The 57,671-nt window shown below is 53.0% G+C and carries 42 protein-coding genes (2 of these 42 running past the window's edge); 23 read left to right on the top strand and 19 right to left on the bottom strand.

Going from position 1 to position 57,671, the window contains the following annotated elements; all coding sequences use genetic code 11:
* From SD69_RS07100 to SD69_RS07115, 4 genes are all read left to right on the top strand, one after another.
* Nucleotides 1-327 carry the 3' end of a glycoside hydrolase family 3 protein gene (locus tag SD69_RS07100; RefSeq protein WP_041522652.1) on the top strand. Its footprint begins 2,142 nt before the window's first position, so the window shows 327 of its 2,469 coding nt (coding positions 2,143-2,469); its start codon lies beyond the left edge, outside the window; the stop codon is at nt 325-327.
* 210 nt (nt 328-537) lie between these two features.
* Nucleotides 538-2,784 carry a GTP diphosphokinase gene (gene relA, locus SD69_RS07105; RefSeq protein WP_041524545.1) on the top strand — a complete coding sequence of 749 codons (2,247 nt, stop codon included), beginning with the start codon at nt 538-540 and terminating at the stop codon, nt 2,782-2,784.
* A 120-nt stretch (nt 2,785-2,904) separates the two neighbouring features.
* Nucleotides 2,905-3,711 carry a nucleoside triphosphate pyrophosphohydrolase gene (gene mazG / locus SD69_RS07110; protein WP_041522653.1) on the top strand — a complete coding sequence of 269 codons (807 nt, stop codon included), beginning with the start codon at nt 2,905-2,907 and terminating at the stop codon, nt 3,709-3,711.
* Nucleotides 3,712-4,482: an RES family NAD+ phosphorylase gene (locus SD69_RS07115; RefSeq protein WP_041522654.1), complete on the top strand. Its 771-nt coding sequence runs from the start codon at nt 3,712-3,714 to the stop codon at nt 4,480-4,482.
* Nucleotides 4,483-4,498: 16 nt separating this feature from the next.
* Here SD69_RS07115 and SD69_RS07120 read toward each other — a convergent pair whose 3' ends face one another.
* Nucleotides 4,499-5,593, bottom strand: a complete 1,095-nt coding sequence (locus SD69_RS07120) for an NAD(P)/FAD-dependent oxidoreductase (protein WP_041522655.1) — start codon at nt 5,591-5,593, stop codon at nt 4,499-4,501.
* 3 nt (nt 5,594-5,596) lie between these two features.
* Nucleotides 5,597-8,554 (bottom strand): LodA/GoxA family CTQ-dependent oxidase, encoded by a 2,958-nt coding sequence (locus tag SD69_RS07125; RefSeq protein ID WP_041522656.1) that lies wholly within the window; start codon nt 8,552-8,554, stop codon nt 5,597-5,599.
* Between the two features lie 682 nt (nt 8,555-9,236).
* Between SD69_RS07125 and SD69_RS07130 the strand changes: the two genes are divergently transcribed.
* The 3 genes from SD69_RS07130 (at nt 9,237) to cynS (ending at nt 13,648) form a co-directional block, all read left to right on the top strand.
* Nucleotides 9,237-10,766, top strand: coding sequence for a cellulase family glycosylhydrolase (locus SD69_RS07130; RefSeq protein ID WP_041522657.1), 1,530 nt, complete (start codon nt 9,237-9,239; stop codon nt 10,764-10,766).
* A gap of 334 nt (nt 10,767-11,100) precedes the next feature.
* Nucleotides 11,101-12,969 (top strand): cellulase family glycosylhydrolase, encoded by a 1,869-nt coding sequence (locus SD69_RS07135; protein WP_084591507.1) that lies wholly within the window; start codon nt 11,101-11,103, stop codon nt 12,967-12,969.
* 238 nt (nt 12,970-13,207) lie between these two features.
* Nucleotides 13,208-13,648: a cyanase gene (gene cynS / locus SD69_RS07140; RefSeq protein WP_041522658.1), complete on the top strand. Its 441-nt coding sequence runs from the start codon at nt 13,208-13,210 to the stop codon at nt 13,646-13,648.
* A gap of 19 nt (nt 13,649-13,667) precedes the next feature.
* On the opposite strand, the gene SD69_RS07145 is transcribed toward cynS, so the two are convergent.
* Nucleotides 13,668-14,576: a histone deacetylase family protein gene (locus SD69_RS07145; protein ID WP_041522659.1), complete on the bottom strand. Its 909-nt coding sequence runs from the start codon at nt 14,574-14,576 to the stop codon at nt 13,668-13,670.
* A 27-nt stretch (nt 14,577-14,603) separates the two neighbouring features.
* Here SD69_RS07145 and SD69_RS07150 point away from each other — a divergent pair, with 27 nt between their 5' ends.
* Both SD69_RS07150 and greB read left to right on the top strand, forming a co-directional pair.
* Complete coding sequence (locus SD69_RS07150; RefSeq protein ID WP_232301161.1) at nt 14,604-14,861, top strand: hypothetical protein; 258 nt, start codon at nt 14,604-14,606, stop codon at nt 14,859-14,861.
* Between the two features lie 47 nt (nt 14,862-14,908).
* Nucleotides 14,909-15,397, top strand: a complete 489-nt coding sequence (gene greB, locus SD69_RS07155) for a transcription elongation factor GreB (protein ID WP_041522661.1) — start codon at nt 14,909-14,911, stop codon at nt 15,395-15,397.
* A gap of 45 nt (nt 15,398-15,442) precedes the next feature.
* On the opposite strand, the gene SD69_RS07160 is transcribed toward greB, so the two are convergent.
* The 5 genes from SD69_RS07160 to SD69_RS07180 all read right to left on the bottom strand — a co-directional run bounded on the left by SD69_RS07160 (nt 15,443) and on the right by SD69_RS07180 (nt 20,735).
* The gene (locus SD69_RS07160; RefSeq protein WP_041522662.1) at nt 15,443-16,693 is read right to left on the bottom strand and encodes an NAD(P)/FAD-dependent oxidoreductase; all 1,251 of its coding nucleotides are present in this window, start codon (nt 16,691-16,693) and stop codon (nt 15,443-15,445) included.
* A gap of 16 nt (nt 16,694-16,709) precedes the next feature.
* A complete protein-coding gene (locus SD69_RS07165) occupies nt 16,710-17,018 on the bottom strand; it encodes a 2Fe-2S iron-sulfur cluster-binding protein (protein WP_041522663.1) in 309 nt (102 codons plus the stop codon).
* 45 nt (nt 17,019-17,063) lie between these two features.
* Nucleotides 17,064-18,221: a cytochrome P450 gene (locus SD69_RS07170; RefSeq protein WP_041522664.1), complete on the bottom strand. Its 1,158-nt coding sequence runs from the start codon at nt 18,219-18,221 to the stop codon at nt 17,064-17,066.
* Between the two features lie 119 nt (nt 18,222-18,340).
* The gene (locus SD69_RS07175) at nt 18,341-18,577 is read right to left on the bottom strand and encodes a hypothetical protein (RefSeq protein WP_041522665.1); all 237 of its coding nucleotides are present in this window, start codon (nt 18,575-18,577) and stop codon (nt 18,341-18,343) included.
* 55 nt (nt 18,578-18,632) lie between these two features.
* Nucleotides 18,633-20,735: an agarase gene (locus tag SD69_RS07180; RefSeq protein ID WP_232301162.1), complete on the bottom strand. Its 2,103-nt coding sequence runs from the start codon at nt 20,733-20,735 to the stop codon at nt 18,633-18,635.
* Nucleotides 20,736-21,016: 281 nt separating this feature from the next.
* Between SD69_RS07180 and SD69_RS07185 the strand changes: the two genes are divergently transcribed.
* The 8 genes from SD69_RS07185 to SD69_RS07220 all read left to right on the top strand — a co-directional run bounded on the left by SD69_RS07185 (nt 21,017) and on the right by SD69_RS07220 (nt 36,356).
* The gene (locus SD69_RS07185) at nt 21,017-22,582 is read left to right on the top strand and encodes an MFS transporter (RefSeq protein WP_041522666.1); all 1,566 of its coding nucleotides are present in this window, start codon (nt 21,017-21,019) and stop codon (nt 22,580-22,582) included.
* A gap of 72 nt (nt 22,583-22,654) precedes the next feature.
* Nucleotides 22,655-23,803: a mandelate racemase/muconate lactonizing enzyme family protein gene (locus tag SD69_RS07190; RefSeq protein WP_052480965.1), complete on the top strand. Its 1,149-nt coding sequence runs from the start codon at nt 22,655-22,657 to the stop codon at nt 23,801-23,803.
* 8 nt (nt 23,804-23,811) lie between these two features.
* A complete protein-coding gene (locus SD69_RS07195) occupies nt 23,812-24,837 on the top strand; it encodes a (R,R)-butanediol dehydrogenase (RefSeq protein ID WP_041522667.1) in 1,026 nt (341 codons plus the stop codon).
* On the top strand, nt 24,834-25,598 hold the full coding sequence (locus tag SD69_RS07200) for an SDR family NAD(P)-dependent oxidoreductase (protein ID WP_041522668.1): 765 nt from the start codon (nt 24,834-24,836) through the stop codon (nt 25,596-25,598). Before SD69_RS07195 ends, SD69_RS07200 begins: the two co-directional genes overlap by 4 nt.
* Before the next feature lie 5 nt (nt 25,599-25,603).
* Nucleotides 25,604-27,046 (top strand): aldehyde dehydrogenase, encoded by a 1,443-nt coding sequence (gene aldA, locus SD69_RS07205; RefSeq protein ID WP_041522669.1) that lies wholly within the window; start codon nt 25,604-25,606, stop codon nt 27,044-27,046.
* Nucleotides 27,047-27,212: 166 nt separating this feature from the next.
* Nucleotides 27,213-29,576 carry a beta-galactosidase gene (locus tag SD69_RS07210; RefSeq protein ID WP_041522670.1) on the top strand — a complete coding sequence of 788 codons (2,364 nt, stop codon included), beginning with the start codon at nt 27,213-27,215 and terminating at the stop codon, nt 29,574-29,576.
* Nucleotides 29,577-31,916, top strand: a complete 2,340-nt coding sequence (locus tag SD69_RS07215) for an alkaline phosphatase D family protein (protein ID WP_041522671.1) — start codon at nt 29,577-29,579, stop codon at nt 31,914-31,916.
* Between the two features lie 438 nt (nt 31,917-32,354).
* On the top strand, nt 32,355-36,356 hold the full coding sequence (locus SD69_RS07220) for a carbohydrate-binding protein (protein WP_084591508.1): 4,002 nt from the start codon (nt 32,355-32,357) through the stop codon (nt 36,354-36,356).
* A gap of 56 nt (nt 36,357-36,412) precedes the next feature.
* Here the strand turns inward: SD69_RS07220 and SD69_RS07225 are convergent, their stop codons facing one another.
* Entirely contained in the window at nt 36,413-36,883 is a 471-nt protein-coding gene (locus SD69_RS07225; protein WP_041522673.1) for an HPP family protein, read from the bottom strand.
* Nucleotides 36,884-36,982: 99 nt separating this feature from the next.
* Between SD69_RS07225 and SD69_RS07230 the strand changes: the two genes are divergently transcribed.
* Nucleotides 36,983-37,525, top strand: a complete 543-nt coding sequence (locus SD69_RS07230) for a TetR/AcrR family transcriptional regulator (RefSeq protein ID WP_041522674.1) — start codon at nt 36,983-36,985, stop codon at nt 37,523-37,525.
* Between the two features lie 68 nt (nt 37,526-37,593).
* Here the strand turns inward: SD69_RS07230 and SD69_RS07235 are convergent, their stop codons facing one another.
* The 3 genes from SD69_RS07235 to SD69_RS07245 form a co-directional block, all read right to left on the bottom strand.
* The gene (locus SD69_RS07235) at nt 37,594-38,199 is read right to left on the bottom strand and encodes a GntR family transcriptional regulator (protein ID WP_041522675.1); all 606 of its coding nucleotides are present in this window, start codon (nt 38,197-38,199) and stop codon (nt 37,594-37,596) included.
* 220 nt (nt 38,200-38,419) lie between these two features.
* Nucleotides 38,420-39,226, bottom strand: a complete 807-nt coding sequence (locus SD69_RS07240) for an alpha/beta hydrolase (protein WP_041522676.1) — start codon at nt 39,224-39,226, stop codon at nt 38,420-38,422.
* 9 nt (nt 39,227-39,235) lie between these two features.
* Complete coding sequence (locus SD69_RS07245; RefSeq protein ID WP_041522677.1) at nt 39,236-40,351, bottom strand: Zn-dependent alcohol dehydrogenase; 1,116 nt, start codon at nt 40,349-40,351, stop codon at nt 39,236-39,238.
* A 145-nt stretch (nt 40,352-40,496) separates the two neighbouring features.
* Between SD69_RS07245 and SD69_RS07250 the strand changes: the two genes are divergently transcribed.
* The 4 genes from SD69_RS07250 (at nt 40,497) to galK (ending at nt 44,737) form a co-directional block, all read left to right on the top strand.
* Entirely contained in the window at nt 40,497-41,357 is an 861-nt protein-coding gene (locus SD69_RS07250) for a helix-turn-helix transcriptional regulator (protein WP_041522678.1), read from the top strand.
* A gap of 131 nt (nt 41,358-41,488) precedes the next feature.
* Entirely contained in the window at nt 41,489-42,532 is a 1,044-nt protein-coding gene (galE, locus tag SD69_RS07255; RefSeq protein WP_041522679.1) for a UDP-glucose 4-epimerase GalE, read from the top strand.
* A 20-nt stretch (nt 42,533-42,552) separates the two neighbouring features.
* Complete coding sequence (locus tag SD69_RS07260; protein WP_041522680.1) at nt 42,553-43,584, top strand: UDP-glucose--hexose-1-phosphate uridylyltransferase; 1,032 nt, start codon at nt 42,553-42,555, stop codon at nt 43,582-43,584.
* A gap of 4 nt (nt 43,585-43,588) precedes the next feature.
* The gene (gene galK / locus SD69_RS07265) at nt 43,589-44,737 is read left to right on the top strand and encodes a galactokinase (RefSeq protein ID WP_041522681.1); all 1,149 of its coding nucleotides are present in this window, start codon (nt 43,589-43,591) and stop codon (nt 44,735-44,737) included.
* 100 nt (nt 44,738-44,837) lie between these two features.
* Here the strand turns inward: galK and SD69_RS07270 are convergent, their stop codons facing one another.
* Both SD69_RS07270 and SD69_RS07275 read right to left on the bottom strand, forming a co-directional pair.
* On the bottom strand, nt 44,838-45,950 hold the full coding sequence (locus SD69_RS07270) for a glycoside hydrolase family 117 protein (protein WP_041522682.1): 1,113 nt from the start codon (nt 45,948-45,950) through the stop codon (nt 44,838-44,840).
* Between the two features lie 65 nt (nt 45,951-46,015).
* Complete coding sequence (locus SD69_RS07275; protein WP_041522683.1) at nt 46,016-46,945, bottom strand: sugar kinase; 930 nt, start codon at nt 46,943-46,945, stop codon at nt 46,016-46,018.
* Between the two features lie 363 nt (nt 46,946-47,308).
* On the opposite strand from SD69_RS07275, the gene SD69_RS07280 reads away from it, so the two are divergent.
* The gene (locus SD69_RS07280; RefSeq protein WP_041522684.1) at nt 47,309-48,367 is read left to right on the top strand and encodes an aldose epimerase family protein; all 1,059 of its coding nucleotides are present in this window, start codon (nt 47,309-47,311) and stop codon (nt 48,365-48,367) included.
* A gap of 26 nt (nt 48,368-48,393) precedes the next feature.
* Here the strand turns inward: SD69_RS07280 and SD69_RS07285 are convergent, their stop codons facing one another.
* From SD69_RS07285 to SD69_RS07305, 5 genes are all read right to left on the bottom strand, one after another.
* Nucleotides 48,394-49,422 (bottom strand): SMP-30/gluconolactonase/LRE family protein, encoded by a 1,029-nt coding sequence (locus SD69_RS07285; protein WP_041522685.1) that lies wholly within the window; start codon nt 49,420-49,422, stop codon nt 48,394-48,396.
* Nucleotides 49,419-50,141, bottom strand: coding sequence for a SapC family protein (locus SD69_RS07290; protein ID WP_041522686.1), 723 nt, complete (start codon nt 50,139-50,141; stop codon nt 49,419-49,421). Before SD69_RS07290 ends, SD69_RS07285 begins: the two co-directional genes overlap by 4 nt.
* Nucleotides 50,142-50,189: 48 nt before the next feature.
* Nucleotides 50,190-51,743 (bottom strand): tryptophan halogenase family protein, encoded by a 1,554-nt coding sequence (locus SD69_RS07295; protein WP_041522687.1) that lies wholly within the window; start codon nt 51,741-51,743, stop codon nt 50,190-50,192.
* A 161-nt stretch (nt 51,744-51,904) separates the two neighbouring features.
* Entirely contained in the window at nt 51,905-54,709 is a 2,805-nt protein-coding gene (locus SD69_RS07300) for a TonB-dependent receptor (protein ID WP_041522688.1), read from the bottom strand.
* A 273-nt stretch (nt 54,710-54,982) separates the two neighbouring features.
* Nucleotides 54,983-57,671 carry the 3' portion of a TonB-dependent receptor gene (locus tag SD69_RS07305; protein ID WP_041522689.1) on the bottom strand. The gene runs 113 nt beyond the window's last position, so the window shows 2,689 of its 2,802 coding nt (coding positions 114-2,802); the start codon falls outside the window, past its right edge; it ends in the stop codon at nt 54,983-54,985.

The raw sequence follows: 57,671 nt of genomic DNA on the forward strand, positions 1-57,671 counted from the left end.
TTTGACGTTAAAGTCGACGCGGCGCCCAGCCAGAGCGTTACTTTGCGCTTGGGTTGCGGCCCCGACAGCAATTCCGACCTGGATATTACCGATACTGTGCAATCGCTGGCTGGTAACGGTTGGGCTCAGGTGCGCGTGCCTTTGCGGCTGTTTCCCGATGTGGGCTCGGATTTTGGCTTGGTGCTGCCCCCCGAGGAGTTTTTCCACCGTATTTTGGAGCCTTTTACATTGGTTACCGAAGGCGAGTTGGATTTGAGTTTCTCGCGGGTTGCGCTGGAGAAGGGCGCTGCGAGCGGGCTGGCGGGCATCGAGGTGATAAAGAGTTAAACAGCGCGGCAATCGAGCGGTGTTTTGTATTTTGATCGGGCGGCGTTTTCGACTACCATAGGCGCCGCCCGAGCGCTGGCACGCTTAACTGCGTGCAACTTTATGGCGCCTCACGAGTCCAACGGCTGTTTCAGGACGCTCACACCGCATCACACGGAGTGTGGTCTGCCCAAACCATAACAGCCAGCAGCAGTGCACAGTGAAGTTACTATGGTAAAAGTCCGCCAAGACCACCCCATTGCCCCTGACGGCAGCGTTGATATCGATGCCTGGCTGCAACGCTTTGCCGGGATCGAGCAGCAAACCTCTCCCACCTTGAGTGAAATTAAGCGCGCTTGCGAGCTTTGCCTGCAGGCCGACGAAGCCGTCACCTGTGCCGCGCCGCACAGCTGGGGCGAGGGCACCAGCTGTTTGCGTATTGGCATGGAGATGGCCGAAATTCTCGCTGATTTACAGCTCGATCACGACACCTTAGTAGCCGCTGTGTTGTACCGCGCGGTGCGTGAAGAAAAGCTGGCGCTGGCCGATGTAGAGGCGAGCTTTGGCGAGGCGGTCGCCAAGCTGATTAAGGGTGTACTGCGCATGGCTGCCATTAGCTACCAGCGCAACGAGCGCGAAGAGCGAGTATTTGGCAAACAGTCCGATGAGCAGGCCGACAATATTCGTAAAATGTTGGTGGCCATGGTCGACGACGTGCGTGTGGCCTTGGTGAAACTGGCCGAGCGCACCTGTGCGATTCGGGCGGTTAAAACCGCCTCGCCAACCCGGCGTCGGCAGGTGGCTCGCGAGGTCTCTGACGTGTACGCCCCGCTGGCGCACCGCTTAGGGATTGGCCACATCAAATGGGAGCTGGAGGATTTATCCTTCCGCTACCTGGAGCCCGCCGACTACAAGCGTATTGCTGCGCTATTGGATGAAAGGCGCATTGCCCGGCAGGAGTTTATCGACGACGTGCTGTCGTTGCTGCGCGACGAGCTGCAAAGTGCCGCTATCGATGGCGAAGTGGCCGGGCGGGCAAAACATATTTACAGTATCTGGCGCAAAATGCAGCGCAAAGGTATTGGCTTTTCTCAGGTATACGATATTCGCGCGGTACGCATTTTGGTGCCCAGCGTGCGTGACTGTTACACCGTGTTGGGTATTGTCCACAGCCTGTGGCGCAACATCCCCCACGAGTTTGACGACTATATCGCCTCGCCCAAAGAAAACGGTTATCGCTCGCTGCACACCGCGGTAATCGGCCCCGAGAATAAAGTGCTCGAGATTCAGGTGCGCACCTTTGCCATGCATGAAGAGGCTGAGCTAGGTGTCTGCGCCCATTGGCGCTACAAAGGTACCGATACTGAAGCCGGCCAGGATGGTTACGAGCAAAAAATTGCCTGGTTGCGCCAAGTGCTCGAATGGCATGACGAACTGGGTGGCACCAGCCAGCAATTGCAAGATGACCTAAAGGCCTTCGATCAAGACCGTATCTACGTGTTTACCCCCGAAGGTCACGTGGTGGATTTACCCAAAACCGCTACGCCGCTGGATTTTGCCTACCGCATCCATACCGATGTGGGACATCGTTGTCGTGGCGCTAAGGTAAACGAGCGCATTGTGCCGTTAAACTACCATTTAAACACGGCCGATCAGGTGGAGATTTTAACCGGTAAGCGCGAGGCGCCGAGTCGCGATTGGTTATCTCCCGCGCTTGGTTATGTTAATACCGCCCGCGCCCGCGCCAAGGTGCAACACTGGTTTAAAGTGCAAGCGCGCGATGACAATATAGCCGAGGGGCAGGCGTTGCTCGATCGCGAGTTCAAACGCCTGGCATTGCTCGATTTAGAGTTTGAGACACTGGCGCAAAAACTTAACATGCAGTCTCTGGATGACTTGTATGCCGCGGTAGGGGCCAGCGATATCGGTGTGGGGCAAGTGATCAGTGCCGCGCAGCGATTAATTGACAGCAAACACCCGAAAGAGCCGACGATTCCTTTTAAGGCAAAATCGTCAAAGCGCAAAAAAGACTCCGATGTGTTTATCGAGGGTGTGGGTAATCTATTAACCCAAATCGCCAGCTGCTGTACCCCCGTGCCGGGCGATGCCATTACCGGCTACATAACCTTGGGGCGCGGCGTATCTATCCACCGCGCCGATTGCAGCAATGTATTGCAGCTGCAAGCGGACGAGCCACAGCGCATTATTAAAGTCGACTGGGGCGCCACGCCGCAAAGCAGTTATTCGGTGGATTTAATCGTCGAAGCCTACGACCGCCACGGTTTGTTGCTGGATATTACCGCGCTGCTCGATCACGAACGGATTAATATTAGCGCCATGCAAACCTTGTCGGACAAGCGTAAAAATACGGTTGATATGCAAATCACCGTAGAGATTCGCGGTTTTGATGAACTGAGTCGGGTACTCACGCGTTTGAATCAGTTGCCCAACATTGCCTCGGCGCGGCGGAAGTTGTGAAGGGCGGGGAACGGATAACGGTTAATGGAGAACGAAGGGTGTTTTTTAGCACCTGAGGGAGTTTACAATTAGCCGTACCCCGTACCCCGTACCCCGTACCCCGTACCCCGAGGAAATACAATGCCATCCCCACCCTTCACCCTCGACGACCTCATCTACCTCATGCAACGTCTGCGCGATCCGGTTGACGGCTGCCCTTGGGATCAAAAGCAAACCTACGCGACGATTGTGCCCTCGACGATTGAAGAGGCATACGAGGTGGCCGACGCGATCGAGCGGGGCGATCTTGATCATCTGCAAGAAGAGCTGGGCGATTTATTATTCCAGGTGATTTTTTACAGTCAGTTTGGCGCCGAAGAACAGCGCTTTGATTTTTATTCCGTCGTCGATACGCTGGTGGCGAAGCTGGTACGGCGTCACCCGCATGTGTTTCCCAATAACGATCTACTGCAGCGCTTTGGCGATCAGCCGGTGGACGAAGCCGCGATTAAACAGCGCTGGGAAGACATCAAACAAGAAGAGCGCGAGGCCAAAGGTGCACGCGGTACCCTCGATGATGTTCCGCTCAACTTGCCGGCGCTGACACGCGCGGCAAAGCTGCAAAAACGCGCCGCGCGTACCGGTTTTGACTGGAAAGATGTCAGCGGCCCCATTGCCAAAGTCCGCGAAGAGTTAGCCGAGGTAGAAGAGGCGCTAGCCAGCGGCGATATGGATGCGGTAGAGGCCGAAGTCGGTGATTTATTGTTTGCTGTTACCAATATCAGCCGCACCCTAAAGCAAGACCCGGAGGGCTCACTACGCCGCGCCAATCATAAATTTGAACGGCGTTTTCGCTTTATCGAAGACAACGCCCCTAAACCCGTGGACGATATGACTCTGGCGGAAATGGATGCCTTGTGGGATAGAGCCAAAGAGCAGGGGTTGTAAATGGATAAAGTAAAGCTCGAAGATTTTTGGCATTTTTTAGAAAGCACCAAATCTAATGAGAGGCACTTTTTATCGGACCGAAATTTCAAATTCCTAGATGCGCTTTACGAGTCCAGTAAAAGTAGAGTAAAAATCATACCGAAAGGAAGTGTATATTATCGTGCGCGAGTAAATCCGGCTGGCGTGGACACACCTTACGATAAAGCCGAAATGAAGCCAGTTCCCAATTTGCAAGCAGAAGGGAGAATTAACCCTTTCAATCTCAATGTTTTATATTTAGCGAATCGGCCAGAAGTTTGTGTCGCCGAATCTAGGCCCGCAGATAACGAAAGCGTTACGGTTGCAGCCTTTGAAATATTATCGGACTTAAGGTTGGTCAACTTATTACAGGATAGGCCTGACTATTATTGGTGGTTTAATCAGTATAGCCCGAAAACGGATGAAGAAAACGAATCCTTTACATGGATCGAGTTGAATGGATGTTTTTCTAAGCCGGTGACTTCACGCGATAGTCGTTTGAATTATATTCCAACTCAAATAATATCTGAGTACTTTAAAATGAAGGGGTATGACGGGGTTATTTATCATTCGCAATTTGACATTAAGGGCCTAGAGCAAACTGTTGATGACGGGCTGCATGAGAATATCGCGCTATTTGATCTCGACGTGTCAGAGGCAAAAAGTGCAAAGACATACAAAGTTAAACGTCGAGAAATTGATGTGTCGTTGCTTCCAAATACAGATATTGATTATTCTTCCACCATTAAATGAGGGCTTTAAGATTGGTTTAAGCGGTTGAAAAAGCTGACATTAGTTGCCGAGCCTGCCAAAATCGCTGCGTGACAAAGCGCCGCTCTTGCCCGTAAAAAAATGTTTTGTGTTTTATATAATGCTGCCAAATAGCCTGCACTTGTTTGGGGTATTCTCGCGTTACGGCTCCCGCTTTAAAAAGCTCGGCAAACTGCATGGCACTGGCCATGGCGTTGTACATTCCCTGTGATGACAGCGGGTCAAAACTGATAGCGGCGTCGCCAATGGCCGCCCAGCAATTGCCGCACACCTGATTCAGCTTAGTGGAGTGGGCGGCGGTAATGCCCCGGTAGTCGAGCGTTGCCAGCGAGGCATCAATGCCCAAGCCGGCGAGTGCGCTCTGCTGCAGCGCGGCGTTTTTAAAGGGCTGGGAGTGGCGCCACTGGGCGGTGTTAAGCAGGGCTTGATCGGTGTGATAGGCGAGTAGCCGCTGATTGTTAGGCAGCGGTGCAGAGTACCACCAGCCGTTTTCGGCCGCGGCAATCGTCGCCATGGAGCGCTGCATGCCCCGCGCTATATCTTGGCTAATAATGCCCCACGCGGCGATCAGTGAGTCATCGCTGGTGCGCCTAGCACCTTGCTGCCGGGCAAAACAAGCGTTGCGCCCGGTGGCATCGATAACCCAACCGGTATTAATGACATCGCCACTGTTTAAGGTTAATTGCCAACTTGCCACATTGCGCCTGGCCGCTGTTACGGTGGCGGGGTTAAGCATGTTTACGCCGCGTGCCTCGGCTGTTTGCCGCAGCAACGTTTCAAATTCCGGGCGGTTTAAATGCCAGCCGTGGCCGTCGGGGTTGCGCAAGCTGTCCTGAATGTGAGCGTGCGCCGTGCCCCAATAAGATTGCACGCCCAGGCTCACTCTATGGCTTTGTCGCAAAAACGCCTCCCACAAACCGAGCGTACGCAAAATACGCCCTGCCGGTGCCGGTAAACATTCACCGGGCCGCGCAGGTGGTTGAGCGAGTTTGTCGACCATAATAACCCGGGCACTTGGCGCAAGTGCGAGCGCCGCGGTCGCGCCGGCGATGCCGCTGCCGATGATCGCAATATCGCTGGTGTGGATCGCCATGGTTTAGGGTTTTAACCGGTGCGCTTTTTCAATGGTGGTTAAATCCACCTGGCGGTGCGCGCGCTCACCGTGCAGCGATACTTTAGCACTGGCGTTGTCAGCCGTTGCCACACCGCTAAGCAACCCAGGTTGGCGCTGCCCTTTTTGCTCTTTGGGCGACACAAGCCCCACTTGCATATGATCGGGCAGGGTGGGGGTATCGGTTGCGCCCGCGCGTGCCTGTACTACCGCGAGCGAATCAAAGTGATCAATCATGGCGTTAATTTGTTTGGTGTAAGTCACGGGCTCGGCGATGGGTAAGTCGTCCAGCCAGGCTTGGCGAAACGCAAACGATTGTTGGCGCTCTTGCTCCGGTAGGTTTGGGTCTACCGCCTTCGCGTGCATTGATTCGTTAAGAATATTGTTGGGCACGCGGGCGGGCCAAAACGTCGGCACATAAGGGTCGTATTGCGGCTCGTAACCATCGCGGCAGCTGGCGGTATCGCAGTGCCAGGGTATCGCCATCCAGCGGGTGAGGCCGCCGGCCACCTGACCGCCCTGCAGCGGGCCTTTGGGTAGGCTAATAACATCGGCGTTCATCAGCGGGCCGTAGTAGTGGCCGTTGGTGGGCATGGTGTCATCGGCGTGTTTCAGCCTAAAGGCCTCGGAGTACATCTCGGGGGTGCGCATGGGCCAGGTCATCTCGCAACCTGGGTGGAAGGCGTCGGCTAAGCAAAACTCCATGGCCGCCTGAGTAAGCATGTCCGGTTGCTGGGCTATGGGCAATTGATTAAGGCAGTGCACGGGGGCGGCGTCTGGCTGGTAGTCTGCGTCAAAATCCCCTTCGACCCACTGCTCTAAAAACGCCAGCTGTAAATCCGATAAGGTGGCGTGCTGGCGCGGCGAGCCCGAGGCGGGAACGCTCATGGCATCGCCATATACCCAGGGCCACAGTTGCGGCGCCTGACTGCCGGCTACCGAGTAGCGCCTAAAGTTATTGGACAGCGTGCGGCGCAGTTCGTAATGGGCGGACGACGGATCGCTTAGGCGCGCCAGCCACTCGAGCGAGGTGTAATTAAAGGGCCCCTCCCAGCCAAAGCCGGCGGCAAAGCCCGCGTTAACCCACTGCAGGTCGGTCATGCGCTGAAAGATCGGTAGAATATCCTGCATAAACGATGGTCGCGCCGGCCGGTTAAGTTGGCCGCAGTTAATGGCTACATCGCGCATTAAATCCCACATGGTGCGCACGGATTTTTGCAGTGGTGCAAAGTCCGGTGGGGCGCTGATGGCCCAGGCGGGGAGTACTCTTAATTCATTGCCGTTGTAGCTTACTTTTGCCGTTACCGGGCCATCGGCAATATCGTCGTGCCAGCCTTCATTGTTGGCAAACGTAACGGCGATATCGCCGTTGATGTTTTCAGCTTTGCCGTGACCGCCGAGCATAATCAGCCGGCCTTTGTCGTCGGTGCGCATCTCGCCTAAGTACACCTCTTTGCCTAAAAACTCACCACGAAAGCCGTAACGTTTTGAGTCGCTTAAGTCGCAGCCGCTAATGCGCCGCTCGCCACCGTCAATAAGCAGCTGCTGGCGATCGGCAACATTGTTATTGCGCAGTAATGATGGCGGGGCGTCGGCGGCTTCGGGGATGTCCAGCGCTAACTGAAATTCATACCAGGAGGATTTTTGGTTGGCTAAGTGGGCGCACCACTCAATGCTGGCGTTGTCCGCCGTTAGCTCTTTAACCGCTTTGCCGGCGGCGTTAAAACCGTAAACTCTAAAACGCGCCGCCTGACGTTTGATGGCGCCGGTGCTGTCGCGGTAGGCGTGCGGGTCGGATTTGGGCGCAGGGTCTTTTACTTCGGGGCCGATAAAGTATTCGCTCTCGGCATTGCCGACGCGCATCACCCCGATGGGCGGGTAAATAGCGGCATAGACAATACAGCCGCTGTCGTCGCCCTCGGTGTCGTTAAAATTTGGATTAATAGAGTGGGGTTCACTAAGCTGTTGCCCGTTAGCTTGATGGCGCGCCTCGGCGCTGGCTTGGTAAACCACTTTACGCGCGGCGGCGATGCTGCCCAGTGGCTCGTGTTCGGGTAGGGTGCGCCAGATATTAAACGCGAGGTTTTCACCAAATGCGTCTTGGCCGATCGCGTTGATGTCTTGCTGAGGAAAGTGCAGCGTGGCGATACAAACGTAGGGGCTTTCGGTGGTGCTCCACACAGCGCGGGCGTCATCGAGTGGCATATCGTCACTGGTGCGCCGCTGAACTTCAAAGCGAAAACTGGCCGGGCCATTGCGTAGGCGTGACTGCAAATCCAGCCCCAGATAGTTGTTGTCGTCAAATGGTGCACCGGGGGTGGTGTCGTCGGGAACCAGGCGGTATTTAACAATCTCGGCGTCGCCCAGCTTAAACGGCAGTATCGCCCAGTAACTGGCGGTAAGGCAGCTGGCTTCGGGTTTCTCCATCGCCTGCAGTACCTCGGCAAGCTCCGGGTGCTCTTTTATATATTGCGGGTAATTATGGTCTACGACACCGGCGGTGGTAAAAGCGCACATTTGCCTTGCGTCGGTGGAAAAAAAACGGTCGATGTTTTGAAAAATAAAATCGGCTGTTGGGCCTTCACCAATTAGTTTGTCGCCAGCCACACCAAACAGCTTTAAACCCACGCCCATGGTGGAATGTAAATCCGGGTCGTTGGGCCCGGTGTCGCTAGAGAAGCGTGCGGCGCACTCGTACCGAGTACCTGCAAAAATACCCACTTTAAAGCGCGGATCGATATCCTCGTTGATCACCAACTCGCCATAGGCAATGCCATGCTGTTTGCGAAACACAGCCCGACGGGCCGGAGTGGCGCCGCGGGCTATGCGATGCTTTTGGCCCATGTCGACAAACATCTGCTTTAAACGCGCCGTGGGGTCGGTTTGGCAATCCCAACAGGTTACGGAATTGGCGCTGGGTTTGTCTGGGTCAAATTCACTCATGGTGTCGTCCTTGCTGAATCTAGAGGTGTTAGCGGTATTTACTCTATAGAAGTGTGTAATGTTGCCTTGATGTGTGCAATTACACGCAATTACATCGAGTACTGTGCTGGCAAAGCGTTTCTGGGGAGAGTAGGCCCTTAAAAATGGTGACTAAAGTTACTCGAGGTTAGCGTTTTTTAAGCCATTAAAATGGATGGGTTTTACCTGCAAAAAAACGCCGGGAGGACTAATCGCAAAAATCGTTTATAAACTTTTAACGATTTCTAGAATAAAATCAAAAAATGTTAACATTAACGTTAATGTATACATTGAAGCCCGCTTATTGCCTCATCTTCAGGTTGTTGCTTTTTCTTTAAAATAAAATAACTTTTTTAAAACGGCCTAAATTTTCTGACAAAAAACGTTTTGCTGATTAATGCGCTACGAGCCAAGTTTTTTTGTGACTCTTGTCTCGAAGGTGGGCACATTAATCCGTTTTATCAATTCTTTACATGGCTATACTCGTTGCTCTTTCCAAATTCCATTAATCGTGGATTGTTGGATTTCACGTATATCGCAGTCGTGACAGATGCGGCAACACGCATATTGGTAAATGCCCTACCGGTGTTCGTGCTCGTCATTGTCAATGTTCTTCTGTGAAATCAGCGTGCGGCAAAAATAACAGCTAAAAATGAGGATGCGCATGACGTTTTCAAGAGTGAAAAATATCGGATGGGCCTGTGCACTTTCTCTCGGTCTAATGTCGCCAACTTTAGCTACCGCCCAAACCGCCACTTGTGATTACACCATCAGCAACGATTGGGGCAGCGGTGCGACCGCGTTAATCGAAATCACCAACACCGGTAGCAGTGCCATTAACGGATGGAATGTTAACTGGCGCTACAGTGCCGACCAGTTGGGTAACAGCTGGAACGCCAATGTCATCGGATCCAACCCTTACAGCGCGAGTAATTTAAGTTGGAACGCCACCATACAGCCGGGGCAAACCGTTTCGTTTGGTTTGCAAGTTAACAGCAGTGGCGGCGCAGAAACCCCAACCGTTAGTGGCGATATCTGTGGTGCTGTTAATAGCTCTAGCTCGTCCTCCAGCTCTAGTCGTTCCAGCAGCTCGTCGAGCTCAAGTGTGTCGTCAAGCTCAAGCGTATCCTCGAGTAGTTCATCGTCCAGCTCCGTACCCGATGGGCTGACAGCCGTCGAGCTAACCGGCGAAATGGGTATTGGTTGGAATCTGGGTAATACCCTGGAGGCCATAGGCGGCGAAACTGCCTGGGGTAATCCAGTGGCAACTCAGGCACTGATTGATTCCGTCAAGGCGGCGGGCTTCGATACCCTGCGTTTACCCGTCGCCTGGAGTAAATTCTCCGATGCGGAAAACTTCGTGATTGATAGCGCTTGGATGAGTCGCGTGGAGGAGGTGGTTAATTACGCGTTAAACGCCGACATGTACGTGATTATGAATATCCACTGGGATGAAGGTTGGATGCAGCCCACCTACGCCGAGCAAGAGTACGTCAATAACCGTTTGGACATTATGTGGACGCAGATCGCCAATCACTTTAAGGAATACGACGAGCGTTTACTGTTTGCCGGTACTAACGAGGTGATGGTTGAGGGCGACTACGGTACTCCAACCGAGGAGTATTACACCGTGCAAAATAGTTTTAATCAAACCTTTGTCGACACTGTGCGCGCTACCGGCGGCGATAACGCCGATCGCTATCTGGTGGTGCAGGCCTTTAATACCAATATCGATCACGGGGTTAACTTCGCCGATATCCCAACCGATACCGTTGCCGATCGGTTAATGATGGAAGTGCATTACTACGATCCCTATAACTTCACGCTCAATCAAAGCAGCAATATTACGCAGTGGGGCTCTATCGCAACTGACCCAAGTGTTACCGAAACCTGGGCTAACGAGTCGTATGTGGACGCTCAGTTTCAACGCATGAAGAGCAATTTTGTCGATCAGGGTGTTGGCGTTATTTTAGGTGAGTACGGTGTGATATCGCGCCCCAATGTGCAAGGACACGAGGTGTACCGTAATTACTGGAACAAGTACATCACAGGCTCGGCCGTAGCGCACGATATGGTTCCGGTTTACTGGGATAACGGCTACGCCGGTGACGGTGGCTTTGCCCTGTTTGATCGCTATAACGGCAGCGAAATAGAGCCGGCTTTGATTGATCTGATTACCGAGGCGGATGATTAGTACATCGCCTCTTAGCGAGTACCTGCTGGCGGCCAATAGCGCGGTCGCCGGCCAACCCAAACACTTTGTTTGTTTTGCTTAAGCGCTTATTTTTTTTGATCAATTTGACAGCGCTGCCATGTGGTTTTGCTAAGCACAGGCGGCTAAACAGAGTGAAAGATTATTGCCGACATCAGGGGCTTGTATAGCGCTTAGTACTGGAAAGCGCGCATCAGGGATCGAGCTTCGGCAATGGATACGCCAGTGGATAGTTAGCTGGCGTAAATGTGAAAGTGCCATTACGACTAAGAACCATACTGAATGGCAAATTTCTAATACAAAGGAGAGCAATGTAATGATTACCACAAAAAAACGTTGTGGCCCGGCGGTGATGCTGGGTTTAGCGATTGCAGCGATTTCTCAAGGCGCTACTGCCCAAAGCGCTAGCTGCAGCTACACTGTTAGCAACGACTGGGGGTCGGGATTCACCGGCGCCATCAATATCACCAACAACGGCAACACGCCTATCAATGGCTGGGAAGTTAATTGGCAGTACGACAATAACGCTCTGACCAATACCTGGAATGCCAACATGAGCGGTAGTAACCCTTACACCGCCTCAAACCTTAGCTGGAACAGCACAATTCAGCCAGGCCAAACCGTTACGTTTGGGTTTCAGGGTAACACCAACGGCAGCTCTGCCGAGACACCGGTGGTAACAGGTGATGTCTGCGGTGGCGTGTCGTCGTCCTCAAGTTCATCCAGCTCAAGTGTGTCGAGTAGCTCGTCTAGCAGCTCTTCAAGTTCTAGCAGCTCGTCGTCCAGCTCCAGCTCAAGTGAGCCAACGGGCGATGGTACCTTCCGCGTTGACGAGACGGGCAACATTACCAAAAACGGCAATGTGTTCCCGGTTAAATGTTCTGCCTGGTTTGGGCTTGAAGGTCAGCATGAGCCACCAGATGCTGCCGATAACCCCGATGGTGCGCCTATGGAGTTGTACATCGGCAATATGTGGTGGGTAGACTCTGGTCGTGACATTCAGCAAACCATGGATGAGATTACGGCGCAGGGTATCAATACTGTTCGCCTTCCTATTGCTCCGCAAACTCTAGACCCCACAGACCCGCAGGGCATTGGCGATATCCGCGAGGGCGGTGTGTTGAAAAACGCAGGGCCGCTACAGCAAGAAAATGCTCGTCAGGCAATGGAAGACTTCATTGTTCAAGCGGATCAAAACGGTATCGAAGTGATCATCGATATTCACTCTTGCTCGAACTACGTTGGTTGGCGTGCTGGCCGTTTGGACGCAACGCCGCCTTATGTCGATCGTGATCGCGAGCATTATGATTATACCCGCGAAGGTTACTCGTGTGGTGTAGTGGATGACGATGGCGTTGTTGTGCATGAATACAACGAGCAGCTTTGGCTTGAAGATTTACGTGATATTGCGGGTCTATCGGCTAAGTTAGGCGTTGATAATATTATGGCCATCGATATCTTTAACGAGCCGTGGGACTACACGTGGGAAGAGTGGAGTACGTTGGCCGAAAATGCCTATGAAGCTATCAACGAAGTTAACCAAGATGTTCTGGTGATGGTTGAGGGTATTTCAAACCAAACGAAAGATGGCACCGAAGTACCGCATGGCTCGGAAGAAACCAACCCTAACTGGGGTGAAAACCTTTACCCATTCCAGAATGATCCGCTGAACATACCTAAAGAGCGTTTGATTCTGTCGCCACACACCTATGGCCCGTCAGTGTTCGTACAAAACCACTTTTTGGACACGTCGGATGCTGAGTGTGCGGATTTGGATGGCGATGCCGCCGGTGATGCCGGTTGTAATATTATGATCGATGCAGCGCGTCTCGAGCCGGGTTGGCAAGAGCACTTTGGGTATCTGCGCGATCAGGGCTACGCTATGATCATCGGTGAGTTTGGTGGTCATTTAGATTGGCCGCAGGGCGCGCCATTGCGTGATCAAGAGCGCTGGGGGCATATTGAGCCGGGCGTCGACGCCAACTGGCAAGGAGCACTGGTGGACTACATGGTCGAGAAGAACATCCACGGTTGTTACTGGTCGACCAACCCAGAATCAGGCGATACCGGTGGGTTGTATAACCACGCGTATGACCCTGTATCCAATCCCGCAGGTTGGGGTACTTGGAACGGCTTCGAGCAGCGTAAATGGAACTTGTTGTTTGAGCTGTGGGGAGAAAACTAACCTAAGGCGGTTTACTCCTAAGAACCGGGCCATTGTGCCCGGTTTTTTTATACCTGAACAAAATTGCCGTATTGGCAGCCGCGCTCCCTTATGGATGTTAATTTCTGGTGCGACATCTGGTGGCGTGCACCACCATCGCGCCGGCGTCTTTTGATTGGGCGCTTATTTTCTGTGCGTGTGGGTACTGGCCTGTAAATTGCTCTCCTCTCATATAAATCTTTACTAATGGGAGTAAACAATGAACAAGCAAAGTATGACCGACGCCATCGTAAGTGCCAAAGTCGCCCGTGGCTTAACCTGGGAGGTAATGGCAAAAGATATCGAGGTGTCGCCGGTGTGGCTGACCTCGGCGTGTTTGGGTATGAACAGTGCCCCGGCACCCATCGCAAAAAAAATTGCCGACTATTTGTCACTCGATGCTGAGGTCGCCACGGCGCTTGAGGCGTTTCCCACCAAAGTGTGGGATCAAGCGGTGCCCACGGATCCGCTGATTTACCGTTTGTACGAGGTGGTAGGCGTTTATGGCGATACGCTTAAAGAAGTGATTCAGGAAAAGTTTGGCGACGGTATTATGAGCGCTATCGATTTCTCGATGGAGGTTGATAAAATCGAAGACCCCAAAGGGGATCGGGTGCTGCTCACCTTAAATGGTAAGTTTTTGCCCTATAAAACCTGGTAAGCGGTAAAGCCTAAATGGCTTAAGCGCACCAAAGCTGGTGCGCTTGCTCTACCACCAGTGCGTGTCGTTTGGCTAACGCTTTGCGATCGTCGTCATACCCACCACCAATTACTGTTGCGACGGGTGTGTTATGAGCTTTAGCAAGTTCCAGCACCAATCGGTCGCGCTCACGAATCCCGGTTTCACTGACGTTTAGTAAGCCCAACGGATCTGCACTAAAGATATCGACCCCGGCATCGTACAGAATTAAATCCGGCTGTTGCTGATGAATTAAGTTGCTTAGGGTGCTCGCGACAACCTGTAAGTATTCCGCGTCACTGGTGTTAGGGGCCAGCGCCACATCAAGGTCACTTTGCGCTTTGCGCGCCGGAAAGTTTTTTTCGCAGTGAATCGAGCAGGTAATCGCCCGCGGCTCTTGCGCCAGTATCGCCGCCGTGCCATCACCTTGATGCACGTCGCAATCAAAAATTAACACTTTTTTCACCTTGCCCTGCGCCAGCAGTGTTTTTGCGGTTACCGCCAGATCATTCAATATGCAAAAGCCCGAGGCAAAGTCATAGTGAGCGTGATGGGTGCCGCCGGCCAAATGGCAGGCAATGCCGTGGCTAAGAGCTAGGTGCGCGGCCAGCAGGGTGCCATTGGGTGAAATTAATGTGCGCTTGCGCAGCGGTTCGCTCCAGGGCAGGCCCATGCGGCGAACCTCCTGTGGCGTTTGCTTGTTGTTGCAAAAACGCGTCAGGTATTGTGGGCAGTGAGCGGTGTGGAGTACCGCGAGGCTCGCCTGTCCTGGCCGAAAGGTATTGGCGGGCGTCAGTAGCCCCTGCTCAGACAAACAACGGTTTAGTAAGGCAAACTTCTCCATGGGGAAGCGGTGCCGGCCCGGGAACGGGAATGAGTAGGCAGGGTGGGTAACCAGTGGCAGCAACATTCACTTATAATGCTTCAATGACTTTAAGTGATTATACCAGAGGTAATGATGGACAGCGTAAAACGCGCCATAGCCTTGATTAAGGCTGGCGACTGGAGTGGGGCCCATAGCCTCGTGCAGGATGACAATGATACGCTCTCTTGCCTGATTCACGCGTACTTGCACCGCGAGGAGGGCGACTTGGGTAATGCCGGTTATTGGTATCGCCGCGCCGGTGAGGCCTTCCCCGATAACACGTTAGCACAAGAGTTGGCGCGCTTAACCAAGCGGGTTGAGCAATTGTAAGTTCACCCAGACGCTTAGATGCAATACCCCTCTGACAGTAAGGATTTATGGATAGTAACGTTATTACCCCCGAAGGCTTTGCCGAGCTTAAGCAAGAGCTTGATCATTTGTGGCGCAAAGAGCGGCCCGAGATTACTAAGCTGGTGCAGTGGGCGGCGAGTCTCGGTGATCGCTCCGACAATGCCGATTATCAGTACAACAAAAAAAGGCTGCGCGAAATCGACCGCCGGGTGCGTTTTTTGCGAAAACGGTTGGAGGCCTTGCGCGTCGTCGAGTACAACCCTGTGCAAGAGGGTAAAGCCTATTTTGGCGCGTGGGTAACTCTGGTCGATCAAGACGACACTACCTTGAGCTTTAGAATCGTCGGGCCGGACGAGATTTACAACAAAAAGCACTATGTTTCGGTCAATGCGCCGGTGGTGAGGGCGTGCTTGGGTAAAAGCGTGGGCGATGAAATTGTTGTGCGTACCAGCGAGGCGTATAAAGAGTGGGAGCTGGAAAGCATTGAATACAATCGCCCGAACGCGGCGGAATGACGCCTAACCCGTGCCTGTTAAAAATACGAGTCAGGCGCGGTGCGGTTACCCTAACAAACTCTTTAAGTCGGTCGCTGAGTTTGCAATATCGGTCTTGCTTGCTTGTTTCTTATTCGCGATTAATTTGGTGCCCACGACGTAGGCTTTGGCGTTGTTAACGGCATCGACCGCCAGCAGCTGCTCGCCTTTAAAGTACCAGGTAGAGAACTTGTGCTGCCCGGCTTCGCTCTCATCGCGCTTGATAATGTCATCGTAGCCATCCGATAAACCCACCATTTGCAGCTTGACGTCATACTGATCGGACCAAAACCAGGGCAGGGCATCGTACTCGGTGTGCTTACCGGTGAGTGCCCTGGCGGTGGTTTTGGCTTGATCGACGGCGTTTTGCACCGACTCTAAGCGCAGCATGCGGTTGTAGTGTTTGTTGTGGTGATAGGTGCAATCGCCAATGGCATAAATGTTGGCATCACTGGTTTTGCACTGCTCATCAATACTAATGCCGTTGTCGATCTCAAGCCCCGCCTCTTGGGCCAGCTCTTGGTTAACGCGAATGCCGACGCCTATTACGATGACATCGGCAGGGTAAAGGGTGCCATCCGAGCACACCACTTCTTGCCCGTTGGCGTTTTGCCTCAGCTCCACCACGTTTTTGCCGGTGTGAATCGCCACGCCGTTTTGTGTGTGTAGCGTTTGAAAAAACTCCGACATAAGCGGCGCCGTAACCCGTGCAAGAATACGCTCTTCACGCTCGAGCACGGTCACGTCCCCACCGAGCTTTTTAAGGGAGGCGGCGGTTTCGAGGCCAATGTAGCCGCCGCCGATAATCACCACGCGTTTGCTCTCGCTTTGGGCAAAGGCGCTGCGAATGTGGTTGGCATCTTCAGCCGTGCGCATGGGGTACAGGTGTTGCGCGCTGTCTACGCCTTTAATGGGAGGAATAATGGGCCGGGCGCCCACCGCCAACACCAGTTTGTCGTAGTGTTTGCTGCTGCCATCTTCGAGGTTGACCAGCTGGTGAACATGGTCGATAGCCGTGACCGTATGACCTAGATGAAGTTGGATATTGTGGTCTTCATAGGCCTTGGGGGCTTTTAGCAGGATTTTTTCCAGCCCGTCGTCACTGATTAAGTGTGCCTTAGACAGAGGCGGGCGGTGGTAGGGTGGGTTGGGGTCTTGGTCAATCAGGTGAATCTCACCATCCCACCCCTCTTTGCGCAGGGCAAAGGCTAAGTTAACGCCGCCGTGACTGGCGCCGATAATAATGCAAACATCGTTGCCGGTTGATTGCTCTGTCATGGTGGCGTCCTGTTATTTAGTGGGCGACGTGTAGAACGATGCCGTCCAGCTCATCGGATACCTCGAGTTGGCAGCACAGGCGGCTGCGCTCGTTGGCCTCATCGTCCAGCTCAAGCATGTCTTTTTCGATCTCGCCGGCTTCGCCGACGCGCGCTACAGAGTCGGGTGCAACGTGCACGTGGCAGGTGGCGCAAGAGCAAACACCGCCGCAATCTCCGTCGATGCCTTTCACGCCGTTTTGTACGGCCAGCTCCATAACCGAGCCCGAGTCGGCCTCGCAGACAATGGTGTGCTCGTCTTTGGTGATAAATGTAATTTTAGCCATTTGGGTGTACCTCAAGTGTCACGGTTGGTTATGCTTTTTTGATATTTATACGGAATGAAACGCCAGGTTCAGTTTGTGATAACCCACTTTACGTGCAAACTCACCCCACTGTTCGATGTTTTCATCAGCGCTTAAAAAGTCGATGTGATCTACCTGCTGACACAGTTCATCGATTAACACCTGCATAATGGTGCGCGCATGGGTGGCCCCCAGACAATTGTGCGTGGCAAAACCGAACGCCACGTGTGGGTTGAGCTTGCGATCCAGCACCACCTCGTTGGGGTTTTCAAACACGGTTTCATCGCGGTTGGCTGATGCCCAGCAAAGTGAAATACGGCTGTCGGCCTTAACGGCATGCTCGCACACCTGGGCGTCTTCTGTCGCCACCCGGCCCATGTGGGTCAGGGGCGAGAAATAGCGAATTAACTCTTCGATGGCGCGGGTGCGAATTTCCGGCTCGTCACGCAGGCGCTGTAAGGACTCGGGGTGATCGGCCAGGTACGCCAGCGTATTGGTGACCATGTTTATAACGGTATCGCGGCCGCCGGCAAAGGTGAGGATAATAATGCCTTTGATTTGTTCGCGGGTGAGCCTGGCGCCGTCTACCTCGGCCGCCAGCAAGGTCGAGAACAAATCGTCGCTGGGGCTGGCTTCAGCTTCGTCAATTTTCTGGTCGATATAATCGTACAGTTGCTGCGCTTTACCGGCATCCAGTGGGTCGTCTTCGCTGCGAAAAACGTGGGTGCCCCAGCTGATAAAGGTTTCGGCTTCCGACTCGGGAGTATTCATTAAGACGGTCAAGGCGTGGGACTGCAACAACAGCGAGAAGCCGTAAATGGCTTCGATACTGTCGCGCTGGTTTACCTCGTTAATTAGTGCGCTGATTTGCTCGCGCAGTTTGTCGCGGTACTCGTCTTGCAACGGGCGCTTAAACCAGGGGTCCAATAGCTCGCGAAAGGCGCCGTGCTTGGGTGGATCTACCTCAAACGGTATTTGCCGGGTATCACGTATGTTCACCTCGGAAGGCACGACAATACGCCCTGGCGTGGCTTCGGATGAGTAGGTCTTCCAGTTATGGGCGCATTTACGCACGTCTTTTAAACGTAATACCATTTGTACCGGATCGTCTTGGTCGTCGATTTCACTAACGCCCTGCTCGGTGCGGGCTTGCTTAAAGGGATCTGGGTGATCTGATGGCTTCACGGTTTAGGCTCCCACACGATTATTGCTCTAGCGGTTAATATCATATTGGTGACATGGTATTGCAGTAATTCTGTGACAAATAGGCGTTCAACGGCAAAAAATATCAAATATGTGCTCTTTTAGCCGTGTAGACGATAGTGCTCCAGCATTTGTACCAGCTCGGGTGTAATGCCTAGGTAAACGGCGACGTGTAGGTATCGCTCTGGCGCCACGCTCGGGTCGTTGTCTGCCATGCGCAAAAGCTCTTGGAGGGATAGTCCCAATTGGGCGCTGAGGTGTTCGGGCGTCGTGTGTGGTTGTCCCGCCAGGCGGTGTTGCAGCTCGCGGGCGACGCTGAGAATTAAGTCGGGATCCATGCCGGTCACCGTTTTATTGTTATAAAAAAGGCAGCCCGAAGGCTGCCGCAGATTTTTATAGCGTGCCGAGTGCTTGCTCTGATTCGTATAGCTCAAGCACGGCCGAACTTACGTGGCCTCCGTCGTCGCTAAAATTAAGGGTTAAGGTGTTGTCGGCCTGTAAAAGACCCAGTGGGAGCGCGATCTCGAGGGTGCCAAAGAAGCTCTCGCGACCTTTGCCATCGAGGTACTGGTCGTCGCCGCGGATATCTTCGGGTGCCTGCAGACTCTGACCATTAAAGAGAATGCTGGGTGCTAGCGATAAACCGTGGTCGCGCCCTACGCTTACCCGCAGTGTCACTTTACCGTTGGCCGGTGGCGTCAAGCCGTTGAACTGAAAGTTGATGTCCTCGCCGCCGCTAATGGCCTGCTTATAGCGATCAGCGTAGGCAAAGCGCTTGTCGACGGTGTAGTCGGCGGCGCTATCGTTGACCGTAAAGCTAATAACCATGCTGGCCTCTGGTGCAATGACCATGGTGTCGGTAAAACTTTCCAGGTTGCTGAGTTCAACCTGCGGCGCACGCTGCTCTTGAGTCGTCGCCTCGTCGCCTAAATACAGGTGCTTAACCGTGATGCTCTCGGCCTGAGTGTTGTCGGGTAAGTTGACGCTAAAGGCCTGTTCAGTGAAGTCGAGATTGGTAAGCGCCAGGTAGTGAGTGTTGCCATCTGCGTAAGCATCTACCAATAGGTCCCGGTCAGAGCTGGCCGTGTAAAGGCGCTCGCCTTTAACATCTTTCCAAAGCTCAAAAAAGTCGATTAGCTCTGCGTACACCCATTGTTCACCGGTTTCGCCTTCCCCCTCTTTTTGCTGACGCATCAGGCGTGAGGGGTAGGGGATATCGGCCGACTTGCGGCCCCATTCGGCTTTAACGGTGAAAAAAGGTATCGCCATTTCGATTTGATCGGCGCGCTGCATAAATTGCATCATCATAGCGTTGGCCGACTTTACGATTAACCAGTCGCGGTAGGGAACCCAAGGGCCGTTGTCCAGAGCGTGGGTCTGAGCGCTGTATTCCGAGATCATCAGTGGCTTTACCTCGCCCTCGGTCATCACGCTGTACTGGTTAAGCATGTCGAAGGTCGCCTCGAGGTTCGAGCCCTTGCGGTAGCGCTTGACCAACGCGCCATTGTCGCCACCGGGGAAGATCGGGAAGTCGTAAAAGTGAAGCGATATAAAGTCCATGTTCTCGCCGGCGATATCCATAAATAACTTGTCGCGTTCTTCCCAGCGTTGAAAGTCGTCTTTCTCAAAGTCCGGGAAGGCGGCGGTATAACCGCCCAGTAGCACATCGGGATTGAGCTTGCGCACGGCGTCGGCTACAGCGTTGTGGAACGCAAATATCTTGGCGGGATCTTCGGGGGTCTCGGCGGCGGTCACCAGATCGTACAGTGGCTCGTTCATCACCTCGACGTATTTAGGCTTAGGTTGGCCCGGCGCGCTTTCACTTTGGCGGAAATAATTAGCCAAAAACAGACCCATATAGTCCCCGGTGGCGGTGCCAAAGGGTGCCTCAGCGGTATCGGTTTGAGAGAATGCCCAGCCCTGGCCGGTTAAGGTGCCGTCGGGCCAGTAGGGGTGCTGCTGTGCCGCCACGACCATTTGACTGTTACGGTGCTCCTGGGCGCGCATCTGAAGGCCTTGCTCGTCGGTGCGGAAGTCGTACCAACCGTTTGCCTCGCTGCCGATTTGCGCCGCATCGGCCGCGCTCGCGTAACCCGGCCGCGCCGGATCTTCGGCAATTTGCGACAGCTGCCAGGCCATACCGCCGGTATCGCGGCCAAAGTACACATCGTAGGTTTCAACAAACTCGGGCATTAATGCGCTGCCGCCTACGCTTTCGGCGTTGGTGCCCAACCACCAGTCGTTTTCAGTGTGTGAGGCGTGCAGGGTAATAAATTTTTCCCGCTCAAAGGTGGTCGAATCGCCAATATGCAGACGGCTGTTCGGGTCGACAAACACCTGGGTATGGCTAACACTTGAAGAGCTAGAGCTAGAGCTAGAGCTAGAGCTAGAGCTAGAGCTAGAGCTAGAGCTAGAGGCTCCGCCATTATCTGTGTCGTCAGAGTCCGATGAGCCGCAGGCGGCCAAGGTCAGGCTGCAGGCGATTAACGCGGACAAGTGTAGCCTCTTATTGTAAGGACGGATAAGCATAAATACCTCTTTTTAGATGATCGGCGTTTGGCGCCAGTGTAGGCTGCGGGCTCACCCGGCAGCTGGTCGGTGAGTGGCTATTCATCAGTTTTATTTTTGATATCAAGCAATGAAAACGATTACTTTGCTAAGATAGTCAGTGTATAGTATATTGTATACAATCGCCAATGCGCGAATGTCAATGACAAGTGTGTGGGCGGTGCCTAGCGTTCACGCGTTACCCATAATAATTAGGCTTTGGTGATTTTATGACCTCCTATCAGCTTGCCGCTGTTCGATTTGCCGCTATCGTGGCTTTTGGTGGATTTATTTTTGGCTTGGATGCTGCGCTTATTTCCGGTGTGGTGCGGGATATCACCGAAGTGTTTGATTTATCGCCGTTTCAGGTGGGGTTGGTGGTGGGCTCGCCCGGTTACGGAGTGTTAATCGCACTGTTTATGGCGGGTTACTTGGCCGACAAGCTGGGCCGTAAAAAAACGCTACAGATTATCGCCTCTTTATATGTTGTCTCGGCGGTGGCTTCGGCTATTGCCCCTACCTACGAAGCGCTAGTGGCGGCACGATTTTTAGGCGGCCTGGCGTTTACCTCATTATCGTTAGCCTCTATGTATATCGGTGAGATCGCTCCGCCTAAGGCCCGTGGCAAATTGGTGGCAATGAATCAGATGGCCATTGTGGTGGGGCTCTCGGCGGCTTACCTGTCGGTGTTTGCCGTGCACTGGGTGTCAGAGTTGAGTGCACCCTGGGTGAGTACATTGCTGATCGATGTTCACACCTGGCGTTGGATGCTGGGGGTTGAGATTCTGCCGGCATTGGCTTGGGTGTTGTTGTTGTTCTCAATCCCTGAAAGCCCGCGCTGGCTGGTGTTGCGCGGCCGTATTGATGAGGCTGAAGCGGTTATGGCCAAGCTGGTGCCGCCGGCAGAGCTTGCGATTGAGATGCAGGGTATTCGCGAAAGCTCGACTCACGGTCACAAGGACCACAGTGTGTGGCATCAATTGCAGGATTTGTTTTCACCTCGGGTTCGAAAAGCGTTGATTGTGGCGGTTGTGATTGCGTTCTTTCAGCAAACCGTGGGCATTAATGCGGTGATGTTTTATGCACCGATTATTTTCGAGCAGGTAGGCCTTGGTACCAGCGCGGCTTTGTTTAACGGTGTTTATATTGGCTTGATTAGCGTGTTGGCAACCGGTTTGGCACTGGCGCTAATCGATAGATTGGGGCGCCGGGTACTTATTATTGTGGGCTTAGTGGTGGCGGGTGTGAGCTTGCTCGCCTGTGCCTGGGCGTTTAGCGATGCCACCTACACCTTGAGTGCTGAGTCTTTGGTGAGTTTAACCGAGCACTTGGATGTTTCGGGTTTGCAGGCGTTGGTCGGGGTGACCTACGACAGTGATCTGAGTTTTAAAGCGGCGCTGATAGAGCAGTTGGGCCCTAAGGTGGCGCGTGATAACGAGGCGGTGCTATTCCAGTACGCAGCCAGTATGAATGCCTCTGTGATTTTGTTTGGTGTGCTGGCGTTTATTGCAGCGTTCCAGTTTTCTATTGGCCCGGTGATGTGGGTGTTGTTTTCTGAGTTGTTTCCCATTCATGTACGCAGCGTGGCGATCCCGGCGATGGCGCTGGTGGCCAGTATTGTGAGTGCCATGGTGCAGCAGCTGTTCCCGATACAGCTTGAAATGATGGGTTCATCCGGCGTGTTCTTTACTTATGGTGTGAGTGCTGTACTCGCGTTAATCCTACTCGCTTGGTTAATGCCAGAGACGAAGGGCAAGAGTATTGAAGAGATTGAGCAAATGCTTGCAACTAAATAACTGTGCACATTGTTGACAATCGACAATAGTTGAGGGTAGTCTGTGGGTATTGTGAAAAGTGCAGGTAATTCGATGAAAGATCAGGTAGCGGAACAAACACAGCAAATTGCGAGTGCAACCCAGACCATTGCTGATGTGAAAATTGAATATTATCGGGTGCCTCTGAAAGAGGTGTTAGCCGATGCGAAGCACGGCACACACACTCACTTTGAGTTGGTGTTGTGTCGCGTTGTCTGTGACGACGGTGTCGAAGGGGTGGGTTACACCTACACCGGTGGTAGCGGCGGCCGGGCTATTTTCTCGCTACTGGCCGACGAACTGGCGCCCATGCTAAGAGGTATGGACGCCACAAAAATTCAGGCTATCTGGGAAAAAATTCAATGGCACCTGCATTACGTAGGGCGTGGTGGCTTGGTAAGCTTTGCTCAATCTGCGGTAGATATTGCGCTGTGGGATATTCGTTGCAAGCGCCTCAATCAGCCCCTGTGGAAAGTCGCTGGTGGCTTAAGTAATAAAACCCGCTGCTACGCAGGTGGTATCGATTTAAACTTTACCCAAGAGAAGCTGCTTGCCAACATTCAGTCTTATCTCGATCGCGGTTTTACGTCCGTCAAAATTAAAGTGGGTAAAGAGGACTACCGTGAAGACGTCGAACGGGTTCGTGCTGTACGCGAGCTAATCGGCCCGAAGATGACCTTTATGGTAGACGCTAATTACTCGATGACCGTCGAGGGGGCCATTCGCTTCTCAAACGCGATTGCCGATCAGGACATTACCTGGTTTGAAGAGCCTACCATTCCCGATGATTATAAAGGTTATGGGCGCATTGCCGACGCCACCTCGATTGCGCTGGCGATGGGTGAAAACCTGCACACTATCCATGAGTTTACCTATGCTATTGACCAGGCCAAGCTTGGTTTTGTGCAGCCTGACGCCTCCAACATTGGCGGTATTACCGGTTGGCTTGCTGTAGCTAACTTGGCACAGGCACATAACTTGCCGGTATGCAGTCACGGTATGCACGAATTGCACGTATCTTTGATGGCCTCGCAGCCCAACGCCGGGCAGTTAGAGGTTCACTCTTTTCCGATTGACGAGTACACCAAATACCCCCTTAAGATCGATGCCAATGGTTTGGCGGTAGCTCCCGATGTGCCGGGTACGGGCGTGGTATTTGATGATGAACTGCTAAAAGACTATTTAATTCATTCTTCTAATTGAGGTTTCGTATGCACGCGGCACGATACACAGGTAATAAAACCTTCGACGTAGTTGAAGGCACGAAAGTGGCGCCCAAAGCGGGTGAGGTCTGCATTAAGGTAGGTTTTGCTGGCATCTGCGGCACCGACATGCACATTTATCACGGCGTTATGGACAAGCGTGTCTCTATCCCGCAAACCATTGGCCATGAGATGTCTGGCACCGTTGCCGAGGTTGGCGAGGGTGTAACTGACTACCAGCCCGGCGACCGCGTTGTGGTGCGCCCACTGGATTACTGCGGCGAGTGCCCGGCCTGCGAGGCGGGCCACTCTCATGTTTGTCATAACTTAAATTTTATGGGGGTGGATACCACCGGTGCTTTCCAAAGCTATTGGACGGTTAAATCTCGCACGCTGCACAAGCTACCCGAAAACGTGAGCTTAAAGCAGGGCGCGTTGGTAGAGCCTCTGTCAGTGGCCTGTCACGATGTATCCCGCGCGGGCCTCAAAGCGGGTGAAAAAGCTGTGGTGCTGGGCGGCGGCCCCATCGGTCAGCTGATTGCTGCGGTGGCCAAAGGTATTGGCGCCGAGGTGATGGTCTCTGAAGTTAACGCCGATCGTTTGGCTTTTTCTGAAAAACTAGGCTTTGAGACCGTTGACCCAACCAAACAAGACATTGGAGAAGTGGTTAAAGAGTGGACCAATGGCAAAGGCGCCGACGTGGTGTTTGAGGTAACAGGTGTGCAGCCTGCGGTGGATACCATGACCGAAATTGCCGCCGTGCGTGGCCGTATTTGTATGGTTGCTATTCACTCCGAGAAACCACAGGTTAACTTGTTCCACTTTTTCTGGAAGGAGCTAGAGTTAGTGGGTGCACGTGTGTACGAAGCCAAAGATTTTGACCAGGCGATTGATTTGATCTCGAGCGGTAAAATCACCATCGATAACTTTATTAGCTCTGTCTCACCGCTGGATAAAATTGGCGATGCCTTTGCCGGTATCGACTTAAACCCGGCGGGTATGAAAACTCTGATCGACTGTGGAGCGGAACAATGAACGACTATTTTGATTTAAGCGGTAAAGTCGCTCTGGTAACCGGTTGTAAGCGCGGCATTGGGCGCGCCATGGCCGTGGCCCTAGCCGAAGCAGGCGCTGATGTGATCGGCGTGTCGGCCTCACTTGAGTTGCAAGGCTCTGAAGTGTCTAAAGATGTAGAAAAGGCTGGCCGTAAGTTCTCGGCCTACCAGTGCGATTTTTCAAATCGTAACAACCTGAATAATTTTATTACACAGGTTAAAGCTGACCATCCGAAAATAGATATTCTAGTCAATAATGCCGGCACGATTAAACGTGCCCCAGCGGCCGAGCACGGCGACGATATCTGGGATGAGGTAATTGAAGTTAACCTTAATTCACAGTTTATTTTGAGCCGTGAAATTGGCAAAACAATGGTCGAGCGTGGCAGCGGTAAAATTATCTTTACCGCCTCACTCTTGACCTTTCAAGGCGGTATTACCGTGCCGGGTTATGCGGCCAGCAAGGGTGCCATTGGCCAGTTGGCTAAAGCCTTGTCAAACGAATGGGCACCTAAAGGCATCAATGTAAATGCCATTGCACCTGGCTACATTGCCACGGATAACACCCAGGCATTGCGCGATGACAAAGATCGCTCAAAAGCTATTTTGGAGCGGATTCCGCAAGGCCGCTGGGGTACTCCGGATGACTTTAAAGGCCCCACTGTGTTCTTGGCCTCTAAAGCATCTGACTATATGAATGGCAGCGTCGTGTTGGTAGACGGCGGTTGGATGGGACGGTAAGCGTCATGATTAAAAACAATCTTAACTTTATTGACGGTCAGTATGTGCCGTCCAGTTCCGAAGAAACCCTTGAGGTGCTTAACCCCACGACGGGTGAGCTGGTTGGAACTATTCCAGCAGGCACTGCCGAAGACGCGCAAACTGCGCTAGATAGCGCCAGTGCTGCGCAAAAACTGTGGGCTAAGCGCACCGCGCGTGAGCGTGCCGGTTTAATGCGTAAGTTTGCACAGGCGATTCGCAATAAAAAACCGCAGCTGGCAGAACTGTTGGTTACCGAGCAGGGTAAATTGTTGGCGGTCGCCGAGGCCGAAGTTGAAGCCACGGCTACTTTTATCGAATACGCTTGTGATAACGCCTTGACCATTGAGGGCGATATTTTGCCTTCAGATAATCCAGGCGAGAAAATTTATATTCATAAAGTACCGCGCGGTGTTGTGGTCGCCATTACCGCCTGGAATTTTCCGTTGGCGCTGGCCGGCCGTAAAATTGGCCCGGCACTGGTTACTGGTAATGCGATTGTGGTGAAACCCACTCAAGAGACGCCGTTGGCGACTCTGGCCTTGGGTGAAATTGCCAACGAAGTCGGCCTGCCCGCAGGTCTTTTAAATATTGTTAACGGTGTGGGTTCTGTGGTTGGGCAACGTTTATGCGAGAGCCCCATTACCCGTCTGATTACCATGACGGGCAGCACGCCGGCAGGCAAGATTATTTATCGCACCAGTGCAGAGCACCTGACTCCGGTGATGCTGGAGCTCGGTGGCAAGGCGCCGTTTGTGGTGATGGAAGACGCCAATCTGGACGCGGCTGTGCAAGCGGCCTTTACCACTCGTTTTGCCAATTGTGGTCAGGTATGTACCTGTGCCGAGCGCTTGTATGTGCACGAGTCTGTGTACGACGAGTTTGTTGCCAAACTGCTGCCGTTGGTTGAGGGCATTAAGTTGGGTAACCCAATGGACCCTGAAACCACCATGGGCCCCAAGGTCAATGCGCGCGAGATTGAAAATATCGATGCTATCGTTAAAAAAGGCATTGCTCAGGGAGCGAAAGTGTTGGCAGGCGGCGCTGTGGCCAAGGTGCCAGAGTACCCCAATGGTCATTGGTATCAGCCCACTGTGTTGGGTGATGTTGCTCAGGATAATATTCTGGTGCACGAGGAAACTTTTGGTCCGATTCTGCCCATCGTTAAGATTACGTCGATCGACGAAGCGATTAGCTACTCTAACGACAGCGAGTACGGCCTATCGACTTACCTGTTTACTGAAAATATGCGCTATATCCATCAGTACATTGATGAGGTGGAAAGTGGTGAGGTCTATGTGAACCGGGGTATTGGCGAGCAGCATCAGGGCTTCCATAACGGTTGGAAACTCAGCGGTGCCGGCGGTGAAGATGGCAAGTACGGGCTCGAACAGTACTTAGAGAAAAAGACTGTTTACCTTCAGGAATGAAAGGGTCCGATAGGGGAGTCGTTAACAGCGGCTCCCTTGTCGTATGCGCCGAGTGAGAAAGAGAAATTAACGCACCTCGATCGCATCACCATAGGGTGTATCTAGCGAGATTGCTCAGCGTATATACGTAGTATTTACTCAGACTTATTAAAATAAAGTGGTAGCTATGAACGTTTATAAAACTATAACTCCATCCGTTTTATTATTTTCACTGTTTCTTTCAGCGTGTAACACAGAAGAGACTCCGGCGGCTGCAGCCAGTACAGAGGCGGCGGTTGAAAAGAGTCCCGGTGCTGATCAGCCGTTGGCGATGCTGTACAACTTTGATGATGCGCTGGATTCAACCGTTAAATCTGCTTCTGCCAACCTAACCTTGGTGGGTGATGGCTCAGATAAATCCGTTAAAATTGACTTTCTGTCAAAAGAGAATGGTTATTCGGGGATTACCTTCAAACCTGAAAGCCCCTGGGACTGGAGTAAGTTTGATAGTTTTAGCCTGAGTATGGACTTAGCGAATGATGGCGAGCAGTCGACGCAAATCTACCTGAACCTAAAAGATGGTAAAGGCAATGTGGCAACCCGCAGTGTGGTAGTGCCACGAGGTGACTTTAAAACCTATTACGCTAAGTTAGCCGGCCACGATATAGAAGCTGCCGGAGACGACGACGCCACTGAGCTGAACTTCTCATCTGGCTTGCGCTCAAACCCGCCCACCTGGAACAGTGCAGACACCCACTTTATCTGGATGTGGGGGGTTAAGAGTTTGGATGTATCCCAGATTACCGAGATCTCGTTAAGTGTACAGGGCGCGGTGAGCAATAAAACCATCAGTATCGATAACGTTCGATTAACGTCTAACCCTAAAATGGACGAAGAGTTCTTGGTGGGGATCGTCGACGAGTTTGGTCAAAACGCCAAATACGATTACGCCGACAAAATCGATAGCCTGGAAGAACTGCACCAAGTACGCGATAGCGAGTTGGCCGAGTTAGACGGTAAATCCATGGCCGATCGGTCTAGGTTTAGTGGTTGGAAGGACGGCCCAAAGCTTGAGGCCACGGGCTACTTTCGCACCGAAAAGGTCGATGGTAAATGGGCTTTGGTAGACCCGGAGGGTTATCTCTACTTTGCGACCGGCTTGGATATTATTCGGCTGTCCAACTCCACCACTATGACCGGTTATGATTACGATCAGAAAAAAATCAATCAACGCGATGAAAACGATCTGACCCCGGAAGATTCCATCGGCATGCTGAAAGTCAGCGATGCCGCCAAGAAAACCCGTTTTGTGGCCTCCAAAACCCGCGCCGATATGTTCAGCTGGCTGCCCGAAATGGACGGTGAGCTGGCAAACCATTACAGCTACCGCCGTGCGGCTCACTCCGGGCCACTTGAACACGGTGAAACGTTTAGCTTTTATCAGGCTAACCTTGAGCGAAAATACGGTGAAGAGTATCCCAATAGCTTTTTAGATAAATGGGAAGATGTGACGAAAAAGCGCATGCTCAACTGGGGTTTTACCTCTTTAGGAAACTGGACCGATCCGCGCTTTTACAGCAACGAACAGATTCCATTCTTCGCCAACGGTTGGATCATTGGTGATTTTAAAAAGGTCTCCAGTGGCAATGATTTTTGGGGGCCGCTGCCCGATGTGTTCGACCCAAAGTTTGCCGAGCGTGCTAACGTAACCGCTAAGCAAGTGGCCGACGAGGTGAAAAATACTCCCTGGTGTGTGGGTGTCTTTATTGACAATGAAATGAGCTTTGGCCGCCCGGAGTCGGATCAGCTGCGCTACGGCATTGTGATTAACACCCTGGGGCGCGACGCATCGAACGTGCCGACCAAAGCGCAATTTAGTCAGCTGATGAAAGCTAAATATGAAAGTATCGGGGCTTTTAACCAAGCGTGGGATCTACAGCTGACCGACTGGGCCGAGTTTGATAAAGGCTTTGCCCCGGGCGAGATTACCGAGGCCCAGCGTGTGGATTACGCCGCTATGCTGGAGCACTACGCCACGCAGTACTATCGCGTGGTGCACGATGCCGTGCAAGAGCACCTGCCTAATCACCTTTACTTAGGGTCACGTCTGCCCGATTGGGGAATGCCTATCGAGGTGGTACGCGCTGCGGCTAAGTACGCCGATGTGGTTAGCTACAACGTTTACAAAGAAGGCCTGAATAAAAAGAAATGGGCATTTTTGGCCGAGATCGACAAGCCCAGCATTATTGGTGAATTTCACATGGGCGCTATGGATCGCGGCTTGTATCACCCGGGCTTGATTCATGCCGAAGACCAGGATGACCGGGCGCAAATGTACCTGCGTTATATGGATACCGTCGTTGAGAACCCATACTTTGTTGGTGCGCACTGGTTTCAGTACATGGACTCTCCGCTTACGGGCCGTGCCCACGACGGCGAAAACTACAACGTTGGTTTTGTCGACGTGACTGATACCCCGTATCCGGAAATGGTAGAGGCAGCGAAAGAGCTTGGCCGCGATCTTTACGACGAACGCTACGGAGACGAATAAATGCAACGCCGACAATTTATAAAGTTGACCGCATCGGCCGGGCTGGGCGCGAGCATTGCGCCCAGTTTGGCTGCACTCGCCGCCGCTGAACGCCCGCCAGCGGTGGCGATGCCAACCGATTTCTTAACCATCGAAAATAATCATCAAACGTGGCTGGGTCGCGACTTTTGGGCTAACCGCTTGCAGGACTGGCAGGCGAATAACGGCCGCATCGAGTGTGTGCAAAGCGATGAGAGTTACGAGGTTCGCACGGTATCGCTGTTAACCCGCGAGCTAACCGACGCCCCTAAACCGGCCCGTATTCGCGTAACGGTAGGTGCCTTACAGCCGGGTAAAGCGGGCTTTTGTGGTTTATTACTGGGCGTGGGTGCCGGTCAGCTGGATTACCGTGCCAGTGCCTTGGCGCAGCGCTTTTCTGGTACCGGCGGCGGTTTTATGGCCACGCTTAACAGCCAGGGCGAGCTGGGTTTTCAAGATTTCTCTGAGGCCAAAAACACCCTGGCGTTTGAATCGCTCAATCGTTCAGGGGCATCCCCGATTGGTGAGTTAGGGGATCGAGCCGTGGTGCTCGACTGTCATATTGACCCAGTCGCTGACGGTCGATTTGATGTTCGCCTGATTGCCTTAGATGCAAAAAGCGAACGCGAAATAGGTTTTGTCGTGCGTACGGATGTGGCATCCGACGAGCTAACGGGCGGGATTATGCTGGTGTCATCGACACCGGCTAAGCAACCGGGTACGGGCTGGTGGTTTAAAGACATTGCCGCCGCCGGTGATAAGATATTAGCCGAGCCGAGCCGAGCCGAAGGCCCTGTGTTGGGTTGTTTGTATAGCCTCAACCAGCGTGTGATGAAGTTAACCGCGCAGTTTTTTCCGCTTAGTACTGACGCGCACCCAAACGCCCAGCTGCAGCTTAAAACGGCCTCGGGTGAATGGCAGACACGGGCTACAGCGCCGATTGAAGATGGCTTTGTGGCGCGCTTTCGGGCCGATGATTGGGACAGCGCGCAAACGGTGGAATACCGTATTGTCATCCCGGGTGCTGCTCAGTACCCTGCGTTTACCGGGCAATTTAGAGACGATAGCGCGAGCGCCGACGAGTTAAAAGTGGGGCTGTACTCTTGTATTATTCCGACCGCCAAATCACTCGATGAAGGCCATTATAAAAAGCTGATCCCTGAAGAGCGCGAGTTGGGCCGCTATACCCCCGATAATATTTTCTTTCCTCATAACGAGCTGGTTCGCAATAGCGCTACGCACGACCCCGACCTATGCTTGTTTGTCGGCGACCAGTACTACGAGACCTACCCGACGCGCTACGGCCGCGATACGCCCCAAGCTAAGTTGGATACTTTATACCGTTGGTACTTGTGGCTTTGGGCGTTTCGCGATATGGCCCGTAATCGGCCCTCGATTGTGTTGGTGGATGATCACGATGTGCTGCAGGGTAATCTGTGGGGTAATGCCGGTGTATCCGGTGGCCTCAAAGAGGAAGACGGCGGCTTTAAATGGGATTTAGATTTAGTGCGAATGGTGTACCGGGTGCAGTGCAGCCATAACCCTGATGCCTATGATCCTACCCCTATTAACGGTTGTATCCCCGTATATTACGGCTCGTTCGTCTACGGCGGGGTAAATTTTGCGTTTGTCGAAGATCGAAAATTTAAAACGGCGCCCGATTACGAGTCCAACCCTGAAGCCACCAGTGGCGTTCTGCTAGGTTCGCGTCAGGAGCAGTTTTTAGAGAACTGGGCTAACTCGCGCCCGGGTATGCCCAGGGCGATTATTACGGCGTCCATGTGGGGATCACCGCAAACGGACGAAAAAGGCGAGCCATTGCTGGATTATGATGCCAATGGTTATCCACCCGACGGTCGTCAGCGCGCTATTGCGTTGGCAAAAAAAGCACAGGCGGTAGTGCTATCGGGCGATCAGCACTTGGGCATGTTGGCCGAGCAGTGTCTCGACTCGTTTGATGACGGCGTGTTGTTCTTTTCCGGGCCTGCCTCGGCGGCTTTTTGGCAGCGTTGGTTTGAGCCGGCTAAAGCACTCGACAATCAGCGCAACGACGATCCAAACACCGGTAATTTTGTCGATACATTTGGCAATAAAATGCGAGTGCTGGCCGTCGCCAACCCCAAAATTAGCCACGCTGACTTTCAGGACGATAACACCACCTGGGGTAAATTTTTGGCGGATCGGCAATTAAAAAGTGAAGGGTATGGCTTGGTGCGATTCAAGCCCGCCAAAGGCGAAGTCGCTTTCGAGTGTTGGCCCTGGGATGCGGACCCGTCACGTGATGCGCAATTTTCCGGTTGGCCGTATCGATACAAGTATTAACCGTTTAGTGTTTGTGCAAGGGGCTTCGGCCCCTTTTTTTGTGCCCGCCGATTGACGCCTTACTCTTCCATGAGCCCTTAAATTGTGAACTGCTTGGCTTTTTGGTCTAGTTTTTGCGCAGAAACCTTTACATAAATTATCGTTAACAGTAGATTGTTTACAAAAAGAATAAGAGCAGCAAGCTTCTTACGGTCAGTGCGATTTTCAGACACGGGCGATAGAGCGCAGGACGCCTAGGAGCGCGCTTGCGCCAGATGTCCTCTCCCTAGGCTGCCATTTCCGCGCAGTCACTTCGCTTGCAAATACCGCCATCGGACTGGGCAGGTTTGTCGGCACACATACTAGATAATAAAACAATTGGAGGTTATTCCAGTGAGAGTCAAACGTTTTTCCCGATTGACACTGGCCTGCGCAGTTTCGTCTGTGGTGGCTGGTGCAATGGCGTCACACGCATTAGCGCAAACGGTGCAGGTTCAGGCCGAAAACTTTACCGCTTTTGGCGGTAGTTATGCTGACGGTCAGCCGCAAGCCGTGAGTACTTACGCGGTTAATGGCGTGCAGGCCATTAACTATGTTAATCGTGGCGATTATGTCGAGTACGAGGTAAACATCGCTGAAGCCGGTGTGTACACCGTGCAATATTTAATTGGTACCGCGGTGCCCAGCGGCGCCGAGGTGGAGTTGTCGGTTAAAACTGGCAACACCTGGCAAAGTCAGGGTACAACCACGGTACCTGCCGGTGGCTGGGATAACTTTCAGCCTTTAGACGGTGCGCACGAAATCACTTTGCCCGCAGGCAATATCAGCATTCGTTTAACCGGTAGCGGCGCCAACGACTGGCAGTGGAACCTCGATGAGTTCGCGCTGACCTTAACCCAATCTGAAGTTGAGCCTGAAACTCCCTCGGACATCAGCCAGGAGGCGGAAGACTATCACGCGGTAAGCGGCACCTTCGCCGACGGCCAGGCCGCACCGGTTAGCACCTATTCGGTTAATGGCAGCACTGCGCTAAATTACGTTAACCGTGGCGATGCGATCGAGTATCAAATTTCAGTTGTTCGCGCCGGTATTTATGATTTGACCTACTTTATTGGTACGGCGATTACCTCGGGTGCGCAAGTTGAGTTTCAGGTTAAACAAAACGGCAACTGGGTGTCACAGGGCGCTAAAAGTGTTACCGCCAGCGGCTGGGATAACTTTCAGGCGCAGATCGCCGGGCATACCGTTCAGCTCCCGGCCGGTGTGGTAGAGGTGCGCTTGTTGGCCTCCGGCAGCAATGATTGGCAGTGGAACATCGATAAGTTCGACTTGGCGTTTGTCAGTGACAGTGATGCCAGTTCTAGCAGCGTGAGTAGCTCTAGCAGTGTCAGCAGTTCTAGTTCGTCGATCAGTAGCTCCAGCAGCTCGGTCAGCAGTTCTAGCACGTCAAGCAGCTCTGTGAGCAGCAGCTCTAGCTCATCGGTTAGCTCTGGTAGTTCTAGTTCGCAAGTGCCTGGCGGCGTTGTTACCGTATCGGGTGACTTCTCGCTTGAGGCTGAAAATTTTAATGCTGTCGGTGGTGAGGTAGAAATTTACAGCGTTGATGGCGGCCATGCCGTTAACTACTTTAATGCCGGTGATTATTTAGAGTTTGACATCGATAACGCCCAGGGCGGTTTGTATGAAGCGGTGTATCGCGTAGGCACGGGTAACGCTAGCGGCTCGGCGGTAGGTTTGATGCTGACTGATCACCAGGGTGATCTGGTCCTTAAGAATAAAACCGATGTGGTAAGCCAGGGCGGTTGGGATGTCTTCTATGATGTTACCTCAAGCACGCGTTTCAATGTTTACCCTGGCATCAGCAAGGTACGTATTACCGGTGCCGGTACTGAAGACTTCCAGTTTAATATCGACAATATTGTTTTCAAATATTTAGGTCCTGTCGATGACAACTTGGATGGCGACGGCGACGGTGTTGCCGACGTTAACGATATTTGTTCGAGCACCCCAAGCGGGGAAACCGCAAACGGTGAAGGCTGCTCGCCCTCGCAGTTGGATACCGATATTGATGGCATTAACGATGCCAACGATCAGTGCCCCAACACGGCTTTAGGTGCGTTTGTAAACGCCGAAGGTTGCGAGAGCAGCGGCGGCGATGACGATGATTTCGATGGCGTTTTTAATGACAACGACCAGTGCCCCAACACCTTCGGTATTAACGTTGGGTCAGATGGCTGTAGTGCCTCCGGTCGCGACAACGATGGTGATGGTGTAGTCAATGCGGAGGATGTATGTCCAGCGACAGCCAGCGGCGAAATGGCTGACGCCGAGGGTTGCGGCTCGTCTCAGGTGAGTAATGTCGCAAGCGTTGATGTGTTTGTGAATGCCAACATTGAGCATGTAGTTAACGGCGTGTCCGATTTTGGCCGCGACCGTCATATGACTATGCACTCGGCCATTTACGAGAAAGACTGGGATGGTCACAGCGATAAACTTAACTATGTATTAAATACCCTTGATGTGTACATGGGTCGTGATAATGGCTCATCTACCTGGAAGTTTCAGGAGACCCCGGAAGATCCCAACCGTGCCAACAAAGCCGACTTAGACTGGATGACCGATCGCGGTGCACAATTGCGAGCCGATTACGACAGTGTTGAGCTGTATAAACGCTTTTCGGAAGACAAAACCCAGTTGATTGCCGGTACCAACCCGCATCCGTTGTATCCGACCTTAAGCTGGAATGATAACGGCATGACCTGGACAGGCTGGCAGCCTAAAGACACTGCAACCTCGGCCGAGTGGGTGGGTAAATACCTCGAGAGTTATTTTGCCCTCAGCAGCAATGGCAATGTGGGCGAGCCACTGCCGACGTACTGGGAGGTTATCAACGAGCCGGACATGAAAATGAAAACCGGCCAGTTTATGGTGACCAACCAAGAGCAAATTTGGGAGTATCACAATCAAGTAGCGCAAGAAATTCGTTCGCGCCTGGGCAGTGAGGCGCCGTTAATCGGTGGTATGACCTGGGGACAGCACGACTTCTATCGTCGCGATGGCATTTCACGCTATCAGGATGATTCTTACGACCAGTGGATTGTCAATGAAGATCCGGCCGCCGAGGCCGAAGCCGAAGCGTTCTTCCAAAGCCGTATGTCAACGACTGTGGATGATACTCGTGAGCTGGATTGGTATCAGTGGGATGTGATGTGGAAAGGCTTTATGGATGCCGCGGGCGATAATATGGATTTTTATTCGGTGCATATATACGACTGGCCTTCGGTTACTTACGGCGGTAACGCCACCTTGCGTCGTGGTGGTCATGTGCAAGGCATGCTGGATATGATGGAATGGTACGACGTGCATGAAAACGGTGTATCTAACCGTAAACCGATAGTCTTGTCTGAATACGGTGCGGTACAAGGTGCGTGGGAGAGACAAGCGCACGAAGAACGTTTTGATGTCGCCAACCTGAAAGCTTTTAACGGTATGTTGATGCAGTTTTTGGAGCGTCCGGACTATGTGATTAAGTCCATGCCGTTTACCCCCGCCAGACCTTTATGGGGTTATTTAGGTTCGCAAGACGGGTATACCACCATTGGTGTTTGTGCCTTTAAAGAGGTGCCCGACTGTAATACGCGTTACCACTACTCAATGATGATTGAGGAGAACCTGAACCAGGGTGATTGGCGGTGGTCTTCGTACATCCACTTTTATGAGTTGTGGCAGGGCGTTAATGGCACCCGTGTCGATACTGCCTCAACCGATCCGGATGTGCAGGTTGACTCTTATGTAGATGGCGACAACGTCTACGTGATTATTAACAACTTAGAGAACGAGACAACCACGATCAATCTTGACATGAATGGTTTGTCTGCGGCGGTAAGCGACGTGGAAATGCGTCAGATGTACTTCGAAAATCAGGATCAGCACACCGAATTGGATCGTCGCCATATGGCGCGCTCGCCTGACAGTTTAACGCTGAACCCCGATGCCACCGTTGTGCTTAAGTACAGCTTGGCCGGCGAGCAACAAGTCGCCGAGCAAGTAGTCGAGAAGAAGTACTTTGGCAACAGTGTTAGCGGCGGCAGCGTACCACACCGCGTATCCATCGCCGGTGGCGCAGTACCTGTCTCCATCGATAATGTACAAGTGCCAAGCGGTCCGGCCGAGGCTATGCTGCGCTTAACCGTTGCTATGTACATGAGTGAAGACGATGTGCCAAATGGCAACCTGACCATTAATACCCTGACCATCAACGGGGTAGAAGTGGATACGCCAATTGACTGGCGCGGCCCGGCTGATTACCAAGCTGATCGTTACTTCGCCACACTGGAGATTCCGGTGCCGGTCGAGGTACTGCAAAGCAATAATGATATTCAGGTGGACTTCCGCCACAACGGTGAGTTGACGGTTGCCAACCTGGTTGTTTGGGACTTTACCACCAGTCCGGGTCGATAAGCGTTAATTGACCTGACCTTTAGCGCGGAGCCTTGCTCCGCGCTTTTTTTTGCCCGCTACTTTCCCTCTGCCTCTTTTGTGCCGTTTGCGACTGCTTTTAGCCAAAGCATAAGGCGACCACAAAGCACCATGAGCATCGATCCCAGCAGTACCGGGAACAGTAAAAAGCCCCAGCTTTCACCACTCAACATTGCGAGTATCGGGTTGGCCCCGGCGGGTGGATGAGTGGTGCGAGTCAGCAGCATAGCGCTGACCGCAAGGCCAGTGGCCAGTGCCAGCGATAAGGGCGTTACACCCAACAGGGTGTTAACTCCCAGGCCAATGGTCGCGGTTAATAGATGGCCGCCTACAACGTTTTTGGCCTGAGCCAGTGGGCTATCAGGCAGGCCAAAAATCAGCACGGCACTGGCGCCAAAGGGTGCCATCAGCACAGCGGCGGGCAGTGAGCGCTCGATTGCGGCCAATATGGCTATAGCTAAAGCGGCGCCCAGGCCGGCATACACTGCAACAAAATAGCGATGATTCATGAGTTCTCCCTCTTCAGGTAGACAGGGTTGTCTACTCTGTGAGGTGATGGTAGACAGGTCGGTCTACTTTTGTCAAACTCTAGGCATTAAGGAGGCGTAATGACAGATAAGCGGCAGTTGTTGATCGATACGGCGTTGGAGTTGTTTTATCGGCGCGGTGTTAATTCGGTTGGGATTAACGAAGTGCTAAGCGCTTCGGGTGTGGCGAAAAAAACGCTGTACCATCACTTTTCGAGTAAAAATGCCTTGTTGTTGGCTGTTTTGGAGCAGCGTCATCGGGTATTTATTGGGTGGTTGGCCCAGCAGTTAGAGGGTGCGGGCTCGAATGATGAGGTGATTGAGCGGCTGTTTAATGGTTTGTCAGCGTGGTTTGAGGGGCGGGTGCCGCAACTTGGTGATTACCGTGGCTGCTTTTTTGTGAATACTTGTGCCGAGCTCAGTGACACCGACAGTGAGGTGTCCCGTTACTGCCAATATCATAAGTGGCAGGTGCGACAATTAATTGCAGGAGCGCTGACAGGGGAGAGCGATACACTGCTTGATGCTGTTTGCCTATTAAAAGAGGGGGCGATAAGTACAGCTTATGTGGCGCAAGAAAAGTGTATAGCTGAAAGGTGTGTGCAGGTATTACGCGGGTTTTAATCGGGTTTGGCGCTGACGCCCTCAACGCAGAGGGCGCTTGAACCGTTAAAAGGTAGGCCTATAAGCCGTTACTTAATGTTACCTAACAGGCATTTCTTTGCTTTGGCCAGGCTCTTGTCTTTTAAGGCGTCTACGATTGCCTTGTGCTCTTCTACGCAATCTTTGGGCGAGGATAAGCGCTTATAGTTCATACGCATGCGCAACACAATGGGGTACCAAAGGTTTACCAGCTCCTGGCCGCCACCTTTATAAACCAGCAGGCGATGAAAATCGATATCGGCCTTGGTAACTTCGGTAAAGTCTTCTTTGACAAAAGCTTCTTGAATTCGCTCAAGAATTTCATCAAAGTGGCCAAAGTCTTCTTCCGTTAATGTGTTTTTGATGTTCGACAATGCGTGTAGCTCGATCTTGCGGCGAATGTCGATCATCAGCTCTTGCATGCCGGTATTCAGGGCGCTGTTAACCGAGACACCGCAGTTGCTTTTGGATACCAGCAATCCCTCTTTGGTGAGCTGCAGCAACACTTCGCGAATAGGACCGCGCGATACGCCAAACCGCTCTGATAGGGATTGCTCGCTCAATCGCTCGTTGGGCTCTAAGGTGCCCGAGATAATGTCAGACCGAATCTGATCGGCGATCTGATCTTTAACGGAGATAATTTTATTGCCGAACATAATGGTTGTCGTCTCTAATACTAAGTTATGCGCTTTAAGAGTAGAGCGTTCACTGTAAATTGTCAATTGTTTACAGGTTTGCGGTATGACCAATTACCTCTAACTGGCCTGCTATTGTCCGTTAAAGTGCAATTGGTAGCAAGAGGTGACGTTAGCGGCAGGTTTTTTGGGGGCGTGGGGTATTTGCCGCAGGTACCTAATCCCAGCCCCTGACGGGTGGCTAAGCTCGGCGGTGAATCCTGTCAAAAAAGCGTAAGGTTTTGGCTACCTGAATGTTCCAGTAGCTCCATTCGTGGCCGCCGCTTGGAGCCTCAAAGTCATGGTCGATTCCGGCGTTCGACAGATGCGTGGTTAACGCTTGATTACTGTTAAACAGCACATCGTCGGTGCCACAGTCGAGCCGGATTGGCGGAAGCTGATGCCGGTTTTGGCTAAACCAGTGCAGAAGGTCGGCCTCGTTGGCATCGTTACACCGATAAATTGACAGGTCTTCTTTCACAAAGTGTTTGAAGTCATCCATACAGGTAATGGACGAGTGCGCCGAGATACCGCTCACCCGGGCGGCGTGCTTTGCTCCGAGGCGTAAAGCGCCATAGCCCCCCATGGATAAGCCGGATAAATACACTTTTGAGCGCTCGCTGACGCAGGCTAGCGACTGGGTCACGGCACTCAGCGCGTCTTCCATAATCCAGGCATCAAAGTCCTGGCCGTTGCTTAGGGGCAGGTAGCCGCTGCCGGCGTAGTAGCTGCCGTCCTCGGGCATCACCAGCAGCATCTCGCCAATCTCGCCGTTGCGGCGCAGCTCATCGTATACCTCGTGCACCCGCCCGAGGTTCATCCACACCCAGTGGTTGCCGTATACCCCGTGCAACAGCATTACGATCGGCAGCTCTTGTTGCTTGCTCGCGGCGTTGTAGCAACTGATATTCCCGCGTCCTTTGAGTGCCGACGAATGCACCGTCAGGTACTTCAGCCCAGCGGGCAAGTCGCTGGCATCGGCCGAACTCTCGATTTGCTGAATACTCATAAAAGCTCCTTAACGTTCCGGGTCAATCACAATCACGCCTTTGGCCAAGCGGCCGGCCAGCATATCCTCAAAGCCTTCGGCCACGGTCTCTAGGGTATAGGTTTTGGTGATCAGCTCATCCAGTTTGATTTTACCCGCGCCGTATAAGTCGTAAAGCCTGGGGAAGTCGCGGCTGGGGTTGCACTGGCCGTATAGCGGGTTGATGTAGATCTTGTCCCACTCAAACAGCTCGCAATCAAAATCGATACGCTGCTCGATTCCGCTGGCCTGTACCGCGGTGCCGGCGCTGCGAATCAGCTTAAGCGGGGCCGAACCCAAGGCGGGTACTGCGGTACATTCAAAGGCGTAATCGGCGCCGCGGCCGTTGTTAATGGCTTTTACGTCGCGAGCCACCTGATCAAAGTCTTTGTCGTCTTTGCTGGCCAGTACGGTGTGGGTGGCGCCAAAGGCTTTGGCTTGCTCTAAGCGCTCGTTGCTAATGTCGATGGCGATGACTTTCGCCGCCCCCGACAGTGCGGCGCCCTGAATCACGTTGAGGCCCACGCCGCCGCAGCCAATGACACAGGCGGTAGAGCCCGCTTGCACCTTAGCGGCATTAACGGCCGAGCCCCAGCCCGTCATGACGCCGCAGGCGAGAATGGCGCCCACGCCAAAAGGTACGTGATCGTCCAACTTGGTTACCGCCTCCTGGCGCACCACTGTGTACTCGGCCATGGTACCCAAATGAAACGAGCGCTCTACCGGTTTGCCATCGAGCTGGCTGGCGGCTTTGTGGGCGTGGCCACATAATGTATCTGAGCACACCGGGGAGTGGTTTTCACAAATATGAGTGTTGCCCTCTAAGCACTGAAAACAATAGCCGCAGGGGATGGCCCAATTGAGCAGTACCCGGTCGCCGGGGTTCAGGTGGCTCACGTCGTGGCCTACGGCGTCGACTACCCCCGCGCCCTCGTGGCCCATCACAAAGGTCTTGTCCCAGTTTTGTACAGAGTCCCAATCGGTGTGACAAATACCAGCGGCTTTTAGCTTGATGCGTACCTCTCGCGGGCCGGGCTCACCCACAGTAATGGTGCGCAGCTCAAACTGACCGCGGCCATCGGAAACAAGGGCTTTTGATTGTGGCATGGCTATCCCCAAATTATCAGAAATTTGAGGTATTTGACCATTAGAATAAGGGGTTTACTATAAGATCTGGCCCTAAAGTATCAAATCTATGATGTGCTGGGTGAGCGCGTTAGTACTGCAAAAGTGCCGCGGGAGCGACTAATAAATGAAAAAAAGTAATATCTACTGCGAGCCGTTTTGTATTCGTCAGGGGCAGAACTTTGAAGTGCACCATGTGGTGTACAGCCACGATGACCCTTATTCCTGCTTTATGCACTTTCACGAAGTGCATGAGCTGATTGTGTTTGAAAAGATCGAGGGCAACTTTTTCTACAATCAGGGGCAATCGCATTTGCACGACTTCGACCTGGTGTTTACCCCGGCGCTGGAAACCCACGATTTTGAACTTACTGAGCGGCCTAAGAGTTGGTATATCGTACAGTTTTTACCCTCGGTGCTTGAAGATAGCCACCTCGCTGGCGCCGCGGATTTTTTTCGCTACGGCATGCACCTCAGGCCCTCAGCCGAGGCGCGAGCACAGATTGCGCAAGTCACCGCCTGGCTGCTTGAAGCCTACCAGCGGGATCCCTTTAGTGAGAAGTCGCAATTGCTGCTGGGTTTGTTGCTAAGCTGCGTGGTAGAGGGGGCCGTTCCCGTGCAAGCACCTCACACCCAGCCGCTGCAGCGTGCGGCGGGCTTCGAGCGGTTAACCCCGGTGATTAATTTATTCCGTCACAAGCGCTATGTGGAGTTGTCCCTGAACGAGGCGGCCGAGCTGTGCCATTTATCGCCCTCGTACTTCTCGCGCCTGTTTAAAAGCGTGTTTCGCTACAGCTACAGTGAATACAGTATTCGCCACAGGCTGTACAGCGCCGCCCGGCTGCTGGCGCAAAGCGAGCACAGCATTACCGATATAGCTTACGAGCTGGGTTTTTCCAGTCCGTCGCACTTTATCTCGCTGTTTAAAAAGCAGTTTGGCGTTACCCCTAAAAAGTATCATGATCAGGTGGTGGTGAAAGGGGCGTAAGCGTATGAGGCGGGCGCTTAATCAAGGTTAGCCCGGCGATGCTATCGGGTAAAAATTACACCGCTATATTCACTTGAAATGTAGTGGTGTAGCGGTTATATTGTATACAATTTACAATAAAGGGGTGAGTTATGTCAGATGATAGCGCTAATAGCTCGGTTTTAGTGACCGGTGGTGCCGGTTATATTGGCAGCCATGTCTGTGTCGAGCTGATTCACGCGGGATTTACCCCGATTGTGGTCGATAACCTATGCAACAGCAACCGTGAAGTGATGGAGCGCATCGAGACGATTAGCGGTGTACGCCCCGCGCTGTATGTGGAGGATGTCCGCGATCGCGCCGCACTGGATAAAATTTTTGCCTCTCACAATATTGACGCGGTCATGCACTTTGCCGGCCTGAAAGCGGTGGGTGAGTCGAACACTATTCCGCTGTCTTATTACCAAAATAATGTCAGTGGTTCACTAACATTGTTTGAGGCGATGGCGGCGCATGATGTGTGGAAGGTAATCTTTAGCTCTTCGGCCACAGTGTACGGCGATCCGGCCAGTGTGCCCATCGACGAGAGCTTTCCCATTGGCGCCACCAACCCTTACGGTCGCACCAAGCTGATGGTCGAAGAAATTCTGCAGGATATGTCGCGTGCCCCTGAGGCCAAGTGGAATACCAGTCTTCTGCGTTACTTCAACCCCGTAGGTGCACACGAGTCAGGTTTAATTGGCGAAGATCCGCTGGGCATTCCCAATAACCTAGTGCCCTATATTGCTCAGGTGGGTGTCGGCAAATTGTCTGCGTTGCAAGTGTTTGGTGATGATTACGACACACCCGATGGTACGGGTGTGCGCGATTACATTCATGTAGTGGATTTGGCCCGTGGCCATGTGGCGGCGCTGCAAAAACAACAGCAGCAAGACGCTGGTTGCCGTGTTTACAACTTGGGTACCGGCAATGGTTATTCGGTACTGGAGGTGGTTAACGCGTTTGCTAAGGCCTGCGGTAAAGAAATTCCCTACAAAATGGCGCCGCGTCGCGCCGGCGACATTGCCCGCTGCTACGCCAAAACCGAGCTCGCCGAGCGCGAGCTGGGCTGGAAAGCGCAATATGATATCGAGCGCATGATGGTCGATACCTGGCGCTGGCAAAGCAATAACCCCAACGGCTACCGTCAAAGCTAGTCTTGTATACGAGAGATCTCATGAGCGTATTAAACGATAAAAGTCATCGCCGCTTTAACCCGCTGTTGGGCGAGTGGATTTTAGTTTCTCCGCATCGGGGCAAGCGCCCCTGGCAGGGGCAGCAAGAGGCTCCCCAGCCAAGCGGTGCTGTCAGCTACGATGAAAAATGCTACCTGTGCCCAGGCAATACCCGTATTACCGGGGATGTAAACCCAGACTATAAAGGCACGTTTGTTTTTCAAAACGATTTTCCGGCGCTGCAAGCGGATAACGACGACGAAAGCTCAGATGATGAGCTGTTCCGCTATCAGGCCGCCAAAGGTGAGGCGAGGGTAATTTGTTTTTCGCCCGATCACAGCAAAAGCCTGCCGCAGTTGAGCGAAGCGGAGATCGGTGGAGTGATCGATACCTGGCGTGCGCAAATGACTGAGCTGGGCGAGCGTTACCAATGGGTTCAGGTGTTTGAAAACAAAGGCGCGGTGATGGGCTGTTCTAATCCCCATCCACACGGTCAGATCTGGGCGCAGGATACGCTGCCCACTGAGGCGGAAAAGATTGACCGAAATTTAAAAAGCTACTATCAGCGCCACGGCCGTAACTTATTGCTGGACTATGTAGAAAAAGAAATTGCCAAAAGCGAGCGCGTGGTTGAGGTAAACGAGCACTGGGCAGTGCTGGTACCGTTTTGGGCGTGCTGGCCGTTTGAGGTGATTTTGCTGCCGCGCTTTGCGGCGAAGACCTTTGCCGATGTAAGCCCGGAGCAGCAACAAGCACTTGCCAGTATTTTAAAGCTGGCGCTGACGCGCTATGACAATCTGTTTCAGTGCAGTTTTCCGTACTCTATGGGCTGGCGAGCTCAGCCGTTTAATGGCCATGCGAACGATCACTGGCAGTTGCACGCTAGCTTCTTCCCGCCCCTATTGCGCAGCGCCAGTGTAAAGAAATTTATGGTGGGTTACGAAATGCTGGCCGAAGCCCAGCGTGATATCACCCCCGAGCAGGCCGCCGAACGCTTACGCGCCTGCAGTACGACGCATTATTTAGAGAGCTAACATCATGCAGCAGAAAGTATCCGACCGTTTTGTCTCCATCTACAGTAAAAACGCCACCGGTGTTTATTTTGCGCCCGGGCGCGTGAACATTATCGGCGAACACACCGATTACAATGACGGCTTTGTGTTTCCCTGTGCGCTGGAGTTTGGTACTTATGTGGCCACCTCGGTACGCGACGATAATGTTATGCGCGTGTGTGCCGGTAACTTTTCGGACGAGTATAACCAGTGGACCTTAAACGCCGATGTTAAAACAGACGAGGCTTGCCTGTGGTCTAATTACTTGCGCGGTGTGTGCGCTATTTTGTTAGCTCAGGGCCACAAGTTGCAGGGCATGGACGTTTACATCGAGGGCAATGTGCCGCGCGGCGCCGGCCTTAGTTCGTCGGCGTCACTGTCGGTAGCGTTCGCCAAGGCCTTGAGTGAAATTAACGGATTAGGTCTGAGCGTGAGTGATATTGCGCGGGTGGCACAGTCGGCTGAGAACGATTTTGCCGGCTGCAGTTGCGGCATTATGGATCAGCTGGCCTCGGCCGGCGGCAAAGAAGGGCATGCGCTACTGCTCGACTGTCGCGATCTATCGTTTGATTTGGTGTCTATCCCCGAGGCGTTGGATATTTTGATTATCGACTCGCGGGTTGAGCGCAACCTGGTGGGCAGTGAATACAACGATCGCCGCGCCGATTGCGAGCGCGCGGCTCAGGCGTTGGGTGTGAGCATCTTGCGCGATGCCACCCTGGATATGTTAGAGCAAAAGCGCGAGCAACTGGACGAGCTTGCCTACCGCCGTGCGCGTCACGTGTTGACCGAAAACGATCGTACCCAACGCTGCGCCAGTGCCTTAAAAACCGACGATCTGCCCACGGTGTATCAAACCATGCGCGATTCGCATACCTCGATGCGCGACGACTTTGAGATTACCGTCCCCGAGATCGATTTTATTGTAGAGACCGTTGACGCTCAGCTGAATAACGACGGCGGTGTGCGTATGACCGGTGGCGGCTTTGGCGGCTGTGTAGTGGCCTTAGTGCCCAACGAGAAAGCGCAGGCGATCGAAGCCGACGTTAAAGCTAAATACGCCGAGAAGTTTGCCAAAGAGCCCAACGTCTATCACTGCAAAGCAAAAGACGGCGCACGGGTGCTGTACTCGTAAAACACCTGCGCCGCTAACCCGGTGCAGCCCGTAGCGTTAAAAAAGCCAGACACAAAAAAGCCAGCACGTGTGCTGGCTTTTTTGTGAGGTTAGCTTGGGCTTATACGCCCGAGCCACCGGTTTGCTGGAAGGTGCCGGACTCCAGCACCTGGCGCCGGGCCTTGTACTGACAAATGAAGTTCCAGTTCCAGCTGGCATCGTACTTATGGCACAGGCCCCACTCGATGCCGGCCATGGCGTCGTCGGAGCTTTCATAGCCGGGCTTGCGGTACATGCCCATGGCCTCGGGGGCGCCCTTGATGTGCGACATAATGTCAAAGTTGACGCCATCCTCGGCCCACTGACAAGTGTTTTTTTCCGGGCCGTCGGTGGTAAGGATGCACGCCATGCCGTTGTTGTAATGCCACACCGCCACTTCGTGACCACTGTTGGTCACCGGGTTTAACGGTGATTTTGTGTAAGGGCCTAAAATATTGTCGGCAATGGCGACGCCGTGCTTGATCTCGCGGCCGCCAAAGTTCATGCCTTCGCCCATGATTTCGCCTTTGTAATACAGGTAGAACTGGCCTTTAAAAAACATCAGGCAAGGGTCGTGTACTTTATGGCTGTCAAAGTCGCCGCGCTCTTTTACGTGAAAGCGGTTGTCTTCGTCGCCATCCCACACGCCGTTTGCGGCGGGGCTTAAAATGGGTGCGTCGGATTTGCTCCAGGGGCCGTAGGGTGAATCGCTGTGGGCGATAGCAATATGCTCTTTACTACGGTTTAGGTAGGGCGCCTGCACTACCTGGTATACCAGATAGTAACGGCCTCCGTGCTCCAGTACTTCGGGGGTAAAGCAGGCGCGGTCGTCGTAGCGGCCAGACTCGCCGGGTACTACCGCCGGGCCTTCTTCTGTCCAGTGGTAACCGTCTTTGGAGCTGGCGTGCCAGACTTCGGTTTTGTCCCAGGGGAAGACTTTATCGTCGGGGTTGTCACTGCCAAAACCGACCGTTTCACCTTCGCCTTTGGTGTAGTACACGTGCAGGGTATCGCCGACGTTAATCACGGCGCTGGGGTCGCGACGGATGACGCCTTCTTGATAGGCAAAGTCACCACCGAGCGGCTCGATATCAAACTCAAATACCCAGTCGGCGTTGGTGTTGTCGTAGCCTCGCTCGAGCGCGCGCAAACTGGCTTTACTTAATGGCTTTTGCTTAATGTGTTGATCTGACATGAGGTTGCTCTCGTGTTGCTATGCAGTAAGTACGGCGCCTTTGGTGCCGTGCTATTCAGTTACGGTTACGCTGTTTTAACCGGTTGTGGCTCGCAGGTGTTATCGTCGTTGGCAATAATAGCACCTGAATGGCCGATTACCTTTGCGGACATGCGACAGCCCGCGGCAAGTGCCGAGGTTATGTCAGAGCCGCCTATTCGGCTGGCAAGGTAAGCGGCGTTAAATGAGTCTCCGGCAGCCGTGGTATCAACAATGTGCTCGACGCTCGGGACGTGAAACTCACCTTGCTGAGCGCCGTCACGATAGACGATAGAATCGGCTCCGTTTTTAATAATAATTTCAGGTATGTCGTAAGCCGATAGTAACTCGCGAGCTTGTTGGGCGGTTTCGCAGCGAAATATCTGCTGTAGATCATCCATTCCCGGTAACGCAATTTGGCAGGCGGCAAATGCCCAGCGGTACTCGCCGAGATACTCGCTCTCGGACTGCCACAGCGCGGGGCGAAAATTTGCATCAAAAATTACGGTGGTGCCCAGCTTTTTAATATCGGATACCCAGCGCTTAAAGGTGAAGCGGCTTGCCGCGTCCAGTATAGCAAGGCTAATACCGCTAAAAAACAGATAGTCGGGAGTGGGGATGGTGTACAAATCGTTTAGCTTGATCGCATCGCGGGCAGCCGAGTCGCTGCGCCAGTACGTAAACTCGCGCTCGCCCGAAGCATCGTTTTGTACCATGTACAGGCCCAGATGCTTGCTGGGGTGGGTGGCCATGTGGCGGGTATCCACTCCTTCGCGCTCAAGCTCGACACGCAAGTGCTGGCTAAAGGTGTCACGGCCGATGGCCGAGAGCATTTTTACCTTTAGCTCGGGTGGTGCGAGACGGGCCAAATAGACTGCTACGCTAAAGACATCGCCGGCATACGCACGACGCATTAATGGGTCGCCTTTAGCGGTAAGCTCCAGCATGGACTCGCCAAAAATTAAAATATCACTCATAAGGACGACCCTGTAGCGACTGTGGTGAATGACTCAATGACGGAAAACGATACCGCCGTCTTTTTGGTTATTGTAAACAATAAACAGTTGACATGCGAGTCTTGGTGTTAGATTATATAGGCGTGCAAGTTGAGATTGATTGCGGGTGTCGCCGGTTTGGGCAAGCAGTATTGCCGGTGCATCGGATTATCTGAGCTGTCATCCTTATCTCCGGGTAGTTGTTCAACACAGGTTGTTGGACAAACGCTTATACATGGGCTCTACTCATTTTGGCCGCAACGCTTAGGAGTTGCGGCTTTTTTTTATCTAAGAATAAGCTAGCTATTTACACCGTTACTCGTCTGAAAGAGTTAGGGAAAGACTATGCAAATACCACAGGTAAAAACAGCCATTGCGGGGTATCTCAGCAGTGGTAAATGTGCTCGACGTTACACCTTGACCAACACTCAGGGTATGCAGGCGGTAGTGGTGGATTACGGCGCAACTTTATGGCAGCTTCTGGTTCCCGATGCTGAGGGCAATAGCGCTAATGTCGTGCTGGGTTATGATGAGATTGGCGATTACGAAAAAGGCAGTTCGTATTTGGGGGCGCTCGTTGGGCGCGTTGCCAACCGAATTAAGGCCGGCGAATTTAGCCTGGACGGAAAGCGCTATGTTCTGGCTAAGAAGGCTAACGATGTCAACCAGCTTCATGGTGGGCGGGTTGGTTTTGACAAACACCTTTGGCAAGGGGAGGTGCTAGCCGATGAAAGCTGCGCGGCAGTCGCTTTTAGCTTGGTTCGCCCTGATGGTGATGAGGGCTATCCGGGGGAGTTGTCGGTCCGGGTTGTGTATCGATTGACTGAGGCCAACGAATTAATTGTTTCCTATGAGGCAACCACGACCGCTGCCACAGTGGTTAACCTGACTCAGCATAGTTATTTTAATTTGACGGGTAATGCCTCGGTACCTGTCTATGATCATCGCTTGCGTATTGTCGCCGATGGTTACACACCTACCGATAACACGGGGATTCCCTCAGGCGAGATCGCGCCGGTACAGGGTAGCGCACTGGATTTTCGTACGGCTAAAACCATCGGCCAAGCGCTGCACAGTGGCGATCCGGTGTTGGCCGATACTCAGGGGCTAGATCACAATTTTTGCGTGTCGGGTAATATTGGCGAGGTTATCGCTGAGGTGAGCGAGCCGTTAAGTGGTCGCACAATGCAAGTAAAATCGACGTATCCCGGTATGCAGTTGTATAGCGGTAACTTTCTTGCCGACGATGCGTGCAATAGCCGTAAACCATTGGCGAATCACAGCGGTTTTTGTTTGGAGTGCCAGTATTATCCGGACGCTCCTAACCGCCCGGAGTTTGATTCTATTACGCTGCGCCCGGGCGAGGTCTACCGCGAAGCCACAAGCTACCAGTTTTTTTGGTAGCTTGTAAGCTCGTTCGGTGGCGGGCATTAATGAGCGAGAGGTAAGCCCAGCAGTGTGTCGTGCGCGGTAATATACAAATAGTCTTCTTCAGTGTTGAGGGCGCAGTTGGCTGTTAAGCGCCCCGTGTGTATTTTGGCCAGTAATTCACCGGCCGGGCTAAACAACCAAACACCGCCTGGGGCGGTGGCGTAGATCGCGCCGCTTGAGTGAACGGCCATACCATCCGGAACACCTTTATCATCGGCTGTGCTCGCATTGCGGGCATCAAACCAAACGCGTTTATTGATGGCCTCGCCTCGGGAGGTTAGGTCATACGCCAGCCATATGGGTTGCTCGGCGTCCGACACGGCCACATAAAGCGTGTTGTTATCCGGTGATAGCGCGATACCGTTGGGCGCCTTTACGCTGTCATCCAGTAGCGTTAGTTCGCCGTTGTGAGTCAAACGAAATACACCGCTAAAATTCAGTTCCCGGCGCGAGTCATCAAAGCCGCCGGCCAGTCCGTAAGGTGGGTCGGTAAAATACAGGTTGCCGCTTTCGTCCAGCGTTGCATCATTGGGGCTGTTGAGGCGCGATCCATTATACGAACCGGTCAATGTATGATAGTGGGCCTTTGGGGTGTCGAGTGGTGCCTGCATGCGAGCCACCCGCCGGTCGCCCTGTTGCAGTAAAATAAGTTGTCCCTCGTTATCCAATAGCAGTCCATTGGAGCCGCCGTTGTCGTCTCCGCTGAGCAGCCCGGTGGCGCCGGCCTTGTCGAGGTAGCGGCTAACGCCCTGGCCTGGCGAATATTTAAATATCACGTTGTTGGGAATGTCGGAAAACAGTAAATAACCCCCATCCTCGACCCACAACGGACCTTCCGTCCAGGCGTAGCCCGCCCCGAGTGTTATTAGCTGAGCCCTCGGGTCGATGTAATCGAGTGCTTTGGGCGAGAGTATTTCAATGTGTGTGTGCGCTGCCGCTTCGGTTGTTTTGCCCGGCGGGTTGGTGCAACTGGCTAACGCTAAGACTAACAAGACGCTGAGTACAGCCGCGACGTCGTTTTTGTTCATGAGAGGCGGGCCTTCTTCTGTTGAATAAGTTTATTTATATTGCCTATGGCCGCCAGCATTAAGTGGCACGCCTGTAAGTAACCGCGCTGGTGAAATGTTGCTAAAGTTTCACCTTCAAGATCGGCCAGCGCTTGCTCGTTAATGGTGTAAAGGCCGTCGTACTTTTTCTGTTCGCCATTATCAAGTGTGATGCTGATTTGCGCCGCCTCGATAAGGTGGTTATCGCTTAGCGCATGGATAAACTCTGTCGTTGCCTGAGCACCGTTGATGAGGGTGGTGAGCAAACCCTGCATTTTCTTAAAGAATTCGGTAGGCGTGCCATCGCTGTTGTAAATGGCTTCGCCGAGGCTACTATCGCGCGTCACTCTGGGGCTGTTTAGATCGATCATGGCAACCCGGCGGGGCGGCTCGTTATCGTTGTGTTGGCTCGCCACTAAAAAAGGTTGCCGCCGCACGTGTAGAGGAATGTAACTGGCATTCCAGTGTTCGCCGCTTAGGTACAGGTTTTCGCCGCGGCCAAAGCCCAGCAGTGCATACAGGCCAAACTGGCCGGTTTGCTCATCTTTGGTAAAGCAAACCGGGTAGTCGATGCATAAGCTTCTTAGCTCTTCAGCGATCACGGGCACTAAATGTACCGCCTCGCCATACTGCGCGCCGCGCTGGGTGATAACACGCAGGTCGCGGTGGGCCTCAGCGTCTAAAACCGTTGGTTGAGACATGTTGCATTCCTTCTATTGCAATTATTGATAAGTAGGGCTCTACCAGCTTTACACCGGAGCCAAACCGTACTGATAAATTTTATTGAGCAGCTCGCGGTTGCTGGGTAGCGCGGTGGTGAGCTGCTTAGTCGCTTGTGTGTTGTGCATAAATTCCGCTTCGGCCCTTTTTTGCAGGGCTGTCGATAAACCTCGCGTGGTGACGTCGGTGGCAAAGCCCATACCGTACAAAATATATTGATAGCTCGCGGCGGGAAATACCTCGGTAGCGTGATCGAAGTCGCTGTCCCAGGGCGCCTGATAGCGCCACAGCTCAAGCAGCTCTTGTAGGCTTGTGGGGATGGTGTCAGGGCGACGATTATCAATCCAAAAGTCGCTGTCATCGCGTTTACTGAGTAAATAGTGCAGCTTTAGAAACTCAATAATCCGCTCCCAGCGGTAGCTAAAAGTTTTGTTAAAACGCCGGGCGACAATATCCATAACGGCCCGGTCACCCGGCAGCTGGCTGGCAATCATATCCGCGGATATTTCTACCAAAACCAAAGCAGACGCCTCGAGTGGCTCTAAGAAACCGGCCGAAAGCCCTACGGCGACACAGTTGTTTTGCCAAAATTTAGTGCGGTGCCCGGGCTCGATAGGGATTTCGCGCACCGTGAGCTCATCGAGCGTGTGGCCGCTTTGCTTGGCATATTCGGCGAGGCGCTGGTAGGCCTGATCGGTGCTGGTATGAGCACTGGAAAACACGTGCCCCACACCGCGGCGGCTGCTTAGGCCGATGTCCCAAATCCAACCGGCTTCTTGAGCCGTTGATAGCGTATGGGAGGTAATAGGGCTGTTGGTCGAGGGGTAGGGTAGGTGCACGGCCAAGGCGCGGTCGATAAAGAGCGTGCCTTTGCACGATTTAAAGGGCACCTGGTAGTGCTCGCCGAGTAGTAATGATTTAAAACCACTGCAATCGATAAATAAATCGCCGGCAATATCACCGGCGCTGTCGCTGCTAAGCGACGCAATGTCGCCCTCGGGTGTACTGTTTACGCCGGTTACGTTGGCGCTGATGTGGCGTACGCCCAGCTGGCTGGTACAGTGTTTTTTTAAAAACTCAGAGAAAGCGCCGGCATCCAGGTGATAGGCGTAGTTAGCGATTCCGGCGTATTCGGCGGTGGTGATTTGTTTGGGGGCCAAACCTTCCAGGCACAGGGCGTCTTGCGGGCAAACGGCCGCAGAGAAGGGCGTGTCGGCGTGACCGGCCAGCCAGTGAGGTGCCAGGTTAATGTCGTTAAAGCTGCGCGGCAACATCAAGGGGTGAAAGTAGCTATCGTCGGCGGCCCCGGTGGTCCATTGGTTAAATTGCGCGCCCTGCTTAAACGAGACGTGGCATTCGCGGATAAAATCTGTTTCGCGTATGCCCATTTTGCGCAGCGTGCCGCGCATGGTGGGCCAGGTGCCTTCGCCCACTCCAACAATAGGGACATTGGGTGACTCGATTAGGGTAATGCTCGGTGGTGTTTGGTAGTCTTTCTGTACCCGCGCCGCAATAACCCCTGCGCACAACCAGCCTGCTGTACCGCCTCCTAAAATAACAATCGACGTTACAGGTTTATTCATGAGTTTTGCCTTGAGTAATAATGTTGTTATGCATACAACATACGATTATTTTTATGATTATGCGAGCCGATTTGACGTAAATGTAATGAGCTAAATAAAAAGAGGCCGGCGCTTGCGCGACGGCCTCCTGCGTCAATATAACTCGACACTAAGTGAGCACGTTAGAAGCTGGCGCGAACACCCATGGTATAGCGCGAACCAAACTGCTCGGCGCTCAACAGCTGCTCGGCATAGCGACCGTGTTGACGACTGGTCTCTTCAGTGATATTTAAGCCTTCAACAAAAACACTAACGTTGTCGGTAATATCGTAGCTGGCGTTTAGGTCCCACTGGCCATACGCTTCGGTAAAGGTGGGCTCATTGCCGTTCTGAGGCTGACTGGTGCTCAACAAAAAGTCGTCGCGCCAGTTGTAGGCCAGACGAATCTGGAAGCCGTGATTTTCGTAAAAACCAATTAAGTTGGCCGAGTCACTTAAGCCAGATAGTGCCAGAGTTTGGTCAAACGAGGTGATGTCATACTCGGCATCACTGTCAACGATGGTGGCGTTGGCGATGGCACCAAAACCGCTACCGCCAAACATATGTTGCACGTTGAATTCCCAGCCATCAACTTCGGTATTGTCTAGGTTGCCAGAGGTTCCCACGTCCCAGGTGATAATAGGGTCGCCAGCTTGCGATTGACAAGCCTGATTGGATGCGTCTGGGCAGCCAGGACGAGCGTTGGCACTTGGGTCACGCAGTGGGTCGCCGTTTACGTCATAAATTTCACGTTTTTCAATGGTCGAGCCCAAGAAGTTATCAACGTATTTTTTAAAGTAGCCAGCCGAGGCATAGCTACCTTCAGCGTAGTACCACTCCACCGAGAAGTCTAAGTTGTTAGACTCGTAAGGCAGCAGATTAGGGTTGCCCTGGGATGCTTGGAATGGACCGCCAGGGCGTGCGGTGTTGATGTTGGTCGACGGGAACAACGCTGAAATTTCCGGCCGTGCCAAGGTTGTGCTGTAAGAGGCGCGAGCTACCCAGTCTTCGGCCAGTTCAACTTTAACGTCTAAATTAGGTAAAAAGCGTGTGTAGCCACCTTCCAGTGATTGCTCTGCCGGGGTGTTGTCAAACACCGGGCGCAACTCATCGTCACCCACAAAGCTCATGGCTAAAATACCGTTTTGTAGAGAGGTACCTGTGGTGTCGGTGTCTTCGTATCGAAGGCCGGCATTAATGTCGACAGGAAGACTGTTAAAGTCCGTGGAGAAATCAAATGATACATAAGCTGCAACGGTTTCTTCTTCGACCCTGTTGACGGTGGCAGGGTCGACACTGAACAGGCCTTGATCGTCAATGATGCCAATAAACTCAGCCGCACTGTAATCCGCTAAATACGGGAACAATCCTTCGGGTCCGTCTAGCTGGTCACCAAAATCACCCAGTGGGTTAAAGGTTAAGTCGAGTCCGCTGATGTCAGCATTTAGGCCAAATACGGCGGTAAAGGTGCGATACGCATCGACATTGTACTCGGTGCTTTCTAAACCAAAGCGGATGGTGCGCAATGCCCCGCTATCGGCATTGTCCCATTGTCCATCAATTTTGTACTGTTTGATGTTGTTTTCAACTTCATATCCGCGCTTTTGATATAGGTCAGTGACGATATTTTCTTTATCAAACGCACCGTAACCGGTCTGATTTTGCAGTGCCGAATCATCATAGATAATTGTGGGCAGATCGGTACCGTTGATGTCGGCCCCAATATCCACCAAGCCAATGGCGCCATTGCCTAAGTCGAAGCGAGGGTTTTTCAGGTTGGCAATGGTTTCTGACTGTTCGCCATCGGGTTGTGAGTGCGACGTGGAGTCGTGAGCATCAAACGTCAGGGTTAAGGTGTCGGTGACATCCCACGCCACGTTCAAGCCGAGCGACTCGTTTTCGGTTAGGAAGTGGTAATCCCACGCCCAAAAGTTTAGCTCGTCATTGGGATTGCGAATTTGCGTTGAGGTACCATTGGCATCGGTCACGCTTTGCGGACTGTCAAACCAGTAGCTGGTACGGTTCATGTCAATGTTTTCTTCGTAGTTAGATACTACATAATCCAAGCTGGCGGTGACGCTGTCGATCGGAGCGAATTGTAAAACAACTTGTGCGTTTTCACGAGTTCGCTGGTGGTTAGAAACATCAACGTCAAATGTGTAGGGTGTCCAAAACGAGCCTGTAGGGTTTTGCTCTAAATCAATGGCACTGGTGTCGGCCGAACCATAGTTGCGGTTCCAAGCATCGGTGCCTACACGCTGGCTTTGGCTATCACGTTCTGAGTAAGAGCCAGACACCAACAGGCCAAACATATCGTCGGCAAACGTGGTGCTGATCATCGCGGATACTTCGGGTGTTACGTCATCACCTTCTTCGTTACTGAGATCCATCATACCTTTTACCGAGCCTGCGGCGGTAAAACCGTCGTAGTCAAATGGGCGAGCGGTTTTGATGTTGATGGTGGCACCAATACCGCCCGAGGTGACATTGGCACGGCCAGACTTGTATACCTCGACGCCGGATACGCTTTCGGCGGCAATTTCTTTGAAATTGAAGCTGCGGTTTACGCCTTCGGAGTCTAATGCCGTTGAATTTGGCATTTGGCGACCGTTCATGGTGACCATGTTGAACGCCGGGCCAAAGCCGCGCACGCTAACTTGGTTGCCCTCATTATTAGAGCGATCAATCGACACACCGGTCACACGCTGTAGCGACTCGGCCAGGTTGGTGTCGGGGAATTTGCCAATGTCTTCAGCAGAAATTGCCTCTACCACGCCACTGGCATCGCGCTTGATGTCCATAGCATCGGTCAGAGATCCGCGGATGCCGGTGACAACCACTTCTTCGAGCATTTCTGAGTCGTTGCTTTGAGCGGATACATTGAGGCTTGAGGCGGCCAGTATCGCCGCCGACAAGGCACTTAGGTTGAATCGCGTGAGTTTAGCCATTAGAGCTCTCCCTTGGTTTAGGTGATTATTGTATTGGTGTTGCAAAACACGCCAGTTGCGACTGTCGTGCTCCCGCGCCCCTGCTCGCGCCAACGAGCGCTCATGCCGGGATATGCGGGTTCACAGCTTTGGTTATGATCTAGCCCTACAAACAACATGTCAACATAATATTGTTAACAATCTGTAATTTTTAGGTAATTTTTATGTCTTTCTCGTGGCAGGGGCAGGGGCAGGGGCAGGGCAGTGGTTACTGCCCTGCGGGTGGGAGTGACGTTAGAACTTGGTACGTACGCCAAGGGTGTAGCGTGAACCATACTGCTCGGCGTCGACTAGCTGCTCGCTGTAGCGGCCGTGGCGCCTAACGGTGGCCTCGCCCACGTTAAGCCCTTCGATGAATACCGAGATGGTTTCATTGATGTCATAACTGGCGTTAATGTCAATCTGACCATATTCTTCGGTGAAGGTGGGCTCGGTGCCGCTTTGATGTTGGCCGGTGCTGAGCAAGAACTCATCGCGCCAGTTGTAAGCGACACGCAGCTGCAGGCCGTTTTTCTCGTAAAAGCCGATCAGGTTAGCCGAGTCACTCAGGCCGGGCAGTACGATGCTCTGGTTGTAGGAGTTGACGTCGTACTCTGCATCACTGTCTACCATCGTGGCGTTGGCAATTACGCCAAAGCCGCTGTCGCCAAACATGTGCTGCAGGTTTAACTCGATGCCGTCTACCGAGGTGCTATCGGCGTTGGTGGGGATGATGGCGGCCCAACTGATTACGGGGTCTTGTGGTTGTGACAAGCAGGCTAGGTTAGTGGTGTCGGGGCAGCCAGGGCGTGGATTGATGCTGGGATCGCGCAGCGGCTCGCCATTTACATCGTTAATCTCTGTAGGTATTTGGTAAGCGGTGAGAAAGTTATCCACTTTTTTGTCAAAGTAACCGGCTGAGACATAGCTACCCGGGGCGTAATACCACTCCAACGAGAAATCGATATTCTGCGCTTCGTAGGGCGACAGTTGCGTGTTGCCCTGTGTGGCGTAATACGGGCCACCGGGGCGTGCGCCGGTAATGTTAACCGACGGGAACAGGCCAGACAGATCTGCCCGGGCCAGCGCTTCGCTGTAGGATACCCGCGCCACCCAGTCGGATGATAAATCGATTTTTACGTCCAGGTTGGGCAGGGTGTGTGAGTAGCTGTGCTCTTGGTTGTAGGTGCTAGTGACATCGCTGTATACGGGGGTTAGAGAGCCCGTATTGGTGTACTGCATAGCGTTGATGCCAGCTTGAGTGGCGCTGCCAGTTACGGTGGTGTCTTCATAGCGTAGGCCGGCATTGATGGTCACTGGCAGGCGCATTAAGAAGGTGTCGATATTCAAGGCAACATAGGCGGCAAAGGTGTCTTCTTCTATGTGGCTGTGCTGAGCGGGCGATTGCACCAGCTGGCCTTGCTCGGCGATAAGCCCTAGCAGCTCGTCGGCACTGTAGTCGACCAACTCGGGAAAGAGGTTTTCCGGCCCGTCGAGCTGATCGCCAAAATCGCCGAGGGGGTAGAAGTTTACCGCAAGGTCACTGATGTCTACCTGTAAGCCGTTGTTAACGTCGGCCGTGTGGTAGGAGTTGACGTCGTAAACGGTGTTTTCTACGCCCACCTCGATACTGCGTAAGCCGTTTTCAACATCGGTACTCCAAATACCGGCTAGCTGGAACTGCTCGATATTGTTGTCGACTTCGTAGCCGCGCTGCTGGTAAAGGCCGGCGGATACATTGCTTTTATCAAACGCTCCGGCGCCGGTTTGGCTAATCAGGGCCGAGTCATCGTAGATAAGGGTGGGCAACGCGGTACCGTTTAGGTCGGCGCCAATGTCCACCAGGCCAACGGGGGGCACGGCGTACCAATCGATGGGCGTGTTCAGGCTGGTCAGCGTTTCTGCGGGTTGCCCGTCTGGCTGCGAGTGTGACGTCGAGTCGTGCGCATCAAATATAAGCGTTAGTGAATCGCTAACGTCCCATTCGATGTTTAAGCCCAGAGACTCGTTTTCAGTACGAAAGTGGTAATCCCAGGCCCAGAAGTTCAGTTGGTCGCCCGGGTTGCGAATCTCGGTGGCGGTGCCGTTGCTGTCGGCAACACTTTGAGGGTTATCAAACCAAAAGCTGGTGCGGTTCATATCGATGTCTTCTTCATAGTTAGACATCACATAATCCAGCGCCGCCGTGAGCGAGTCGGTAGGAGCAAACTGTAAAACGACCTGGCCGTTCTCTCGGGTGCGGTAATGGTTGGCGACTTCTACCTCAAAGGTATTGGGCGCCCAGTAGTAGCGCGCGGGGTTTTGCTCGGTGTTAATCGCACTGGTATCGGCAGAGCCTAACCCTTGAATCCAGCCCTGGCTGCCTACCCGTTGACTCTGGCTGTCGCGCTCAGAGTAAGAACCCGCCACCAGCAGGCCGAACATATCGTCAAAGAAGGTGGTGCTGATCATGCCCGAGGCTTCCGGGGTGATGTCATCGCCTTCTTCGTTGCTGCTGTCCATCATGCCCTTTACGCTGGCCGCGGCGGTAAAACCGTCGTAATCAAATGGACGAGCGGTTTGGATGTCGATGGTGGCACCGATACCGCCAGAGGGCAGTTCGGCACGGCTAGACTTGTAAACCTCGACACCCGACACACTCTCGGCGGCGATTTCTTTAAAGTTAAAGCTGCGGTTTACACCTTCTGAGTTAAGTGCCGCCGAGGTGGGCATTTGCCGGCCATTAAGGGTCACCAAGTTAAACGTGGGGCCAAAACCGCGCACGGTAATTTCATTGCCCTCGTTGTTTGAACGGTCGATGGATACACCGGTTAAGCGCTGCATCGATTCGGCTAAGTTGGTGTCCGGAAACTTGCCAATATCTTCGGCAGAAATTGCCTCGACAACACCGTTGGCGTCGCGTTTGATGTCCATCGAGTCCGTTAGCGCGCTGCGGATACCCACA

The organism is Gilvimarinus agarilyticus, from assembly GCF_000832015.1.
Taxonomy (GTDB): Bacteria; Pseudomonadota; Gammaproteobacteria; order Pseudomonadales; family Cellvibrionaceae; genus Gilvimarinus; species Gilvimarinus agarilyticus.

Bases quoted from the DNA above. Each gene is read 5' to 3' on its own strand.
- relA (WP_041524545.1), top strand. From the start codon at position 538: ATGGTAAAAGTCCGCCAAGACCACCCCATTGCCCCTGACGGCAGCGTT.
- mazG (WP_041522653.1), top strand. From the start codon at position 2,905: ATGCCATCCCCACCCTTCACCCTCGACGACCTCATCTACCTCATGCAA.
- SD69_RS07115 (WP_041522654.1), top strand. From the start codon at position 3,712: ATGGATAAAGTAAAGCTCGAAGATTTTTGGCATTTTTTAGAAAGCACC.
- SD69_RS07120 (WP_041522655.1), bottom strand. From the start codon at position 5,593: ATGGCGATCCACACCAGCGATATTGCGATCATCGGCAGCGGCATCGCC.
- SD69_RS07125 (WP_041522656.1), bottom strand. From the start codon at position 8,554: ATGAGTGAATTTGACCCAGACAAACCCAGCGCCAATTCCGTAACCTGT.
- SD69_RS07130 (WP_041522657.1), top strand. From the start codon at position 9,237: ATGACGTTTTCAAGAGTGAAAAATATCGGATGGGCCTGTGCACTTTCT.
- SD69_RS07135 (WP_084591507.1), top strand. From the start codon at position 11,101: ATGATTACCACAAAAAAACGTTGTGGCCCGGCGGTGATGCTGGGTTTA.
- cynS (WP_041522658.1), top strand. From the start codon at position 13,208: ATGAACAAGCAAAGTATGACCGACGCCATCGTAAGTGCCAAAGTCGCC.
- SD69_RS07145 (WP_041522659.1), bottom strand. From the start codon at position 14,576: ATGTTGCTGCCACTGGTTACCCACCCTGCCTACTCATTCCCGTTCCCG.
- greB (WP_041522661.1), top strand. From the start codon at position 14,909: ATGGATAGTAACGTTATTACCCCCGAAGGCTTTGCCGAGCTTAAGCAA.
- SD69_RS07160 (WP_041522662.1), bottom strand. From the start codon at position 16,693: ATGACAGAGCAATCAACCGGCAACGATGTTTGCATTATTATCGGCGCC.
- SD69_RS07165 (WP_041522663.1), bottom strand. From the start codon at position 17,018: ATGGCTAAAATTACATTTATCACCAAAGACGAGCACACCATTGTCTGC.
- SD69_RS07175 (WP_041522665.1), bottom strand. From the start codon at position 18,577: ATGGATCCCGACTTAATTCTCAGCGTCGCCCGCGAGCTGCAACACCGC.
- SD69_RS07185 (WP_041522666.1), top strand. From the start codon at position 21,017: ATGACCTCCTATCAGCTTGCCGCTGTTCGATTTGCCGCTATCGTGGCT.
- SD69_RS07190 (WP_052480965.1), top strand. From the start codon at position 22,655: ATGAAAGATCAGGTAGCGGAACAAACACAGCAAATTGCGAGTGCAACC.
- SD69_RS07195 (WP_041522667.1), top strand. From the start codon at position 23,812: ATGCACGCGGCACGATACACAGGTAATAAAACCTTCGACGTAGTTGAA.
- SD69_RS07200 (WP_041522668.1), top strand. From the start codon at position 24,834: ATGAACGACTATTTTGATTTAAGCGGTAAAGTCGCTCTGGTAACCGGT.
- aldA (WP_041522669.1), top strand. From the start codon at position 25,604: ATGATTAAAAACAATCTTAACTTTATTGACGGTCAGTATGTGCCGTCC.
- SD69_RS07210 (WP_041522670.1), top strand. From the start codon at position 27,213: ATGAACGTTTATAAAACTATAACTCCATCCGTTTTATTATTTTCACTG.
- SD69_RS07215 (WP_041522671.1), top strand. From the start codon at position 29,577: ATGCAACGCCGACAATTTATAAAGTTGACCGCATCGGCCGGGCTGGGC.
- SD69_RS07220 (WP_084591508.1), top strand. From the start codon at position 32,355: ATGGCGTCACACGCATTAGCGCAAACGGTGCAGGTTCAGGCCGAAAAC.
- SD69_RS07225 (WP_041522673.1), bottom strand. From the start codon at position 36,883: ATGAATCATCGCTATTTTGTTGCAGTGTATGCCGGCCTGGGCGCCGCT.
- SD69_RS07230 (WP_041522674.1), top strand. From the start codon at position 36,983: ATGACAGATAAGCGGCAGTTGTTGATCGATACGGCGTTGGAGTTGTTT.
- SD69_RS07235 (WP_041522675.1), bottom strand. From the start codon at position 38,199: ATGTTCGGCAATAAAATTATCTCCGTTAAAGATCAGATCGCCGATCAG.
- SD69_RS07240 (WP_041522676.1), bottom strand. From the start codon at position 39,226: ATGAGTATTCAGCAAATCGAGAGTTCGGCCGATGCCAGCGACTTGCCC.
- SD69_RS07245 (WP_041522677.1), bottom strand. From the start codon at position 40,351: ATGCCACAATCAAAAGCCCTTGTTTCCGATGGCCGCGGTCAGTTTGAG.
- SD69_RS07250 (WP_041522678.1), top strand. From the start codon at position 40,497: ATGAAAAAAAGTAATATCTACTGCGAGCCGTTTTGTATTCGTCAGGGG.
- galE (WP_041522679.1), top strand. From the start codon at position 41,489: ATGTCAGATGATAGCGCTAATAGCTCGGTTTTAGTGACCGGTGGTGCC.
- SD69_RS07260 (WP_041522680.1), top strand. From the start codon at position 42,553: ATGAGCGTATTAAACGATAAAAGTCATCGCCGCTTTAACCCGCTGTTG.
- galK (WP_041522681.1), top strand. From the start codon at position 43,589: ATGCAGCAGAAAGTATCCGACCGTTTTGTCTCCATCTACAGTAAAAAC.
- SD69_RS07270 (WP_041522682.1), bottom strand. From the start codon at position 45,950: ATGTCAGATCAACACATTAAGCAAAAGCCATTAAGTAAAGCCAGTTTG.
- SD69_RS07275 (WP_041522683.1), bottom strand. From the start codon at position 46,945: ATGAGTGATATTTTAATTTTTGGCGAGTCCATGCTGGAGCTTACCGCT.
- SD69_RS07280 (WP_041522684.1), top strand. From the start codon at position 47,309: ATGCAAATACCACAGGTAAAAACAGCCATTGCGGGGTATCTCAGCAGT.
- SD69_RS07285 (WP_041522685.1), bottom strand. From the start codon at position 49,422: ATGAACAAAAACGACGTCGCGGCTGTACTCAGCGTCTTGTTAGTCTTA.
- SD69_RS07290 (WP_041522686.1), bottom strand. From the start codon at position 50,141: ATGTCTCAACCAACGGTTTTAGACGCTGAGGCCCACCGCGACCTGCGT.
- SD69_RS07295 (WP_041522687.1), bottom strand. From the start codon at position 51,743: ATGAATAAACCTGTAACGTCGATTGTTATTTTAGGAGGCGGTACAGCA.
- SD69_RS07300 (WP_041522688.1), bottom strand. From the start codon at position 54,709: ATGGCTAAACTCACGCGATTCAACCTAAGTGCCTTGTCGGCGGCGATA.